A 54,777-nucleotide genomic window follows, 5' to 3' on the forward strand; every position below is an offset into this window, starting at 1 on the left:
AACAGATCGAGCTCGCGAGGGTCCTCCTCGTGGTGTTCGAGGAACCGCGCGTGGGCGATCCGGCCGCGGGCCAGCGCGAGACCGGCCTGGACCACGCCGACGTCCTGTCCGGTTCCCGCCGTGGCCAGGTCGGCTTCCACCCCGTCCAGCTCCCGGTCGGCCTCGGTGAGAGCCGAGGCGTCACCGCCGAAGACCGCCTTCTCGTAGAGGGCCCCGGCCCGTTCGAGTCGTACGTCGCCGCGCATCCCGGCCCCTATCATGATCATCACGCTGTGAGGTCGCGAGTCTACCTCCGAGGCGGTGGTCCAGTACGATCCACAAGGTGGTCTGAACCGGGACAACGAGGGGGCGGCGTGGGTTTCGCGGACAGCCCCCCGCAGGACGGCGCATGGGGCAACCCGCCGACGCCGCCACGAGGGCTCCCGGAGATCGCCGTCGACGCGCGCACCCGCGGTTTCCTGTGGCCGGGCGAGCCGATCGGCGGACGGGAGTTCGCCGAGGCCCGGCACTCCCTGTTCGACGGGGCGTTCACCTGGCCGGTGATGACGGCACGGCGCTCGGCCCTCGACCACAACATCGCGACGCTGGCGCGCTTCGCCGACCGGCACGGCCTGGCCTTCGCGCCGCACGCCAAGACCACGATGTCGCCGCAGCTCGTCCGCGCCCAGCTCGACGCCGGAGCGTGGGGGATCAGCGCCGCCACGCCCGGGCAGGTGCTCGCCCTCCGCTCCTTCGGCGTCCCCCGCGTGCTGCTGGCCAACGAGATCTTCGACCGCGGCGCGCTGCGCCTGCTGGCCGGCGAGATCGGGCGCTTCGACTTCCTCTGCTACGCCGACTCGGTCGAGGGCGTGCGGGTGCTCGACGAGATGGCCGGCGACGTGCCGTTCCGGGTGCTGGTCGAGCTGGGCCACCCGGGCGGCCGGACCGGCTGCCGCGGCCAGGACGAGCTGCTGGCGGTGGCCCGCGCGGTGCGGGAGGCCCGGGGGACCGAGCTGGCCGGGGTCGCCGGCTACGAGGGGACCCACCACGAGGCCGCCGAGGTGCGCGGGTTCCTGCGCGACCTGGCCCGCGCGGCCCGGACGCTCGCTCCGCAGACGGCCGGCCCCATGGTGGTCTCCGCCGGGGGCAGCTCGTGGTTCGACCTGGTGGCCGAGGAGCTCGCGCCGCTGACCGGGGAGCCGGGCGTCACCGTGGTGCTGCGCAGCGGCGCCTACATCGCCCACGACGACGGCTACTACGCCGAGCACACGCCGTACAACCGGCTGGAGGGCGAGCTGCGCCCGGCGCTGGAGGTCTGGGCCCAGGTCCTGTCCGTGCCCGAGCCGGGTCTCGTGCTGGCCGGCATGGGCAAGCGGGACGTTCCCCACGACATCCACCTGCCGTTTCCCAGGGCCGTGCGGCGCGGCGGCCGGGGTCCGGCCGAGCCGCTGACCGGGGTGACGGTCGTCAAGGTGCAGGACCAGCACGCCTATCTCGACGGCGACGCCGGACTGCGCCCGGGAGACCTGGTGTCGTTCGGGCTGTCCCATCCGTGTACGGCCTTCGACAAATGGCGCGTCATCCCCGTGGTGGACGACGACGACATCGTGATCGATCTGATCAATACGTGTTTCTGATGGAGCGGTGACAATGGCTGGCAAGCAGGAGATCCGTACGACCGCGGGGGCCCCGCCGATCGGCGCGTACTCCCAGGGGCTCGTGGTGGGCGACAAGGAGGACTTCGCCGCGTTCAACGAGGTCTACCAGTCCTACTTCACCCGGCCCTACCCGGTGCGCACCACCGTGGGCTCTGATCCCATGGACATCCTCGTCGAGATCGACTTCGTGGCGTACGCGGGCCGCTGACGATGGACAGCGCCCTGTACGTCTTCGTCGAGGACCTGCGCGCCGAGGGAGTGCGGGGGCTGCTCGACCGGGCCTCGGCGTACGGCGTGCGAGGCGTCGCGGTGGCCGCGGCCTACCACCAGGCCAGGGACGTGACCCCGCACGGCGCGTCGCGGCTGACGCTGCGCCGCGACGGCGTGCACTTCCCGCCTCCGGACGACCTGTTCGACGGGCTGCGCCTGACCCCGCCCGTGCAGCCGGGGGCGCAGGACCGGCCGCTCGACGAGCTGCGCCGCGCCTGCGCGGACCGGGGGATGCGGCTGCACGGCTGGGCCGTGTTCCTGCACAACGCCACCCTCGGCCTGGCCCACCCCGACGTGACGGTGGAGAACTGCTTCGGCGACCGCGGCTCCCCGGCCGACCTGTGCCCCTCGCATCCCGACGTGCGGGCGTACGCGGTGGCGCTGGCCCGGGCCGTCGCCCGGCAGGGGGTGGACACGGTCGTCGCGGAGTCGCTGCACTTCGGGGCCTTCGCCTACGAGCGGTGCGTCGTGGCGCTCGGCCCGATGGACGCCTTCCTGTTCGGCCTGTGCTTCTGCGCCCACTGCATGCGCCGGGCCGCCGACCTCGGGGTGAACGCCGAGGTGGCCAGGCAGGAGTGCGCCAGGATCGTCGGAGGCGTGCTCGACGGCGACCCTCCCGCGGAGGGCGAGGTCACGCGGGCGGCCTTGACGGCCTACGCCGGCCCGGAGACGGTGGCGTACGCGCGGGCCCGTTCCGAGAGCGTCACGTCACTGGTGGGCGAGGTCGCGGCGGCGGTGACGGCCGAAGGCGCGCGGCTGACGTTCATGGACGCGACGGGCGCGGCCAAGGGCCACGCCCACGGGCTGCCCTCCGCGGCTCTGGCCGCGCACGACTCCTGGCAGCTCGGGATCGACCTGGTGGCGCTCGGCGACCTGGTCCCGTCGTTCGCGGTCCTCGGGTATGCCAGGGACCCCGCCCGGGTGGCCGACGACGTCGCGGCCTACCGGCGCTCGGTGGGCAAGAACCCGGAGCTGCGGGTCGTGCTGCGCCCGGGCGCCCCGGACACCGACTCCGCCGACCGGCTGGCCGCCAAGGTGCGCGTGGCCCGTACGGCCGGGGCCGGGGCCGCCGACTTCTACGCCTACGGCCTGGCGCCCTTCGAGGCGCTCGGCCGCATCACCGACGCGCTCGCCTGAGCACGTCGTCGCCTGCCGCTCCGAATCCCTCCTGCCCCGGCAGCCGGGAGGCGGCCTGATCGTCGCGGCCGCTCAGGCGGAGTCGCGGACGACGAGCTCGGTGGGGAGGATCACCGGATCGGCCGGGCCGCCCTTGAACAGGTCCAGCAGCAGCCGGACCATCGCGGCGGCCTGCTCGACGATGGGGTGCCTGATCGTGGTCAGCGGGGGCTCGGTGTAGCGGGCCGCCTCGATGTCGTCGAACCCGACGACCGCCACGTCGTCCGGCACCCGGCGGCCCGCCTGGCGCAGGGTCTGCAGCGCCCCGACGGCCATGAGGTCGTTGGCGACGAACACGGCGTCCAGGTCCGGGTCGTCCTGCAGCAGGTGGCGCATGGCGACGGCGCCGGACTCCCGGGTGAAGTCCCCGACGGCGACGATCGACCGCCGGTCGGACTCGCGTAGCGCGTCGCGGTAGCCCTTGAGCCGGTCCTGGCCGCCGATCATGTCCTGCGGCCCGGCGATCGTGGCGATGCGCCGCCGTCCGCCGTCCAGCAGGTGGCGCACCGCCTTCTCCGCACCGCCCACGTTGTCGTTGTCCACGTACGGCAGGGGCACCGGCACGGCCGGCCTGCCGTACGAGACGACGGGGACGCCCATCCGCGCGACGGCGGAGGGCAGCGGATCGGCGCCGTGCATGGAGATGAGCATGACCCCGTCGACGTGGCCGCTGGCGATGTAGCGCTCGATCCTCGCGTGGCTCTGGGCCGAGCCGCCGAGCATGAGCACGACCTGCTTGTCGGCGGCCTCGAGTTCCAGGCTGGCCGAGCGGATCACCGTGGAGAACATCGGGTCCTCGGAGAAGACCCTGGTCGGCGGCTCCGAAACGACCAGCGCGATCGAGTCGGTCCGCTGGGTGACGAGGCTGCGCGCCGCCGAGTTGGGGACGTATCCCAGCTCGTCCACGGCACGCATCACGGCATCCCTGATCTGCGGTGTCACCGTCATCTGCCCGTTGACGACCCGGGAGACGGTGGCGCGGGACACCCCTGCCCGCGCCGCCACCGCCTCCAGAGTGGGTCGTTTCATTCATTCCCCCTAGTGGTGTCTGACATCAAGCCCTGCTGCGCGTGGATCCAGGCGGCGCCTCGCTGCGTTGTCGTCGCCGACAACGCTGTCATCGGCTCCTCCTCCGCCGTACGACGCATCCACCCGGAACCACGCTCGCGACGGGCAGCATTTTGTCAGGCACTCCTCAGCCCGTTGCGTTCGATGACGTCTCGGTACCACAGCGCGCTGTCCTTGGGAACGCGCCGCTGGGTTTCGAAGTCGATGTACACGATGCCGAATCTCTTGTGGTAGCCGTAGGCCCACTCGAAATTGTCCAGGAGCGACCATACGAGATAACCCCTCAGGTCCGCACCGGCGGAGATCGCGGCGTGCGCCGCCCGCAGGTGGCCGTCGAGGTAGCCGATCCGGTCGTCGTCGTGCACTGTCCCCTTGACGACGTCTCCGCCGGCGTCTCCGTCGATGTCATCGACGAGGTGGTCGTCGAAGGCCGCGCCGTTCTCCGTGACGAGCAGCCCGACCTCGGGATAGTCGCGCGACAGCCGTACGAGCAGGGTCTCCAGGCCGGACGGCTCGATGGGCCAGTCCATCGCGGTCGTCGGGCCGGTCGGCGGGTCGAACCGGATGCCCTCAGTGCCGGGGAAGGCGGGGTTGGCCGGCTCGCCGGGCGCGGCCGACACGAAGGACGGGTTGTAGTAGTTGATGCCGAGCAGGTCGATCGGCTGGTGGATGACGGCCAGGTCGCCGTCCCGGATGTGGCCGAGGCCGCCGTGGCGGGCGGCGATCTCCAGCACCTCCTCCGGGTAGCGGCCCCGCAGCGCCGGGTCGAGGAACTGCCGGTTCATCAGCGCGTCCACCCGTGCGGCCTCCTCGTGGCCGTCGCCGCTCTGGATGACCGGCGACAGGTTGAGGGTGAGCGCGACCTCGGCGGCCCCGGCCGCGCGCAGGGCCCGCGCCGCCAGCCCGTGGCCGAGCAGCAGGTGGTGGGCGGCGCGGAAGGCGGCGGCCGGGTCACGCCTGCCCGGGGCGTGGACACCGGAGCAGTAGCCGAGGAAGGCGGCCACCCAGGGCTCGTTCAGCGTCGTCCAGGTGCCGACGCGGTCGCCGAGCCGGTCGTGCACGACGGCGGCGAAGTCGGCGAAGCGGGCAGCGGTGTCCCTTGCCGCCCAGCCGCCCGCGTCCTCCAGCGCCTGCGGCAGGTCCCAGTGGTACAGCGTGGGGTAGGGCGTGATGCCGTGGCCGAGCAGCTCGTCCACGAGGCGGTCGTAGAAGTCGAGGCCGGCGGCGTTGACCCGCCCGGCCCCGGTGGGCAGGATCCGCGGCCAGGCCACCGAGAACCGGTAGGCCGCCAGGCCCAGGCCGGCCATGAGCCGGACGTCCTCGGCGTACCGGTGGTAGTGGTCACAGGCGACGTCGCCGGTGTGGCCGTCGGCCACGTTGCCCGGGACCTGGGAGAAGGTGTCCCAGATCGAGGGCCCCCTGCCGTCCTCGGCGGCGGCGCCCTCGATTTGGTAGGCCGCCGTGGCGGCGCCCCAGACGAAGCCGTCGGGAAAGACCGACGTGGACGATCCGGACCCCCGAGAAGCGATGGTCGTCGCGGTCATCCCTGCACAGCTCCCCGCATGGTGCCTCCGATGATCTGTTCTGCCGGGCAGGACGAAGAAGCCGAGCGCCGCGACCACGTCAGGGTTGTGACGAGATAGAGAGCGCTCTCGCACAAGATTGTGAACTGTCACTGCGGACGTCAAGGGGTCTATCAGTAACGATTCCTGATATGACGGAACGTCGTAGTCGCTGGTGAGAGCGCTCCCACAGCCGGTCGGCGCAGCATGGGGGCGGCCGGACCGCGAGACGCTTCTCCCGGATCTCAGCTCTCCCGGATCTCAGCCGGCCGGGCGGCTCAGGCCTTCCCGGTATCGCTGCGGGCTCACGCCGCGCTCCCGCTTGAAGGCCGAGCTCAGCGCGAACGCGGTGCCGTAGCCGACCCGCCGGGCCACGGCCTCCAGCGTCGCGTCCGTCTCCCGCAGCAGGTCGGCCGCCTGCGCCAGCCGCAGCCCGGTCAGGTAGGCCATCGGCGGCTCGCCGACCAGTCTTGCGAACCGCTGTGCCAGCGCGGCACGGGAGACCCCCGCCCGGCCCGCCAGCTCGGCGACCGTCCACGGGTGGCCCGGGTCGGCGTGCAGCATCCGCAGCGCCGGCCCGACCACCGGGTCGCCGTGCGCCCGATACCAGCCGGGGGCCCGCGCGTCCGGGCGGGACAACCACGTCCGCAGTACGGCGATCAGCAGCAGGTCGAGCAGGCGGTCGAGCACCACCTCCTGGCCCGGCTCGTCCTTGACGATCTCCCTGCCGAGCAGCGCGACGAGGGAGCCGTCCCAGGAGTCGCCGCGCAGCACCAGCAGCGTGGGCAGCGCCGCCAGCAGCCGCTGGGTGACCGCGCCGCGCATCTGGTAGGTGCCGATGAGCATCACGGCCGAGCCGTCCGGGTCGTTGCCCCAGTTGCGCGTGCCCAGGTCCATCTCCGCCGTCAGGGCGCGGCCGTCCGGCGTGGTGCAGACCTGCCCGGGATGGATCACGACCCGCGGCGCGGTCGCCGGGTCGTCGGCCACCGTGTAGTGAGCGGGACCGCGCACGACCGCCACGTCGCCCGGCCCCACCCGTACGGCCCTGTCCTCTGAGACGCGGTCCTCGTCCGGGGTGATCCACGCCTCGTCGCGCACCATCGCCACCAGGCACAGCGGCGCCTCGTCCTGGATCCGGACCGACCAGGGCGGGCTCAGGGTCGCCCGCAGCAGGAAGGCCCCCCGCGCCCGGGGCCCGTCGAGAAGGTCGGCCAGCGCGTCCATGCCCCAGATCGTAGACGGCCGGATATGCGGTCGAGCGTCTCGGCGATGTCGCCGGGAGCGGTCCCCCGATTGAGTGGTGACCATGATGAAAGCGCGAATCCTGGTCATCCTCGGCGTCCGCGTCACGGCGGAGGCGTCATGACGTACCTCCTGGCCGCTGCCGCCGCGGCCCTGTCCATGCTCATGACCGCCGGGATGGCAGGCACCTTCTTCGGGTTCTCCGTGGGGGTCATGCCGGGCCTGAACGCGGCGCCGGCCCCCTTGGCGATCGAGGCGATGAACGCCGTCAACGTGAAGATCCAGAACCCGGTGTTTCTGGCGGCGTTCGTCCTGGCCCCGCTCGCCGCCGCCGGGGCGGGGGCCCTGCTGCTGGCCACCCCTCGCTCCGGCGCGGCCTGGCCGTTCTTCGCGGCGGCCGCGGTGTACGCCGTCGGCGTCATCCTGATCACAGCCGCGGTGAACGTGCCGATGAACGACGCCCTGGCCGCCGCGGCGGCCCACGGTGACCCGGCCGGGGCCGCCGCCCGGATCTGGCAGGACTACTCGGCCCGGTGGACCACCTGGAACACCTGGCGGGCCGCGGCCGGCGCGGTGAGCCTGCTGCTGATGGGCTACGGCGTCTACCGCTGGGGCCGGGGCTCCTGACCGCCGCTCCGGATGGTGCTCCTGACGGTGATGACCGGCCTGATGGCACTGTTCACGCGGGACACGCCCGTGTGGCTCACCATGCTCGTCCTGTGCGGACGCGGCCTTCTTCTGGAGGCGGACTGGAGAGCGCTCTCTCATCACTGCTCACACCGGGGGGCAGTCGCTGAGAACGCTCTCTCGGATTTCACAGATCCTATTGACGCGAGTGAGATCCAGAGGGAAAGTGTCGCTCAAGCGGTCCGCGATCGCGGTGCGCGGGCCCTCACGACCCTCTCCGGACGCCGCCGTCCGGCTCTCAGACGTCCACCGTCTTCGTTCCGTGAGGCCGCCCGCACCCCCCAATCCCCTCGCCGCGACGACCGGACCGAGGAGAGAGGTACTCATGCGTGTGCTCCACTCCCCATGGCGGCGCTCGGCTCTGGCGCTGCTCGCCGTGGCCGCCGCCGTCATGGCTCTCGCCGTACGGCCCGCCGACGCGTCGGTGCCCTCGACGCCGTCCGGCTGGTCGCTCGTCTGGTCGGACGACTTCAACGGCACGGCCGGAACGCTTCCGTCGTCCACCAACTGGATCATCGACACCGGCCACGCGTACCCCGGAGGCCCGGGCAACTGGGGCACCGGCGAGATTCAGAACTACACGTCCAACACTGCCAACCTGAGCCTGGACGGCAGCGGCAACCTGCGCATCACCCCGATCGGCAGCGGCCAGAACTGGACATCCGCGCGGATCGAGACCCGCCGCACCGACTTCAAGCCGGCCGACGGCCGCGTCCTGCGCATCGAGGGCCGCATCCAGATGCCGAACGTCACGGGCGACGCCGCCCTCGGCTACTGGCCGGCCTTCTGGGCGCTCGGCGCGCCCTACCGGGGCAACTACCAGAACTGGCCGGCCATCGGCGAGTTCGACATCATGGAGAACGTCAACGGCATCAACTCGGTCTGGGGCGTGCTGCACTGCGGCGTGAACCCGGGCGGGGCGTGCGGTGAGACCAACGGCATCGGCGCCAGCAGGGCCTGCCCCGGCTCGACCTGCCAGTCGGCCTTCCACACCTACCGGTTCGAGTGGGACCGCAGCGTCAGCCCCAACCAGCTCCGGTGGTATGTGGACGGACAGCAGTTCCACAGCATCAGCCAGAGCCAGCTCGACGCGACGACGTGGTCGAACATGACCTCCCACGCCGGATACTTCATCCTGCTGAACGTCGCCGTCGGCGGCGGCTTCCCCAACGGCGTGGCCGGGTTCTCCACGCCCACCTCCGCCACGGTGTCCGGGCGGCCGATGGTGGTCGACTACGTGGCCGTGTGGCAGAGCGGCGGCGCGACCAGCAGCCCGTCGCCGAGCTCACCCCCGGCAGGCGGCGTGGACGCCCGCTCCACCGTCCAGGCGGAGAACTCCCAGGCGCAGAGCGGCACGCAGGTGGAGACGACCCAGGACAGCGGCGGCGGCCAGGACGTCGGCTACATCTCCAACGGCGACTGGCTGCGCTTCGACGGCGTCAACTTCGGCTCGACCGCGGCGCGGCAGTTCAAGGCCAGGGTGGCGTCCGGAGCGGCGGCCGGAGTGAGCGGCCTCGTACAGGTCAGGCTCGACAGCCCGACGGCGACACCGATCGGCGACTTCGCTGTCGGCAACACCGGCGGGTGGCAGAGCTGGACGACCGTCCCGGCCAACATCACGCCGACGACCGGCACCCACACCGTCTACATCACCTTCAGCAGCGGCCAGCCGGCCGACTTCGTCAACCTCAACTGGTTCACGTTCGCCACGTCCTGACCGTCACGCCGTGGGCGGGGCCGCTGCGGGTCCCCGCCCACGGCCGGACGTACGTCACTCGGTGGGTGAAACCGTCTCCGGCGCCGCCGGCTCGCTGGGCGTCACGGACTCCCCGGGCGTGGCGGGTGCGGTCGGGGTCTGCGGCGTCTGCGGCGTCTGCGGAGTCTGCCCCGGGGGCGCGCCGCCTCCGCCGTGCCCCGGCAGCGCCGGGCGGCTGGCGTCCGCGACGATGATCGCCCTCGGGCTGTCGCCGGTCGTGCCCACGACCCAGACCTGGTCGCCCTGCTGGATCCCCTGCAGACCCTTGTAGTCCGCGACGATCCTGGTGGACTCGTCGACCGTGTAGGCGCGGCCGTCCACCGTCAGGGTGCCGCTCTGCACCGATTCCACCGCGCCCGTCTGGCTGGTGAAGGTCTGGTAGTCGCTGGAGGTGCGCGGCTGCCGGGCCTGTCCGAACTGGAGCAGGCCGAGCTCGGTCATGCCGAACTGCTCCGGACCGGGCCGGAGCTGTCCCCCCTGGGCGTACTGCGGCTGGTCGTGGCCCGGCGCGCCCGCGGCGGCGAGGCCGGCGCCGGTGGCGAGGGTGAGCGCCGCGGCGAATCCGAGGAGAAGCCGGGGCCGCTTGCCGCGCGGTTTGGGCGGCTTGCTGGACATGGTCATCGGTGTGCTCCCTCCACTCGGCGCCGGGACACGACATGACACGGCACGACAGGTGTGACGTGACACGGTGCGACGTGACATGGTGTGGCCTGGCGCGGTGTGGACTGACGCGGTGTGGACTGCGACATGGCGCGGCCTGACGTGGCCGGCGCGGCCGGGATGTGCGCAAAAGCCGGGTCGATCCGCCCGATCAGCCACCGGTCCGCGCCGGTCGGCCCGCCTTCGGATCCCCTGGCCGCCCTACCCCATCGAGTACGGCGTTCACCGCCCGCTCGGTAAAGCCCTCGTCCAGAGGCAATTGCCGGAATACCACCCGCAACCAGACCGCGCCGGCGAGCACGCTTCATCGACGAGGCGGCCGAGGACATGTCCGCCCGCGCGGCCTGATCAGCCCCGCGCCGTACGCCCCGCCCCGCTCAGCGCGGCGACGAGGGCGAGCGCCAGGTAGACCACCCCGGAGGCGTACCTGAGCGTGCTCGCGCGCAGGCGGCGGCCGAGCGACCCGGCGGTCAGCGCGTACGCGAGGTCGGAGGCCAGTCCGATGACGGCGAGGACCAGCCCGAGCAGGAGGACCTGCGCGGGCACGTCGCCGAAGGGATCCACGAACTGCGGCAGGAACGCCAGGAAGAACAGCACGGTCTTGGGGTTCAGCACGTTGACCACGACACCTTCGAGGAAGACCCGGCGCAGCGGCTGCGCCCTCGGCTCGTCACCGGAAGAGCCACGGCCGGTCAGGGCACGGACGCCGAGATAGGCGAGATAGGCGACGCCGGCCCACTTCACCGCGGCGAACAGCTCCGCGGACCGCGCGAGGAGATAGGACAGGCCCGCCGCCGCCGCGGCGATGTGGAGCAGCGTGCCCGTCTCCACGCCGAGGGCCGAGGCGACCCCGGCCCGGCGGCCCTGGGCCACACCCCGGGCGGCGATGTAGAGATGGTTGGGGCCCGGCACGGCCACCACCGCCGCAGAGGTGGCCGCGTACACCAGCAACGTCGAGGCATCGATCACGCTTGCCGACGCTAGAAGCGTCGCGGCGCGCGCGCCCGGGCCAATCGGTGCCCGTGTCCGTGGACCAATCCGCTCAGAGTGTCTCGGGGCCCGTGGCGAGGTCCCGTACGATCTGGATCAGCTCGGCCGGGTCGAACGGCTTGGTGAGATAGGCGTCGACGCCGATGTCGTACCCCCGCCTGCGGTCGTCCTCCTGGGCCCGGGCGGTGATGAGCATGACCTTGATGTGCCGGGTGCTCGGGTCCTCCCGCAACCGTGTGGCCGTCTCCCAGCCGTCCAGGCGCGGCATCATCACGTCGAGCGTGATCACATCGGGATCCACGTCATGGACGCGATCCAAACAGTCCTGCCCGTCGTACGCGGTCTCGACCTCGAACCCCTCCAGGGTCAGGTTGACCGCTATGAGCTGCCGGATGACCTCGTCGTCATCCACGACCAGCACGCGTCCCAGAAGCTCGCCCACGGCGGCAAAGCTAGCCAATGAGACGGGGTGGGCGCGCGGTTTTCGCTGATCCACATGCTCACGTCCTCCGGAGGCCGTATTGATGTCACGAACGGCCTTCCAGTGCTGGTAGCCTTATCAGCGGTTGAGCCCCCTTAGCTCAGGGGATAGAGCACCGGCCTCCGGAGCCGGGTGCGTAGGTTCGAATCCTACAGGGGGCACCAATTTGATGTCGCAAGACATCGGAAACCCTCGAACCTACGGGTTCGGGGGTTTCTTTGCGTACCGGGGTTGATAGTCGCGAGTCGCGGGTGGGGTCCGATGAGCAGGATGACATGGGTTCCTCCGATGCCGATGTGGCGAAGCCGGCCGCCGATCCCCAGGGTGACGACTGTGTGCCGCTGGTGAACCAGCGGCACCGGGTCGGGTGGCAGCCTCGCACGTGGGCCATCAGTTACTGTGCGACGACACGACTCGACGCGTTCAGAGCCGCCATGCGCACCTTCTCGGTGACGGTTTGACGTGGTCAGACCGTGAAGAGCCGAAGCTTGACGCCGAGGGAGTCGGCGAGGTGCTTCAGGTCGTCGGGATCGCTGGTGACCACAGAGGCCTGGTATCGGACGGCCGTCACGACGACGATAGCGTCGACGGCGTCGGCCGTTCCTGCGGCAGCGCACGCAATTCCCGCTGCACGACCGACGTGCTCGTCATCCGGGCGAATGTCGCAGCCCTTCAGCACGCGGGAGATCTGGTGCTGCGGGCCACCGCGCCATGCTCGGGCAAGGGCCACCACCGGCACGAGTGGACGGATACGGGCGGCGGTCAGTTCACCATGCAGGGCAAGGAAGTCCGGGTTGCGCCGTTCGGCGGCCAGCAAGGCGCCCGCATCGTAGACGATGGCGCGCATCAGCCGGCCTCTGGCCAGGTGTCGTGCTCGAGAAGTCCCGCCTCCATCAGGAACTCCCGGGCCCGTTGCCGGGACTGCTCGGGCAGGGCGCCGTGCAAGCTCTCATATTCCGCCACCAGCTCTCGGGCTGCCGCCCGGCCCGCCGCTTGCAGGGCGGCAAGGTGAGCCTTTTCGACGGCGGCCTCAGCCAGCCACGCCGACACGGGCTTGCCCTCTTCGGCAGCTGCCGCCTTGATCGTCTCCTCGATTTCGGGAGTCACTGAGATCGATAGCTTCCGAGCTGTCATGGCTCCACGGTAGCGAACAGTAGGAACGCATTCCTACCGCTTGCGTGAGAAGCATCGGTCAACCGTGGCCTGGACGTGCTGGGCCGCCTCGGAACACGCTTTCGCATGGCCCTAGCCGACGGTCCCGCAGGTCGTCGGCAGTAGTTGCGGGTGGGGCCGATGATCGGGGCTCGCTACAGCTCGCGGGAGCTGATCGGGGGTATCCGCGGTGACGAGAGCAAGCCCGGAGACCGCATCGCCGTTCCCATCGTGTACGAGGGCTGCGACGCCTCGGAGGGAATCCCGACTGTCGGCAGAGTGGGGCCGCGGACGGTGCGTACGACCGCCCGCGGCCCGGTAGAGGCCTCACATCAGCTGCGCAGGCTCCACTGCTGGTTCGTGCCGCCGTTGCACGACCACAGAATGAGCTTCGTGCCGTTGGCGGTGGCGGCGCCGTTGGCGTCCAGGCACAACCCGGACTGCACACCGGTGATGCTGCCGTTGGAGTTGAGGTTCCACTGCTGGTTGGTCTGTCCGTTGCAGTCCCAGATGATCACCTGGGTGCCGTTCGAGGTGCCCTGGTTGTACGCGTCCAGGCACTTGTTGCCGAACACCTGGAGCTGCTTGCCGGACGTGTACGTCCACCGCTGGTTGGTCTGTCCGTTGCAGTCGTACAGCTGAACCTGGGTGCCGTTGGTGGTGCTGGAGTTCGGCACGTCCACGCACCGGCCGGACTGGCCGCCGACGATCGAGCCGCTCTGCTGGCCGGTCCCGCCGCCGTTGCCCTGCCTGACGAGCGACTTCGACTCAGCCGATCGATTGCCCTGGGCGTCCACCACGAAGAGCCGATACTCACCGGCCGACGTCGGAACGGCGATGGAGGTCGCGGTTCCGCCTGCCCGGGTCATCGTGTTGCCGGCGGTGAAGGAGGTCGTGCCCGAGGGAGCCAGCCAGACCGTCTTGCTCGCGTCGCCGGTGCTGCGGATGGGAATCGACGTCACACCGGCGCTGGTGAACGTGCTGGCGGGCAGGACGTAGTCCGGCAGAGAAAGATTGCTCTGGGGGATGATGTTCCTGTACGCGTCCTCGAGTCCGGAGTTCACGGCGATGCCGTAGGCCTGCGACGGCCAGACGTAGTCGGAGGATACGAGGATGTCCTGGACCGTGCTGTTCGGCAGGTTCTTGTTGGAGACCTTGTTGATAGCCCCGTACGTCTGCGTGATGCTCAGGTCGTGCTTACGCCCGAAGTCGTCGGAGTTGATGAGCCACGTGACATTCTTGTCCACGCTCAGGACGTTGTCGCGGAAGGTTATGTACGCGGAGCCCTCGTCGGGGTGGAGTCCGTACTTGTGTCCGGACGGGACGCCCTGCAGATAGTTGTTGCTGATCGTGGTTCCCGGCTGGCTGCCCAGCGTGTAGATGGGAGCCGTGTCGCTCAGGCGCTGCACCGTGTCGATGATGTGGTTGTAGCTGATGTTGTTGTTCTTCGCCGTGGTGGTCGGCCGGTTGGGCGCGATCGAGCCTGACGATCCGTCGAAGTTCCACCAGCCCCAGCCGAGCGTTATACCGGACCACGGGGCTTTCTCGATGCGGTTGTGCTGGATGGTCAGGGTGTCGGCGAAGTACGCCGAGATGGGGCTGTGCCCGTTGAACAATACGGCACTGTCGTAGATGTAGTTGTTCTTGATCTCGATGTTCTTGGGCGCCCCTTCGACCTGGGCGGGATACTTCTCGTGATTGGTGGAGGTGTAGTCCCCGATGTAGACATTCTGGGGGTGGCCCACCGAGATGGCGGATCCGGCGATGTCGTTGGTGTAGTTCCCGATCAGCTGCGAGTTCACCACGTCGTTGGCCATGGTGATTCCGTCGACGCCGGTGTGCTGTATCCGGTTGTTCTGCAGCACGAGCCCGTCGGCGTTCTCGAGCTGAATCATGCCTGGCGCCAGGTCGACATTGCGGTAGTAGTAGGCGTGGAAGTTCTGCTTGGCATAGGCGATTGCGCCGAGGTTGCCCTGCTGGGCCTGCTTGAGCACCGAGCCGGCCACGTTGAACAGGTTCCAGTCGGAGTGCTGGACCGTGAGGCCGGAGAACGTGATGTTGCGGGCGCGGTTGCTCGTGGAGGTGCCGGCGACCTTGATAAGGGTGGACACGTTGTTCGGTGCCCAGACCGCCGCGGTCGTCATGTTTTCCGAGCTTGCCTTGTAGTAGTACAAGGTCTTGCTCGACTTGTCGAAAAAGAACTCGCCCGGCGTGTCCAGGAACTCGTAGGCGTTCATGACCTTGTGGGTGCCGCCGACCTGGGCGTTTCCGTTGAAGGCGCCCTGGGCGATGGCCGCTCCCGGCTGCTGGAACAGGGCGATACGGTTGGAGCCGTCAGCGGTGACCTGCCGGACTCCCACGATGGCCGTGGTCCAGGTCGTCGACGTCTCTATTTCGATGTCGTCCTGATTGGCGGCGATAGCGGGAAAATCATTCAGACTGTACTTCGCCCCCGCGCACTGCGAACCCGATTCCCATGCCCAGGACGCCTGCCCCGCCGTGATGGTGTAGGTGCCGTAGCACCCCTGTGAACTTATCGTTTTGGAAGCCATGTACGCCCGCTTGTCGTTGACATAGAGCGCACGGAGCTTGTTGCTGCGGTTCAGCGGGGCTTTCCAGATGTTACCGCTGTGCTGCGTCCATCCGGTTACCTGGACGCCTCCATCGAGGATCGGCGTCTCGTTCTGGTAGGCGGCGTATATGACCCGGTAACCATTCGTGCCGGAGTCGGCCGGCGTGAAGTCGATTGTGCTGCTGACCGGGTAGTTTCCCCCGCGGAGGTACACGTAGATGTCGCCTGACATGTTGGCGTTCACCGTACGGACGACGTCCCTCGCGTGCTGGAGGGTTCTGAACGGTGATGCGACCGTTCCGGGGTTGGCGTCATTGCCGTCGGGGGCGACGTAGTAGGTTGCCTGGGTCGCGGCCGAGGCCGGGGTACTACCTGCGAAGGCCGGCAGCAACACAGCGGCAACGAACACCGCGAGCGCTGCTAACGCCTTCTCAGTGGTGGACAGGGCTGACTTCACGCTCTGTTCCTTTCGCTGGTTCCGAGCAGATTTTCCGCGAAATCACTCCGCCGTGACAGAACTCATCGGGATGTGCCGTTGCGCGGGCGGGGCGCCTTTGTCGTGCGGTTGCGGACGTCGAACGGAGGGCCGTGCACTTTGCGGGCCGAGGGGCCGGCCGCCCTCACGCCATGCGCGGCAATCGCCCTGGAGCGTGGGCCTCGGCAGGCTCGTCGTCTGGACGGTGCCGCGCGGTCAGCGAAGATCGCCGTAGGAAGCGCGGCAGCGTCGACGGCCGCCGCCATGGTGGTGATGAGGCGGCGAGGTTCAGCGGCACGGATCAGCGGCACGCTCACTGAAGCTCCTGGTGACGAGTCGGGGGGTGATGCCTGCGGCCGAGTGCCGGCGGTGCCGCCACGGCTGGTCCGCCGCCGCGGTACGGCCGCCATTCGCCGGGACACCCTGATGCAGGGCATGCGGTCAAAAGGAGTGCCTCCGAAGGCGAGAAACGCATTTGGGCCGTCCGGAGGACATCCCATGAATAGGCTCGGTTTCGTACAACGTATGACGTCTGATGTGTCGGGTCAAGAAACAATCGCGAGCGCCCGGCAACCCGGCCCCGCTTGGCAGGAAGGCCGACGACTCTCGTGGGAACTGGATGAAACTTTCATCGGCAGAAGGCTGAGCGCCAGAGCGGCGACCGCGAGGTGTGCGCCTTGCCTTCCTCGTTCATCCGTGGGTGCGACGCGGCCGCATGGAGAGTCATCCCACCTTTGGTCCATGTGGAAGGGTTCTGTCACCGTCTCCCACTGGACGGCACATCATCGGGAGTACTCGACCGATGCGGCTCGGTGGTTGTACGAGCTGTCTCCGCTTGAGGTTTGGAGATATACCGGCGTCAGGCCATGCGCGGCTCATAGTGTCGGAGCCGTCATGAGCGACTCCGCGTCATACCTGGCCTTCGTCGCCTCCGTACCGCGCCTTCGTGCCGGCGCAGGCGCATTGCTCCGAGACAACGAGGGGCGGGTGCTTGTCGTGCATCCGGTCTACAAGGACGGCTGGGAGATCCCCGGCGGGATCGTCGAGGCGGGGGAGTCCCCCGTCAGTGCTTTGCTCCGTGAACTGCGGGAGGAGTTGGGCATCGCGCCGCCGGTGGGTCGGCTCGCATGTGTCGACTGGGTGCCACCGGCGCCGCCGTGGGACGCCGGGCTGATGTTCGTCTTCGACGCAGGCGTGCTCACCGACTCACAAATCGCGACGCTCCGGCTGCAGCCCGATGAGCTCGACGAATATGCATTCGTCCGCCCCGCGGACCTGGACAAGCTCCTGCCGCCGGGCTTGGCGCGGAGGATGAATGCGGCGATCTCGGCGGCGGACGCACGCCAGACCGCTTATCTGGAGAACGGCCTCATCCGTCTCCTCCCGTAGCTCGGAGGCAGTAGCGGGTCGCTGTGGCGGCACTCACTCCCACTGCGTTGCGGATCGCTCCGATTCGACCGCAGGCCGGACGTCGAGGACGGATCGGAGTGCTGTCACCGGCCCCACTCGCTCAGATGGGCGGCGTGGGGAGCGGGTCCGCGCTTTAGGGTCAGCCAGCCCAGATGATGTCGATGACGCGCAGGGACTGGGTTTCCTCATCAAGGATGAACGTCAGCATCCCCTGGCTGTCATCTCCGAAGAAGGCATGTCTCACCGCGGACTGGCCGGGACGCTCCGCGACCGCATCCCACGGGTCGCGGAGGAGTTCGATGAGCCGCCCCAAGAGGGGGCATTCGCTGTTAGGCGGCGAAGAGGAGAAGCAGCCCCACGACGGTGTAGACCACCATCAGCACGAGCAGGGGAATCTGCCCGAGGACGGCGGTCCGCCGGGGAAACAGGGCCAGCGCGCGGTCGTGGGCCAGGACGGTGCCCAGCACGTGACCGATGACGATGACCGTGACCTGGAGGGTGGCGACTCCCGCGGGGGTGGTGCCGAGCGCCTGGATGGTCCACCCGGCGGTGCCCAGCCAGTTGGCGCCGGTGTCCAGTGGGTCGGACAGCAGGGCGATGGTCCGCTGCCCCTCCAGGAGGAACAGGGTGTAGTAGTGGGCGACGATGTATCCGACGGCTATCGGGACTATCGAGTGGGCGATCTCGCCCGCCGTCGTGCCGGGCCGGGCCGCGCCCCATCGGCCGGCGAGCGCGGTCGCGGTCCGGTAGGCCGCGAGCACCAGAGCGATGACGATGACCAGACCGGCGGTGCCCGTGACCGGGGCCGGCACCGCGCTTTCCTGCACGAAGCGCACCCATACCGGAGCGTTGGACAGGCTGTCGTACATGGTGGAGCCCAGGAGCACGACCACCAGCGTCGTCTGTCCCGGTGCCGGTCGCAGCCCGGCCATGCCATCGAGGGAATTGCGCCAGGCCACGACGCCGTCGCCGCGTCTGGCCGCCGGGGCGAGCCTGCCCACGAGGCCGCTGTAGACCTCAAAGGGGTCGGCGTGGTCGAACCAGCGGGAGCCGAAGACGACCGCTCCGGCGAGCGTGAGCACGGCGTAGGCCGTGAGCCAGGCCCCGATGACCGGCAGAGTGGCCCGTTCGGGGGCGACGAGTTCCAGCCACACGAAGGCGAACAGGCCGGCGCAGGCGGGCCAGTATCCGACGCCTGAGGGCAGTGGCCGCAGGCCGAGCTCGGGGTCGCGTCCGAGTCCCCGGCAGGCCAGCAGGTGCAGCGTCCGCAGCGGGTTCAGGCAGCGCCACACCGGGCCGAACAGCAGCGACAGCGGCACCAAGCCGACCCAGAACAGGACGTAGAACGCCCCGGCGGTGGGATTGTCGGCCTCGTCGGGACCGAAGATCAGTCCGACGCAGAAGTACGCCGCGGCGACGAGCCCGGCGATCCGCCAGAACCACCGCCAGGCGGGCGCGCTCATCGCTGTCTGGACGGCGGCCGGCAGCGAGCGGGCGCCAGGAGAGTCGCCGCCCAGGCGCGGTTCCTTCCACAGTGCGCCGAGCGCCACGAACGACACCAGCAACGCGAGGGCCGCGCCGATCAACACGGCCGAGAACGGGATCGGCAGGTCCTGACGGCCTCCGACGCCGTGAGCCAGCAGCATCCCGGCGGCCTAACGCACGACGAGCTGGAACAACTGCAGTCCCGACTCGTGGGTTTCCATCTCGAACAGGCCGGTCTCGTCGGCGACGAACTCGATGCTCGCGGGAGTGCCGGGCTGCAGCTCGGCCTCCTTGTCGTACCCGTGTAGATGCGCCTCGTCGGCGGTGTCGCTGGTGACGGTGATACGCACCGTCTGGCCCTTGGTCACCTCGATCCGGTCCGGCGGCGGGGTGACCTTCCGACCGGCGATGGTGACGGTGATCTCCTTCACGGCCGGGTCGGCGGGGGCGGCTGCGGCGGACTCGCCGGGGGCGGCGGGAGCCGACTCGGCAGCAGCCGGGGCGGCCGGCTCGGTGGATGCCGGGGCGGCGGCCTCGGTGGACGCCACTGCGGCCGACTGGGCGGGAGCGGCGGCATCCGACCCGCCACAGGCAGACGTGGCCATCAGCAGGGCCGCGCCGAGTGGGAGCACGACGAGCAGCGGGCGCAGGCGTGCAGGGGCGATCACCATGGGGGGTTCTCCTGAAAGGGCGAGGCGTGTCAGCGTCGCTTGGTGGATTTGGGGCGGTGGGGGGTGCGTGGCGCCGGGGCGCGTGAGGGTTTCTTGGCCTGCGGGCGGCCGGACGGCCGCTCGGCCGCCGTCGTGGCGGGCGCGGGCCGCCGCGCCGCCCGCACCACCAGGGCGCCCGCTCCCAGGACGAGGACCGCGGGCACCAGCCATACCGACAGCCCGGTGCCGGAGTCGGCCGGCTGCGCTGCCCGGGCCGCAGTGCCCGCAGTGCCCGCAGTGCCCGCAGCGCCGCCGGGTTCGGACGCCGCGGCCGGGCTGCCGCCGGCCTGTGTAGCCGCGGCCGGGCTTGCGCCGGCCTGTGTGACCGCGGCCGGGCTGCCTCCGGCCTCTGGCACCGTGGGGCCCATCGCCGAAAGGCTGCCGCCGGCCGCCGGCTCATTGGACTGGGGGCTGCTCCCTGGCTCGGCCGAGGCGAGCAGGCTGGGGTCGGGCTCGTTGACCGGGGCCTGCCAGCCCTTGGGCGGCGCCGAGGTCTTGCCCTTGTACGTGAACCGGAGCTCTCCCTGCACCGGCTCCCCGTCGGAGGCGATCGACAGATACCGGACGACGTACTCGCCCCGCGCCGGCCAGTAGGCGACGGGGACCTGCGCGGGGAACCCGGTGTTGTACACGCTCGGTTCCCAGAAGCCGTTGACCAGGTTGTACTCCTGGACCGGCTTGTCGAGACGCTTCGGCTGACCATGCGTCCAGGGCTGGTCGACCCGGGCGCCGCCGGGAGCGGTGACCGCGAAGTACGCGTTCGGGGCGGGTGCCTCGGTGAAGTAGAGGGAGAGGGACTCCAACGGCTCGCGCACCGTGCCGTCCTTCGCCGGTGTCGACATCGCGAGCTGACCGTGGGCGAAAGCGGGCGTCGCCAGGGTGGCCATGGCCATCACGCCGACGACGACTGGCAGAAGCAACCTGCCCGACCAGCGCGCCATCGTCACTTCTGCTCTCCATGCGGTACGACCCCTGGGCGGGGGAGATGCGGCTTGGGCCCCTGGGGCCAATTCCGTCGAGATTAACGACTTTCGCCCCAAAAGAACAGAACTCGGATCATTGACACCAGAAGTAGACGACGTTGCGGTCTGTGACCGCACCACGCTTTCAGGGCCCGCTCGAACAGGTGAGCCCTCTCAGGGGCCCCGCAATCTTCGCCAAGCAGGCGCCGCCGGACGTCCCGGGGTCGTACTGTCGAACCTGTTGGCGAGGAGGACCTCTGATGCGCAGCGTGACGTACTCCATGAGCGTCTCACTTGACGGCTACATCGTCGGGCCGGACGGCGAGTTCGGCTGGTCGGCGCCCGACGAGGAGGTCTTCCGCTTCGTCACCGGCGAGATCCGGAAGGTCGGCGTCCACTTGCTGGGACGACGGCTGTACGAGACGATGCTGGACTGGGAGACCGCCGACCAGGATCCGTCGCTCGACGACTTGATGCTCGAGTGGGCCGCGATCTGGAAGCGGCTCCCGAAGACGGTGTTCTCCACCACGCTGTCGGCGGTGCAGGGCAATGCCCGCCTGGCCTCCGGCGGCCTGGCGGAGGAGATCGAGTGGTTGCGAGCCGAGCCGGGGGAGAGTGAGATCGCGATCGGCGGTGCGACTCTCGCCGCCGAGGCGGCGGCGCTGGGTCTGATCGACGAGTACCGGGCCCGGGTCTATCCGGTGCTGGTCGGCGGCGGCATTCCGTTCTTTCCCCGGCGCGAGCGCCAGGTGGATCTCGAACTCGTCGAAACCCGCACCTTCAACTCGCAGGTCGTCTACCTCCGCTACCGCGTGGCGCGCTGATCCTGTCGCCGCCCAGTCCGGTGCGCGTGCGCTCCGGCAGCTGGGAGGCCGTGCTGACGATCATCAGACCTCACAAGGGCCTGCGTGGCCGCGCGTCTTGACAGGCAACCATCCGGTTGCCTAAGTTACAGGCAACCGAAAGGCTGCATATCGTGGATGGCAATCCGAGTACGAGCGCGGGCCTGGACGAGGTGTTCAGGGCGCTGGCCGATCCGAGCCGGCGTGCGCTGCTCGACTCGCTCAACGCCCGCAACGGGCAGACGCTGCGCGAGCTGTGCGCCGGACTCGACATGACCAGGCAGTCCGTCAGCAAGCACCTCGCGGTGCTGGAGGAGGCCGGGCTCGTCGCCACCGTACGGCGGGGCCGGGAGAAGCTGCACTACCTCAACGCCGCGCCCGTGCACGAGATCGCCCATCGGTGGATCAGCCGCTACGACCGGGCCAGGGTCCAAGCCCTGGCGGACCTGAAACTCGCCCTTGAGGAGACCCCGATGGATGCGCCGACCTTCGTCTACACCACCTATATCCGCACCTCGGCGCAGAAGCTCTGGCAGGCGCTGACCGAGCCCGCCTTCACCCGCCGCTACTGGGCCACGGAGTTCACCACGGACTGGTCGGCCGGCTCACCGATGACCTGGGACAACCACGGCGTACTGATCAGCGACCCGGAGCAGGTCGTGCTGGAGGCCGAACCCTACAGCCGGCTCTCCTACACCTGGCACGCCGTCACCCCTGAGCTCGCCAAGCGCTTCGGCTGGGACGAGGAGTTGCTCGCCCGGCTGTCCGCCGAGGCCCGCTCGAAGGTCACCTTCACGCTTGAGGAGGCCGGGCAGGTCGTGAAGCTCACCGTCGTGCACGACGGCTTCGAGCCCGGATCGAGCCTGGCCGAGATGGTCAGCCACGGCTGGCCGAACGTGGTGGCGAGCCTGAAGTCGCTGCTGGAGACCGGAGAGCCGCTTCCGGACGGCGCGTGACCTCCCCGACCAGGGCCCGACGACGTCGCGAGGTGCCGCCTGGGCCGGCCCGCCTGGGCGAACGCCCAGAGGAGGGCGGCGGAAGCGCTCGATGAGGGTTCTTCCGATCGACCTGGGTGGTGCGGGCTCGCCTCCGTGGCCGCGTCCGGCTGTCGTGAGGCATATCGTCCCGCGCTCCCGCGTCGCTAGGGTTCGGTGCCATGGTCACCCCTCTGGACCCCGACGACCCGCGCGTACTGGGTGAGTTCACACTGCGGGGGCGGCTCGGCGAGGGCGGGCAGGGGGTGGTGTTCCTCGGCCTGTCGCCCCGCGGGGAACCGGTCGCGGTGAAGGTGCTCAAGTCGGGGCTCGACTCGTCGGTGCGGGAGCGGCTGGTCCGCGAGCTCGACGCGATGCGCGGTGTCGCGCCCTTCTGCACCGCCCGGGTGCTGACCGCGGTGGTCGATGGGCGGATGCCGTACGTGGTGAGCGAGTTCATCGACGGGCCGTCTCTGCAGCAGCGGGTCGATGCCGGTGGTCCGCTGCGGGGCGGGGAGTTGGAACGCCTCGCGGTCGGCACGGCCACGGCGCTGGCGGCCGTTCACGCGGCCGGGATCGTGCACCGGGACTTCAAGCCGGCCAATGTGCTGCTGGGGCCGGACGGCCCCCGGGTGGTGGACTTCGGCATCGCCAGGCACGGCGCGAGTGACACGATCACGGCGGGCCCGGTCGGCACCCCGGCCTACCTTGCTCCCGAGCAGATCGCCGGGGATCCGGCCACGCCCGCCTGCGACGTGTTCGCCTGGGGAGCGACGATCGTTTTCGCCGCCACGGGCTGGCCGGCCTTCGGCGCCGCCAGCGTCCCCGCCGTCCTGCACCGGATCCTGACCGCCGAGCCCGACGCCTCGGCACTGCCCCGGTCGCTGCGCGGAGTGGTCGAACGATGCCTCGCCAAGGATCCCGCGCGCCGGCCGGCCTCCCGCGACCTGCTGCTGGAGCTCGTCGGATCCGCCCCCGACCCGCTGCGGGCGGGCGCGGCCGCGGCGACCACCAGGCCGGAGGGCGTATGGCGGGGTGGGACGACCGCGATCCTCCCGGCCTTCCCGGGTCCGGCTCCCGATTCGGGTCCCGGCCTGGCCGCGGGTTCGGGTTCGGGCTCAGGTAAGAGTCCGGGTTCGGGTTCGGCTGGGGCGCTTTCGCCGGGCCCGGAGACGACCGGGGCGGGCGGCCGCCGGCAGGCCTCCCGTTTCGGGATCGTCGCCGGGGCGGTGACAGCCGTGGCCGCGGTGTCGGTCGCCGCCGCACTGCTGGGGCCGCGCCTGCTGTCCAGCGAAACGGCTGGCACCTCGACGCACGCCACCACGACGACGACCGTCTCGCACCCCGCCGGCTCACCGGCGCCGCCCGCCGGCACCACGCCGGGGGAGACCGTCACGGACTACGGCGGCACGGGCCAGGACGACACGGGCCAGGACGACACGGGACAGGACGGGGCAGAGCAGGATGACGCCGGCCAGGACGACACCATGACGACGGACGACGCCTTGGACGATTCCTCTGGGGACGCCACAGAGACTCCGAAGGCCACCGCCGTGCCGTCGACGACGCCGGGCGGAACGGTTCCGGCCGCGTTCGCCGGCACCTGGGGAGGCCACCTCGAGCCCGACCAGCTCGTGGGAACCAGCGAGACCGACGTACAGATCGTGCTGGAGCCGGGCGGACGCTCCGGAAGCTGGAAGGACACCAACAGCTCATGCCGGGGGAGTCTGACGCTGACGCGCAGCTCCGGCACGGCACTCGTCTTCCGGCTGGACAAGTGCGCACCAGGCAGGATCACCCTGGTCCAGACCGGCGAGGGGCTCGCCTACCGAGGGGACGGCGACGAGGGCGACGTCACCTTCCAGGGCCTCTTGGTCAAGGACTGACCACTCCGCATGGAGACCCTGGGGGTGCGGCACCCGCGGACAGTACGCATCGCTGAGACCGGCGTGGTCGGTGAGCGATGTTGATCGTCGCCGATCAGCGACTGCCCCTGCCCGTTATCGCCGATTGAGCCGGAGGTGCGTGGATTCACTCCGGCTGATCCGCTGAACGGAGGGTGGACGGCATGGCGCTGCGATTGATGGATCGTTCCAGTGGGACTGTCCCTCGATATGTCGGGCCAGGTGAAATGGCCACACTCCTCCGCGAATAGCTGGAAAGGGTCCGACACATTCGGTGAAGGGGCTCGAAACTCCTGGTCAGCGACATATCGAGAGTGTGCGTGGGCGCATCCGGGGAAGTGCCGGTGCCCGCTTCTTAACCACTGATACGCTTTACACCTTTCGGTAACTCTGAGCATTTACGGGGCAAGAGTGACGACGGGGCCCGGTTATCACCAGCAGTATCCGCCTCAGCCGCCGCCGCAGTGGCAGTCTCAGCCTCCACCTCCGCCACCGCAGTGGCAGTACGGCCCTCCGCCGCAGCAGTGGCAGGCTCCGCCTCCCCCTCCGCCTCCTGGGCCCGGACGCAGGACCGGGCTGTGGGTGACGCTCGGGATCCTGTCCCTCGTCCTCGTCGTCGCGGTGGGTGCGGGGGTGGGCCTCGTCCTGCGGGGCGGCGGCTCCGGCGACTCCGGCGACGACGCCACGGGCAAGGCCGCCACCGACTCGAACACGGTCGTCGTGAAGGACGACGAGATCACCAAGCTGGTCCAGTCGCACAGCAGGGCGCTGGCCTCGGGTGACGCCAAGGCATTCACCTCGATCTTCGACCAGAAGAACGCCGGTCTGGTCCGCGACCAGGCGAGAGTCTTCGCCAACCTGCGCAAGATGCCGCTGGCCGAGAAGTCCTACCAGGTGTTGCGCCGCCAAGGCCGGGCTCAGGACAGTTTCGGGCGGGGCGTGAAGTTCACGCAGGACGTCGCGTTCGTCCACCGGTTCGACGGCATCGACCTGCGCCCGGTGTCCGAGTGGTATCGCTGGACCATCGAGAAGGCCTCGCCGAACGCGCCCCTTGTCGTGACCAAGGTGCAGGGCGCGCCGCCGACGATCAGCGGCGAGGCGTCGAAGACGATGTACTTCCCCGGGCCGTGGGACGTCTGGCCGGACATCGTGGTCGCGAAGGCGGGCGACAGCATCGTCCTCGCCAGGCCGCAGGACGCCGCTCTGGCCCGGCGCGTCGCACCGACCGTCTCCGCTGCCGCCGCGAGCGACCTCGCCTTCTGGGAGAAGAACGGCGATCCGGACGCGGCGGTGCCGACCGGGTTCGTGGTGGCGCTGGTCGAGGGAAAGGCCCAGCTCGGCAAGTTGTTCCGTACGGCCAAGGCGAACGAGGCCGGCGTTTCGATCCCGATGCCGAGCTGGGGGGTCGGGAACGACACCGTGAAGATCGGCGGCACCCGCGTCGTCATGGACACGACGTCGGAGTTCTTCAGGAACAAGCAGGGGATCATGGAGATCTCCGAGCACGAGCTCGCGCACTCGCTCGTCGCCGGGCTCGACAGTGCGCAGTTCGCTCTGTTCGGCAGGGCGAACTGGATCACCGAGGGCTTCGCCGAGTACGTCGCCGGCCGCAGCCAGCCGATCGCGCAGAACCGGCGGGCCGACGAGGGCCGTGCGTACGTGGCAGGACGGCTCGCCATGCCGTTCGACGGGAAGCTGCCGTCCAACGCCCTCTGGGACTTCAAGCAGATGACGAGCGTCAACTACCTCATGGGGCATGTGGCCATGCGGTTCATCGCGCAGAAGTACGGCGAGCGGAAGCTGGTCGAGGGCGTGGTCGCGGCTTACCGGGCACCGGGCGACGACAGCGAAGCCGCCCTCTTCAAGGTGCTCGGTGTGACGATGGCGGACTTCGAGCAGCAGTGGGCGGGCTACGTCCGCGCCCAGTTCGCGTGATCGGGGGAGAGGCATGACGGATCAGCACAACGGGGACCCGTACGGCGGGCCCACACCGCCCACTCCACCCGCAGCTCCCACACCGCTCTTGCCGTACCACCCCAACGGTCCGGGTGGGTCGGCCTACGGCGGACAGGAACAGCCTTACCTCGGCCAGGGACAACCGGGTGACGCCGGAGGCTGGGGCCAGCCCGCACCGAACCAGTCCGCACCCGCTCGGTCGGCGTACGGCCAGCCGGCCTATGGCCAGCCCGCGTCCGGACAGCCGGCGTCCGGTCAGCCGGTGTCCGGTCAGCCGGTGTCTGCTCAGCCGGTGTCTGCTCAGCAGGCCTATGGTCAGCAGGCCTATGGTCAGCAGACCTACGGTCAGCAGGCCTATGGTCACCCGGCACCGGCTCAGCCGACGTACGGGCAGCCGGGTGGTCAGGGGCAGCTAGGTGGTCAGGGGCAGCGGGGTGAGCAGGCCGGGCCGGGCCCGCAGGCTCCGTCGGTGTACGGACCGCCCGGCCAGAGCGCGCCGTGGGGTCCGGGCGCCCCCGGCGCACCGGCGCCGTACGGCCAGCCGGGTCAACCTCAGCCGGGCCAACCCCAGCCGGGCCAAGCCCAGCCGGGTCAGCGTCAGGGATATCCGGGTCAGGGATACCCGGGTCCGGGCCAGTCAGGCCAAGCCCAGCCGGGTCAGGGTCAGCCGGGTCAGGGATACCCGGGTCCGGGTCAGCCGAGTCAGGGATACCCAGGCTCGCCGTACCCGCAGTCCTGGGGGCAGCCGCAGCCGCAGCCGGGCCCGGCCGGTCCGGCCCCCGCTCCACCCGGGCAGGGCCAGACGCCCTGGTATCCAGGCGGGCAGGGGTACGCGGGGCAACAGGGTCATCCCGGTCAGCAGGGGGGCTACCCCGGCCAGGGCTATGGCGCCCCGGGACAGCCCGCCCAGGGGCTTCCACCGCAGCCGCAGCCGCAGCCGCAGCCGCAGGCGCGTGCCGGCAAGGGCAAGCCGGTGCTGTTCGTCGTGCTCGGGCTGGTTGTGCTGCTGGCGGTGGGCGCGGGGACCGCGTGGCTCGTCGCAGGCGGCGGCTCCGCCACCGATTCCGGTTCCGGTGGGGGCGCAGGGGAATGGTCCGTCCCGCTCGCGAGTGCCGACAGCATGGACTTCACCCAGGGACTCGCGTTCGCGGGCTGGCTGACGGACAAGACGGTGATCCGCGTGCAGCGCGACGGGGTGCTCGCCTACGACCTGACCTCGGGCAAGCGTGCCTGGGGCACCCCCTCGCCCGGCGACCAACTCTGCGGCGCCACCTCCGGCCTGACGAACGGCAAGGGCGCCGTGGCGTACGGCAGCGACCAGTTGTGCGACCACCTGGCCGGGGTCGACGCCGCGACAGGAAAGATGACCTGGAAGATCAAGATTCCGGCGGAGAAGTCCCGGCTGGCCAACTCACTCACGGTGCCCCGGATCATGGATGCGGGCGATGTCGCGGTGGTGTACGCGAACGACATCCTGTCCGGCTACCGCCTGTCGGACGGCGCGAAGCAGTGGACCGCCCAGCTTCCCCAGGGCTGCCACATCAAGGACATGAACACGGCGGCCACCCAGGTGGCCCTGCTCCTCGACTGCACTTTCGAGGGCTCGGGCGGCCTCGTGCAGGTGCTCGACCCGAAGAGCGGCAAGACCGAACTACGCTCCAAGATCGGTGAGCTCAGCTTGATGAGCCTGATGCTGTCGGCCGACCCGCTGATCGTCCGGCAGGAGGAAGGCGACAAGAGCACCTTCACGGTCCTCGACGACCGGGGCGCCAAGGCCAGCGAGTTCACGACCGGCAAGGTGGACATGCTCCCCATGAACACGGTCGCCTTCGTGGACGGGATGTTCGAGCAGCGCCGCTACCTCGTGCAGGGGGGCCGTCTCTACCTCACGACCTTCCCGCAGAACGTGCCGGGCAAGGCTCGGTCGAGCGACAAGGTGCTCGCCTTCGACCTGAAGACCGGCAAGCAGGTGTGGGAGTCGTCCGGCACCCAGCCGACGATGCTGAATCTCGTCCGCGCCGACGACCACGGCCTGCTCACGCTGGAGGTCGGCGACTGGCGCGACCTGCCTCCCCGGCTCGTCCGCCTGGACGCCGCCACCGGCAAGGCGGCCGAGGTGGCGCAGTTGCCGCAGAAGTACGGCACCGAGGGAGACGACGCGCGGGTCTTCGAGCGGAACGGCGCCGTCGTCATCGTGCCGTGGACCCCGGTCGCCGTGAAACACGCGGTCGTCTACGTCCACACCAAGGAGAGCTGACCGGGCCGGTCCCGGGTGGCGGCGGCCGAGAACTCGCATGCCGAAGTGATCAGGGCAGGGCAGTATGTCCCCGTGGATCATGTCCTGTGTGGCCTCGCCGAGAATCCGGCTTTGCCGTCCGATCTGGTGGACCTGCTGGTCACGATTGCCGACGAGGACATCGCCTCCAATATGGCCTGGCGTGCGGACCTGACCCGTGCACAGGCGGTGGCGCTGGTCTCACGCGTCGAAGACAGCGCTGCCCGGCTCGCGGAGCGGGGGCTGCTGACAGCCGCCGACATCGATCCGGTGGCGCAGCCGCTCGCCGCGCTCTGCCTGCTGACTGAGGGGGCAGGCCGCCCGGAGTGGGCGCGCCTGGTCGCGGCGGATCCGGATGCCGGCTGCCGGGAGCGGCTGGCCGCCTGCCCCGGCCTCCCGACCGACGTGGCGGAGACCCTCGCCGCAGACACCGCCATCCGGGTCGTCGCGGAGCTCGCACTGTGGACGACCTCGGACATGGCGGAGCGGCTCGCGGAGCACCCGCATGCGGAGGTCCGCCGTGCGGTGGCCGCGAACGAGGCGACACCGCCCTCGGTGCTGGCCGCGCTGCTCACCGGTGAAGGGCTTCCCCCGGCTCGGCGGTGCGTGGTCTGCGATCGGAAGGAACCGCCGTTCGTCCACGATCAGGACTGCGCGGAGCCCGACTGCGAGCTGCCGTCGGGTGCCTCGTGTGACGGCTCCCACGAGTCCACGGTCCACGACATGCAGCAACAGGCGCTGAGAAACCCGGCCACGCCCGCCGCTGCCGTGCTCGCCTTCGCCGGTCATCCCTCGATGCTGCTGCGATGGGAGCTGGCTGGGCGCACCGACCTGCCTCCGGAGGTGTACGAACGCCTCGCCGGCAGCCCGGAGCCCGGCGTCCGCGGAACTCTCGCGGACAATCCCGCGATCGACGACCGTCTGATGCAGAGGCTGGCCACCGACCCCTGTGACGACGTGCGGCGCAGCCTGGCTCACAACCCGCGCGTGCCGCTGGACGTGCTCACCCGCCTGGCCGGAACCGTCAGAATCGGTCCCACCCCGCTGCCGCGGATCGCCACGGCCACGCCGGCCGAGGTCGAAGAACTGGCCGCCTCGCCGGATCCGGCCGTGCGGATGCTGGTGGCCGAACGGCGCGACCTGCCGTCCGGGATCCGCGACGCGCTGGCCGCCGACCCCGACGCCAAAGTGCTCAAGTCCATCGCGCCGCACCCGGGCCTGTCCGAAGCGCGACTGCGGGCCATGGTCGACCGGCACGGCGTACGGGTTCTCGTCAGAGTGGCGAGGAATCCGGACGTATCGGCGGCATTGCTGGAGGACCTGGTGCGGCACCGGCCGCCGGTGAAGAAGGCGTTCCGCGAGGTCGCACGCCATCCCAACGCGACGGCCCTGGCGCTGTCGGCGTGCTTGCAGGACTGGCAGGCCAGGCCGGTCGCTGCGGGACACCCGGCCCTGCCACCCGAGGTCATCGTCGAGTTGCTCGCGGACGACGAGTGGCAGGTGGTGGAGGCGGCCGCCGCCAACCCGTCGCTGCCGCTCACGGTGATGTCGGCGCTGGTGTCCTCACGCGGTCAGGTGGGTTGATTCGCCCGTTGCGCAACGAGGTCCCGTCCGATGGCCGGACGGGACCTCGTCGACCCGCTTCACATCATGGGCTGGTGCAGGTGAGCGCCGGGGCGGCCGAGGATCCTCCGCCGAGGAAGCCGAAGGTCGTGGTCGCGTTGGCCGCGAGCGAGCCGTTCCACGCCTCGTTGCGCACCGTCACGGCCGAACCGGAGCCCGAGCGCACGCCTCCCCACAGCTGGGTGATGGTCTGTGAACCGGGCCAGGCCCAGTTCACGGTCCAGCCGCTGATCGCCGCGTTGCCCGCGCGCACCGTGACCTCACCCTGGAAGCCGCCGGGCCAGGAGTTGACCACCCGGTACGTCGCCGAGCATGCGCCGGACGCTCCGCCGGACGGCGAGGGGCTCGGGCTCGGCGAGGGGCTCGGGCTCGCGCTGGGCGAGGGACTGGGGCTCGGCGAGGGGCTCGGGCTCGCGCTGGGTGAGGAGCTGGGCGACGGGCTCGGTGACGGGCTGGGGCTGGGCGAGGGGCTGGGGCTGGGGCTGGGCGAGGCGACCGCACCGCCCCACCCCGCCGTCGAGTCCAGCCAGGTCGCGCGGCGCAGCGTCCAGTCGCGCAGGTACTGCACCTGGCCCTGCCAGGTGGACGCGGTCGGAGTGGTGAAGAAGCCGATGGTGCGCGTCGTGAGGTTCGGCCAGCGCTGGAAGTTCCGCTGCGCGGCGTTGGTCAGCGGCTGGGCGAGACCGTCGATCCTGCTCTGCAGCGCGGCGTCGGACAGCACGCCGCGGCGCAGCTCCTGCCAGCGTGCCCTGACCTGGTCGACGAAGGCCGGATCCCGCATGAGCTGGGTGAACCAGTCGCTGGCGACCGGCTGCCGGGTCTGCTGATACTGCCAGCCCGCGGTCTGGTCGTTCTGGAAGAACCCGCCCACGCCGAACGTGAGGTCGTAGTCCCACAGCGGACCGGCGAAGATCTTGGTGTCCCGGTCCTTGTAGAAGTAGGCGCTGCGGTAGGTGGCGTCCATGTTCCGGCTCAGCTCGTAGACGATCAGCTGATCGATGAACGAGCCGACGTCGATGTACGCCCGATAGCCGGTGTCCGGGTCGGCGAAGTTCTGCGAGTGCAGCACGTCGTGGAACTCCTGGATGTAGCCCCGCAGCCAGTCCTTCTGCTGCGACTGCAGCGGTGAGGGGTCGACCACTTCGAGATAGGTCCAGCAGGTGGCGGACGACCCGCTGCACGGCAACGTCGGCTCCTCCGCGGCCATCCACTCGAACTTCCAGATGTATCCGCCCGTGAGCTTCGGCAAGGTCGTGTCGTCCTCGTCCAGCTGCTTGAGGTCGAGGCGGTTCTTCGAGTTCTTGATCGTCTCGGCGAGCATGTAGACGCCCATGTAGTCGTCGGCGCCCACCGGACCGGCGTCGGTGTTGAGATAGAGCTCCACGAACCGATACCGGGGAGCCTTCAGCCCCATCTCCTTACCGAGGTCGTAAACCAGGGCCTCGCGGATCAGCGACTTGTCGGGGAACGGCCCGCGCAGCACCCAGTCGGAGTCGGCGGGCATCCCCAGCACCGGGTAGTCGGCGTCGTCGTCATCGTTGTCCCAGAACTCCAGGCGATAGGGCGCCTTCTCGAACGAGGCCGACGACTGCCCCCGCAGGTGGACTCCGGAGCGGGTGGCGACGGCCGGAGCCGCGGTCAGCGACGCCGTCGCGCCACTGCCCGGGTCGAAAATCATGGTGGCGGCGTCGAGGTAGTCCCGGCCGGGCTTGCCCTTGCCGTACGAGTCGATCAGGACCAGCGGCAGGTCGTGGGCCGTGGTGGTGGCGGTGGCGACGTACATGGCCGTTCCGGGCTTTCCGGACGCCGTGCCGCCGGCGAAGGCCTGTGCGCGCAGTTGGGTGGTGCGGGTGAACTGCAGCGGCTGGCCGCCGTACAGCGCCGACTGCGCGGTGGGCGGCGTTCCGTCGGTGGTGTAGCGGATCTGCGCGCCGCCGGCCGCGGTGCTCAGCGACACCGAGACCTGCCCCTGGAAGGTGCCGCTCGGCACGGAGAAGGCGATGTCGCCGGTCAGGTCGTCGGCAGCCGCAGCCGCAGCATCGGCGGTCGCCGCGGCCGCGGCGGAGGCGGTGCTCGTGGCGCGGCCGGCCGACCCGGTGCCGGAGGCCGATCCGGCGCCCGCCGATGACGGGTACGCGTTGAGGGGCCCGGCGAGGAGCCCGGTGAGGAGCCCGGTGAGGAGCACGGTCACGAGCACGGCGACCGCCGTCCTCGTGGTACGGCGAGCCGCCGTGACGCCGGTGCTGCGGAGCGTCAGACGCACGATGCCTCCTGTTCGGGGCGGTGGGAGATGTCGGGCGCCGGGTCCATGGGCGACGCGGTGCCGTGGAAGTGGCGGCGCAGCGTCCGCCGCCAGGGCACGTCGGGCAGATCGGGGCGGAGGGCGGCCAGACCGGTGGCGTACTTGGAGATGCGGGCGGGTCTCATCCCGGCCCGCCACAGCATGCGGTCGACCGGGGTGGCGGCCGAGGCGCTCTTGGTCTCGACCACAGCGAGGCCGGGCAGGCGCAGCGCGCGGCCGTCGTGCCGCCAGGCGAGCTCGGTGTCGACGGTGACCCGGCTCGCGGTGTCCGGCAGCAGCAGGGTGGCACGGTGATATTCGGTGACCAGGACCGGTTCCAAGGAGCTCCTGGCGGTGGGACCGATCGACTCGCGGGCGAGCGCCTCGTCCACGAAGTCGCGCCCGAGGTCCACTGTGTCGCGGTCCCGCGGGTCGTAGGGCAGCCGGTGTTTGGTGATGCTGCCCCGCGCGCCACTGATCTTGACCTCCAGCCAGCACTGGGCGGAGTCGAGGTAGGTGCGGGTGCGCACCTTGAAACGCCGGCGCCGGCGATAGGCCGCGCAGTGGTAGCTGGTCAACTGAGGGGTGTCGAAATACACCGACTGGTAGCGGAAGGTGCGTTCGCCGTCGATGTCCAGGGCCTGGGCGTACGGCATGAGCCGTTCCAGCAGACGGGGCAGCGCCTCCGCCGGGACCAGATACTTGCGGTCCACCCGGGTCTGCAGCGCGGCCCGGTCGACCAGCTCGTCGAGCCCGACGGGGGCCAGTCGCGCAAGGGCGGTCCCGATGGGCATCGTGGTCATGGGCGTGCTCCGGCCGGTGCGGGCGCCTCGGGTTCGGCGGTCAGCGCCCGGTCGGTCAGCGCGTACCGGACGTCGACCACGGTGGTCTCGTTGACGAGGTCGAGCCGCTGGACGGTGACGGCGTGCACCCGGGCGTCGAGGAGTTGTTCCAGGTGCGCGACGAGCGCGACGTGGTCGGTGAAGGCCGAGTCGAGCACCAGGATCTGGTGCCGGTAGTGCCGGAGCAGCCGCCGGTGGTCGCCCAGGAACATCACCACGAGGATGAGCGCCATCATGCCGCCGCTGAGCCAGACCGAGGAGGTGCTCACCGCGCCGAGGATCCCCAGGGCGAGGGCCGAGAAATAGTAGGCGACCTCGTGCTGGTCGAGTTCCGTCGAGCGCAGGCGGATGATGGAGAGCACACCGAACAGCGCCATCCCCAGCCCGAGCCCGGCGCCGGCGTTGCCGGCGCTCAGCGTGCTCGCCACCGCGAGGACGCCGATGTTGACCCCGAGGTAGGAGACGACCAGGTCACGGCGGCGGTGCCGCGGGAAGTAGAGCCCGAAGACGAGCAACCCCACCGAGCAGATGTCGATCGTGAACAGGACGAGCTGCGCCACCACGTTCGTTCCTCCTGAGTCGCCGCCGGGATGGGCAGGACACGCCCGCATCTCCACACGGGCGTGTCGAAACTTTCGAATGTCAAAAGAAAGTTTCGGGAACTCGTGCGGAACAATAGGTGAATCCGCGGTGCCGCGTCAATGAACATCTGACACGGAGTCATGTCCGAATTGGCGGAAGATCGCTGATCGGCAATTAATCAGGGCCGGTGCGTCGTCGTTCGTCGATAGCGATGCGCCATTCCGACCGAGGCGTCTCCAGCTGAAAGTTTCACTACCCGGGCTCGAAAATCGGGAGCACCCGATTACCGCATGGCCGAGCCCGGGGGGCACATACGCGGAAGGCCGGACCGCCGTCCTCCCGGTCCGGCCTTCCGTGGGCATGACGAGGACCGCTATCCGGCTCATCAGGACCTCGAACGCCTCCTGCCGGCGGGCAGGGTCTCCGCTGTGGCATGCGGCCCACCGCAAGATCAGTAGTTCTCGCGCATGGATGATCAGTGGTGGCGGCAGCCTTCCTGCAGCCGGTCCACCGGCAAGATCACGGTCTACGGCTGAAGGTCGCGCTGGTACCAGGTGCCTGACTTGCCACCGAGATCGGCCGGGGCGGCCGGGCCGACCGGGACGAACCCGGCCTTGGTCAACACCTTCTGGGACGCGACATTGTCGTGGGAGGTGGCCGCCCGTAGTGTGCGCAGCCCGTGCCGCGCCGCCGCCAGCCGGCAAAGCTCCTGGACAGTCGCGGTCGCCACGCCGCGGTCGGCGACCTGCTGCGCGACCCGGTAGCCGAGTCTCGCAGTGCCGTCCTCCAAGTCGTACAGGTTGAACCGGGCCAGAACCGAGCCGTCATGAGCGACGAGCACGTAGAAGGCGCAGATACCGGCCTCCTGCTCGGCCAGCGAGGCGTTGTACCGGTCGGGGAACTGGTCGAAGAACTCGTCGCCGCGGTCGGAGATCGAAGCAGCGAAGTAGGTGCGGTTCGCCAGCTCGAAGGCCAGGACCGCCGAGGCGTGGTCGGCATGCAGCTGCTTCAGCTCGGGCATTGCCCGACTTTACCCAGATCCTGCGCCGAGGCCACCTGAGTTTCCGCCAGCGGCGGACAGCTGCATGAAGTCGTCATCGGGCCTGAGGTGAGGCTATGCGTGTGGAAAGGACCCGAAGGTGACTGCTAGGGGGCGATCGTCGCGTCGGTTTCGGGACTGGGCGCCATGGGAGCCGTCTTTCCCAGCCGGGTGTCGATCAGGAGCAGGGCGGCCAGCGCGGCCACGAGCAGGATCCCCGCCGCCCACCCCGTCGCGAGGTTGTAGCCGTGAACCTGGCTCTGCACGCTGGAGGCGTTGGCGGCGAGGTAGGCCGCCGCGCCGTTGGCCGCGACGGTGTTCAGCAACGCGGTGTCGAGCGACGCGCCGGCCTGCTGGGAGACGTTGAACATCGCGCTCGCCACGCCCGCCTCGCTGGGCCGTACGCCGAACGTCGACAGGTCGAGCGCGGCCGGCAGGACGAGGCCCATCCCGATGCCGATCAGGATGAAGGAGGGAAGGACGCCGGACGCGTACGCGCTGTCGGCGTCGAGGCGCGTGAGCAGCGCCATCCCCACGGCCCCCAGCAGCAGGCCGGTCCCCATGATGAACCGTGGCGCGACGGTCGTCATCAGCCGGCTGCCGAGACCCACGGCCAGCATGACCCCGAGGGTCAGCGGCAGGAAGGCCAGCCCTGTCCGCAGGGCGGAGTAGTGCTTGATGTCCTGCAGGAAGAAGCTGATGAACAGGTAGGCGCCGAAGGGCCCGGCCATCATCATCGCGACGACGAGGTAGGCGCCGCCGCGTCCGCGATGGCGGAGGATCGGCAGAGGGAGCAGAGGGTTGCCCACCCGGGCCTCCGCCAGCAGGAACAGGGCCAGCAGGACGACGCCCGCGGCGAGCGGCACGATGGTGGCCGTCGCCGTCCAGCCGTCCTGCGTCGCCTTGGTGAACCCCCAGACGATCGCCACCAGGCCGGCCGTGGCGAGTGCCGCTCCGAGGAAGTCGTATCCGGTCCCGACCTCGGCGCGGGACTCGTGCAGGAACACCACGACGCCGAGTGCGGCGACGAGGGCGATGGGAGCGTTGACGTAGAGCACCCAGTGCCAGCTCAGCGATGTGGTGAGGATTCCGCCGAGGATCAGCCCGATCGGTGATCCCGCGGCGACGACCCCGCCGAAGACCCCGAACGCGGCACCCCGCTCCTTGGGGTCGGTGAAGGTCGTGGCCACCAGGGAGAGCGACGCGGGCGCGAGCAGCGCGCCGAACGCTCCCTGCGCCACTCGGGCGGCCAGCAGCATCGTCAGGCTCATCGCCGCGCCACCGGCCGTCGAAGCGGCGGCGAAGCCGACCAGCCCGATGAGGAGCGCTCGCCTGCGGCCGGCGTAGTCGCTGACCCGCCCGCCCAGCAGGAGGAGTCCTGCGAAGGGGAGCGTGTAAGCGGTGATGACCCACTGCCGGTCGGCCGCCGTGATCGCCAGGTCGGCGTTGATGGAGGGCAACGCCACATTGATGATCGTCATGTCGACCACGATCATCAGCTGGGCGAGCGCGACCGAAGCCAGCCCGAACCATCTCCGGCGATCGGGGTGCGACGACTCCGTCCTCTGCTCGGTGCTCTCCGTCATTCGGCTCGTCCTTCCGCATGGACCGGGGCTCATCGAGCGCAACTGTAACAGCACGACTGACAATCAGGTCAACGGTTTATCTGTGTCGCTGCTAATCTCTCGGCATGACCACCGAGGTGCCCCGGGCGTTGTCCGGCCGTCTCAGCTACCTGCTCGGCAGGCTCTACATGCGCGCCCTCGACCTGGAGGCCCGGCGACTCGAGGCGCTGGGGGTGACCGTGAAGCAGCAGGCGGTCCTGGCGCTGCTGGCCGACGAGGGCCCGATGACGCAGCAGCACCTGGGTCAGCGCCTCGGAATCGACCGGACCACCGTCGTCGCGGTCGTCGACGGCCTCGAACAGGCGGGGTTCGTCGAGCGTCGACGTAGCCCCGCGGACCGGCGTGCCTACCTGCTGACGCTCACGCCGGACGGCGTACGGGCGGGGGAGCAGGGGCACGGCCTGGTGAGCGGGGCGGAAGCCGAACTCCTCGGTGTGCTCGACGAGGACGAACGGCGGACGCTCACCGAGCTCCTCGGCCGGGCCGTCCAGGGCCGGGGCCAGGGCCCCGGCGATGCGGGCGCTTCGCCCCGATAGCGAGCGCGCAGGCCTCCGGGCATACGGCGTCGAGTTCCGCGATCCTGACAAAGCCGTCTCACATCTTCCCTGGACAGCGCGCGACGGAGAGTGAGCTCCCGCCGTGGTTCTTCCCGCACCTTCGGTATTTCGTCCGGGTGCGAGAAATCACCGACGCATTGTCGGTACGTGCGGAGAAGGCCGCCGATCAGCGGTTGACAGGCTTACATTCACCCCACAGACTTACTGAAACTTTGCAGTCAGCGACTGTTCGCGAGCTGTCGCGTACTGCCGAAAGACGGCTCGGAGAAAAGGATGCGTTTTCGTTTCCCGCTCGTCCGCGGCTGAGAAAGGTTTCAGTATGTCTTCAGGAGGCACGTCCCCCTCCACTGCCTCTGTCGTCAGGAAACGTGTTGTCACGCTGGCGCTGGGCGTCGGCTTTCTGGGAGGTCTCGGCATTCCGGCCGCCGGCGCGGATGTCGCCGCCGCCGCGCCGGGCCCCCAGGCGGTCGTCCAGGAGCAGGCGCCGAGCCTGCCCAGCGGGCGGACCACCTACCGGACGATCACGGACTACAACGACGAGATGCTGGCGCTGAGCGCCCGGCATCCCGGCCTTGTCAAGCACATCACGCTGCCGCACAAGACCCGCCAGGGCCGGGAGGTGTACGGCATCGAGGTCACCCACGACGTCGACGCCGCCGACGGCAAGCCGGTCCTGCTGATGATGGGCGTCCACCACGGCAACGAGTGGCCCTCCGGCGAGCACACGATGGAGTTCGCCTACGACCTCATCGGCAACGACGGCAAGGACCCCCGGATCACGCGCCTGCTCGACACGGCGCGGGTCATCTTCGTCCCGGTCGTCAACGTCGACGGGTTCGTCATCAACCGGCGTACGAGCTGTGGCCTGTCCCCGACGTGCGCGAGCAACGCCGGCGTGGACATCAACCGCAACTACCCCTTCGGCTGGGGCAGCAACGCCGGCTCCAACGCGACGACGCGTGGCCCGGGGCCCGGCTCCGAGCCCGAAGTGCAGAACATCATGGATCTGACCAAGAACAACCAGGTCACCGTCCTGATCACGAACCACACCTCCGGCCACACCGTCCTGCGCCCGCCGCTGGAGAAGCGGGCGGGCGACGCCCCGGACGAGGCCGTCTACGCCGCCCTGACCGACGCGATCACGGCCGAGAACGGCTACACCGGCATGAAGTCGGGCTTCGACTACGAGACGACCGGTGAGACCCCTGACTGGTCGTACTACGCGACCCGCGGTCTCGGGTTCACCTTCGAGATCATGAAGACCCAGTCGACCAACAACACCTACTCCGAGGTGATCGAGGACTACACGGGCACCGGTCGCTACGAGGGCAAGTCGAACCGCGAGGCGTTCATGGTGGCCCTGGAGTACGCGGCCGATCCGGCGGCGCACTCCGTCATCACCGGCAAGGCGCCGAAGGGCGCGGTCCTGAAGGTCACCAAGGACTTCGACCTGTGGACGGCGCCGATCCGGCAGGCGGGCGACGTCCTCGACCCGCCCCAGAGGGTCCCCACCCACCTGGAGTCGACGCTGGTCGCGCCCACCAACGGCAAGTTCGCCTGGCACGTCAACCCGTCCGTACGGCCGGCTCCGGCCTACACCGAGGCCGGCGTCGTCGCCACCGGGCCGGGTAACTTCATCAAGGAGAGCTGGACGCTCACCTGCGCCCGCCCGACCGGCGAGGTTCTGGAAACGGTGCACGTGACCGTCGACCGGGGCGAGAAGGTCGACGTGCGGCTGCAGGAGTGCAAGACGAGGTTCAACGGCAACGGCCCGAAGAACTGACCGACATCACGACGCGATGTAGCCGGGCGGTCCCTGCGGGGGCCGCCCGGCGGCGTTGCATCCGGCAGGCGCTTCGCGATTCATGAGTAGGGCGACCGGCCCGAGGGCCGGGTTCGCCACTCCTCGAAGAAGGGAAGTGTTCCAGGATGAGGCACGTCCCAGAGACCGGCCGGTCGCTCGCCGTGCTGGACGCCTCCCGGATCGTCGCGAACCTGCGCACGCTCTTCGACGGCCGTCGTCTCTCGCCGTCGCAACGCCGGATCGCGCGCTACCTGCTGGACAACGCGCAGGAGGCCGTCTTCTTCACCAGCGCGGACCTTGCCGAACGCGCCGGCGTCAGCCAGCCGTCGGTCACGCGCTTCGCCGCCGCGCTCGGGTTCCGCGGGTTCCCGGAGTTCCGGGAGGCGCTGCGCACCTCCGTGTTCGGCGAACGGCCGCCGGCCGAGAAGGGCGACGGCTACAACGAGATCCAGGAGCTGGTCAACTCCGAGATCCGCGACCTCGAACGGCTGCGCGACGGCCTGGCCGACCCCGGTCAGCTCCGGCGGGTGGCCGACCGGCTGGCCAGGTCGAGCCCGCTCCTGGTCATGGGCCTGCGGATCAGCGCGCCGCTGGCGCATCTGTTCGGCTACCTCGCCGAGAAGGTGCTCCCGGACGTACGCGTCCTGGACGTGCCGGGCTCGATCCTGGAAGACCGGCTGAGCAGGGCGGCGGAGTCGGGTGCCGAGTGGGTGCTCGCCATCGGACTGCCGCGCTATCCGCGTGAGCTGGCGGAGGGGCTCGTCTGGGCGCGGCGGGTCCGGCTGAAGGTCGCCCTCGTCACCGATCAGCCGGTGGGCCGGCTCACCGAACTCGCGGACGAGGTCCTGCTGGCCCCGGTGAGCTCGGGCTTCGCGTTCGACTCCCACGCCGGCCCGACGGTCCTGTGCACCGCGCTGCTGCACACCATGCTGGACACCCTCGCCGCCGAGGGACAGACCCGGCTGGAGGCGTTCGACGACAGGGCCGCGGAGCGTCAGGTCTTCCTCACCGGCTGACCCGGCGACCGCGTCGCGGTGCTGGAGATCGCCAGGGACTCGGAGCCGCTGCGCCGCGCCGTCGCCTTCGTTGCCTCGGGCCCGCGTGCGAGGCCTTCCGCCCGGTGGCGGACCACGTGTTCCCGCTGGAGGAGGTCGTGGAGGCTCACCGGCACTGCTGGACACCGCGGAGCGGGCGTCCGTACAGCCCGGCTGTTTTAGGACTACAGTTTATATAACTGTAGTCCTATACCTGTGAGTGTGCCCATGGACAAGCCGGTCGGGATGTTCGACCGCGACTACGAATGGTCCGCCTTGACGCGGTTCATCACCGACGAGCAACCGGGCGCGACTCTCGGAGTGGTCTCCGGGCGACGGCGCCAGGGCAAGACCTTCCTGCTGGACGCGGCGTGTCGTGCCGCAGGCGGCTTCTACTTCGGAGCGACCGAGGCGGCCGATGCCGAATCGCTGCGCCGGTTGAGTGCCGCGCTGACCGCCCATGCCCGCCCTGCCACCCCGTATCACTTCGCCGACTGGTCCGAAGCCCTCGACGCACTCCTGGCTCTTGGCTCCGAGCGGCCCACCTCCGTCGTGATCGACGAGTTTCCCTACCTCGCACGGGCGAACCCGGAGTTGCCTTCCCTCATCCAGGAGGCGTTCCGGCCGATGCGGGATCAGCGCACCACATCCCGTACGCGTCTGTTGTTGTGTGGTTCGGCGCTGTCCTTCATGGGCCGGCTCTTGTCCGGGAACGCGCCGTTGCGCGGACGGGCGGGGCTGGAACTGCTCGTCCGTCCGCTCGACCACCGTCTGGCCGCCGAGTTCTGGGAGATCTCCGATCCGGCGCTGGCTCTCAAGGTCAACGCCGTTGTCGGCGGCACGCCCGCCTATCGTCGCGAGTTCGCACGGGGTGACACTCCGGCGGGACCGGAAGACTTCGACGACTGGGTGGTCCGCACTGTGCTCAACCCGGAGACACCCCTGTTCCGCGAAGCCCGCTATCTGCTTGCCGAGGAGCCGGACCTGCGTGACAGCGCCCTGTATCTGTCCGTGCTGGCGGCCGTCGCCGACGGCAACGCCACGCGCGGGGGCATGGCCGGCTACCTGGAACGCAAGGCGACGGATATCGCGCATCCCATCAACGTGCTCGAAGACGCAGGCCTGCTGCACCGCGATTCGGATGCGTTCCGGGACAACCGCGCCACATACCGCATCTCCGAACCGTTGATCCGCTTCTACCACGCCATCATGCGGCCGGTCTGGGACCAGCTGGAGCGACCGGGCAGCGCCGCCCGGGTCTGGCAGGCCAGCCGCCGCCGCTTCGTCAGCAATGTCCTCGGCCCGCATTTCGAGCAGATCTGCCGGGAGTGGTCGCTGCATCATGCCGATCCCGACCTGTTCGGCGGGCTGCCTGCCCGCGTCGGTCACGGTGTCGTCCACGATTCCAAGGCCAGAACCGGTCACGAGGTGGACGTGGCCGTGATCGGCATCGCTGACGGCGGCAAGCCGCCGCTCCTGGCCATCGGCGAAGCCAAATGGAATGACACGATGGGAATCGCCCACGTCGAACGTCTCCGGCACATCCGCGACTTGATCGCCGCGTCCGGCCGTTACGACACTACGCGTACCCGTCTCGTCTGCTTCAGCGGCGCCGGATTCAACGACAAGGCGGCGGCCCAGGCGAGCGCCTCACCCGATGTGCACCTGATCGACCTCCCGGCTCTGTACGGCCGGAGCTGACGGGCGAGCGCAAGGCCATCCCCCGAGCGGGGACGTGGGCCTCCGTCGATAGGGTCCCCTGGGGTAGGACGCCGACGAGGGGGATCGTGAACGTGATGGAGCGGGCCGACGGGGCTGGGCTGCGTGAAGTGGTGCCGGGAGTCTTCGCCTGGGTGCAGCCGGACGGCACCTGGTGGGTGAACAACGCCGGAGCCGTGGCGGACGACGACGGCGTCCTGATCGTCGACACCTGCGCGACCGAGGCGCGCACCCGGCGCTTTCTCGGCGCGGTCGCCGAGGCTACCGGCGGCGCCCCGGTCCGGATGGCGGTGAACACCCACCAGCACGGGGACCACTGCTACGGCAACAGCCTGCTCCCGTCCGACACGGTCGTCTTCGGGCACGCGGCGATGCGGGAGGCGTTGCTGGCCGATCCGATCATCGACGGCTGCCCGCCGGCGTGGACGCCGGTGCCCGACTGGGGACACGTGACGCGCCGCCCGCCGTCGGTGGTCTTCACCTCCGAGCTGACCGTCCATGTGGGGGCGCGCCGCGTCGAGCTGCGGCATCCCGGTTACGCCGCCCACACTCCCGGGGACGTCGTGGCCTGGCTTCCCGGCGAACGGGTGCTGTTCGCCGGGGACCTGCTATTCAACGGGCTCACCCCGATGGTGCTGATGGGGTCGGTCGAGGGGGCGCTGCGGTCGCTGGACTGGCTGGCGGCCTTCGCACCCGAGCACGTCGTGCCGGGACACGGGCCGCTCGCCACCGCCTCCGAGCTGCCGGAGGTCCTGGCCGCGCACGAGCGGTACTACCGCTTCGTCCTCGACACCGCCCAGGCGGGACGTGAGAACGGGCTGACCCCGCTGGCCGCCGCGCAGGCGGCCGACCTGGGGGAGTTCGCCGGATGGGCGGACGCCGAGCGCCTGGTGCTCAACCTGCACCGTGCCTACGCCGAAGCCGAAGGCGGCGAGGTGGATCTCCTCGCCGCCTTGGGCGACGCCATGACCTGGAACGGCGGGCCGCTGCCCACTTCAGTCTGAAGCGGGCGTCACGACCAGCCCTGCAGGCCGGCTCCGTACGGATAGAGGGGGTTGCCGTAGGTGGTGGGGACGGTCTGGCCCGCGTCGATGCGGGCCCGGATCTCCGACCGCTGGGCGGCGGTCGCGCCCAGGTCGTAGGGGAGGTTCCAGTCCTCGACGGCGTCGGCGAGCACGTCGCCGCCGCCCGCCTTGAGGACCTGGTCGAGGCTGCGCGGCAGCTGCCACGGCAGGCGCCCGCGCGGCGTGTAGTCGCCGAACAGGAGCGAGGCCGTGGCCGGGCCGACCTCCTCACCGCCCCGGTACGTCACCACGATGGCGTCGGCCAGGCCGTTCCACTCGCTGATGACGATGGGCCGGGGGAGGGTCAGCACGACCACCACCGGGACGCCCTGGTTCTTGAAGTTCTGGATGACGGCCAGCTGGTCGGCGGGCAACTGGGGCTGCTCCTTCACCCAGGCGGTGGCGTGTGTGTAGGTCGGCTCGCCGACCGCCACGATCGCGAGCGTGGGTGACGGCCCGGTGTCCTGGTAGACGTTGACGCCCGTGGTGGCCGCCCGCGCCCTGACCGCGTCGAGGAGGGTCTGCGAGCCGTACTCCTGGTGGAAGAAGCTCGTCCAGATGCAGCAGGCCGATCCGTCGGTGGCCCGTGGGCCGGCCACCACGACGTTGTCGCCCGCCTTGAGCTTCAGCGGCAGCACGCCGTTGTTCTTGAGCAGCGTGACGGACTCCCGGGCGGCCTGGTTGGCGAGCGCGACGTACGACGGCTGGTGGAAGCGGTAGGGCCCGTTCACCGGGTCGCCGTACGGGTGCTCGAACACGCCGAGCGTGAACTTCAGGCGCAGGATCCGGGTGACCGCGGCGTCGATCCGCGCGATCGGGACTCCTGCGAGGAAGGCCGCCATGGTGAACCCGGTGGCTCCGGGGTCGGCGCCGCCCATCACGTCGGAGCCGGCGTTCGCGGCCTTGACCCAGACCGACGACGGCAGCCAGTCAGTGGTGATGAGACCGGTGTAGCCGAGGTTGGTCCGCAGGTAATCGAGGATCGGCTTGCTGTCGCCCGCGCCCGAGCCGCCCGGGTCGAGGTAGGAGCTCCCGGCGTACCCCGGCATGATGTTGACCGCGCCCGCCTCCATCGCGGCCCTGAACGGGATCATGTGGTACTTGATCGTCACCGCGTCGTAGGTGATCCCGGCCTCGCCGCCCGCGCCCTCGCCCGGCCAGTGCTTGACGGTCGCCAGCACCGAGGCGGGATTGAGCTCGGGGCCGCCCTGCAGCCCGGCCACCAGCGCGTGGACCTGCGCGGCCGCGACGTCGGCGTTCTCGCCGTTGCCCTCCTGGATGCGGGGATAGAGAACCTTGGTGCCGACCTCGGCGAGCGGGCCGAGCACGCCGCGCGCCCCGACCTCCAGCTCCTCACGGCGCTGCATGTCGCCGAGCTTGTAGTCGAGCGCGTAGTCCTTGCCCGCCGCGAGCGTGCTCTGCAGCGGATAGGTGGTCTGGTATCCGGCGATGGTGTCGCCCGCCGAGACGGGCGGGATGCCGAGCCGGGTTCCGGACGCGCTCAGCAGCACGGCGTGCAGGTCGTTCGGCAACGCCGGGCCGAAGTGCCAGCCCGACAGCGGGTAGGTCTGGGCGTTGTAGAACATCTGGTACGCCTTCTCCTCGGGGGTCATCCTGCCGAGAAGGTCGTTGACGCGGGTTTCGACGGGCAGCCGCCAGTTCTCGTACGGCTCGATCGTGCCGTTCTTGTTGAGGTCGCGGGCGCCGTTCACGATCGCGACGCCGTCGGCGACCTGCTCGACGTCGGGCAGGTAGAGGCTGAAGGTGCGGATGTTCGACGTCGTCCTGCCGCCCGAGCCGCTCACCGCGACGACATACCACTTGTACGTCCACCGGTCGGGGATGTCCCAGGTGGGGGTGTAGCTCGTGCCGGTCGGCTCGGCGACCTTGGTGTAGAGGTCGATCAGGTTGCCCGAGGCGGTGAAGTCGTAGTCGGTGCGGCTGACGTTCAGCCAGACCTCGTAGCGCACCGCGCCGGAGACGGCCGCCCAGGAGAACGCCGGCCGCCGGGTGTCGGTGATCATGGCCTTGTCGGCGGGGGCCGACAGCGCGAACTGACCGGTGGTCGCCGGGGCCCTGGAGGGTGAGGACAGCAGGGGCGCGGTCGTGGCCGCCGTGTCCACGGTGCCGAAGACCTGGAACTCCCACAGCGAGTACCCGTAGCCCGTCGCCCGGGCGGTGCCGACGAAGCGGACGTAGCGGCCGTCGCCGGTGACGCTCAGGTTCTCGACGCCGCCCCTGCCGCCGGTGGTGGTGTGGATCGGCGTCCACGACGTGCCGTTCGCGGAGACCTCGATCCGGTAGCCGGTGGCGTACGCGGACTCCCAGTTGAGCGTGACGCCGGTGACGTGCCCGGCGCCGCCGAGGTCCACCCGCAGCCACTGGTCGTCGGAGTACTGGCTCGACCAGCGGGTCGTCGTCCGTCCGTCGAGCGCCGCCGCCGGAGCGTTGCCGCCCTCCCAGGACGAGGCCGTCACCTGCTTGTACGCCGAGATCGGTGTGCCGCTCGGCGGTGGGTCGGTCGGCGGTGGGTCGGTCGGGCCGCCGCCGCTGGTGTGGACGGCGAACTCCCACAGGGAGTAGCCGTAGCCGGTGGCGCGGGCGGTGCCGTACAGGCGGACGTAGCGGCCGGTGCCGCTGACGGTGAGGGTCTGGGTGCCGCCGGTGCCGGAGGTGGTGCTGTAGAGGTCGGTCCAGGTGGAGGCGTTGCCGGAGACCTGGATCTTGAACGCGGTGGCGTAGGCGGTCTCCCAGGTCAGGACGACCGTGCAGATCGTCCTGGCCGAGCCGAGGTCGACCTGGAGCCACTGCGGGTCGGCGGCGGCGCTCGACCAGCGGGTGCCGGGGTCGCCGTCCAGGGCCGCCGACGCGGGCGTCCCGGCGTTCTCGGTGGACGAGGCGATGGCGGGCCGGTTCAGCGCGGCGTTGGAGCCGGCGCAGCCCGAGGACGTGCCGGTGGTGCCGTAGACCTGGAACTCCCACAGCGAGTAGCCGTAGCCGGTCGCGCGGGCGGTGCCGTACAGCCGGACGTACCGGCCGGTGCCGTTGACGGTGAGGGTCTGGGTGCCGCCGGTCGCGGTGGTGGTGGAGTAGAGGTCGGTCCAGGCGGAGGCGTTGTCGGACACCTGGATCTTGAACGATGTGGCGTAGGCGGTCTCCCAGTTGAGAATGACCTGGCTCAGCGTCGCCGTGGTTCCGAGGTCGACCTGGAGCCACTGCGGGTCGCCGAAGGCGCTGGACCATCGGGTGCCCGTATCGCCGTCCACCGCCGCGGAGGCGGGGGTGCCGGCGTTCTCGGTGGACGAGGCCGTCGCCGTCCTGCCCTGCGACAGCAGGACGGGCGCGGCGTACGCGGGCCCGGCGACGACGCTCGCGAACAGCGCGAGCGCCGCGGCCAGCATGAGGGAGAGCCCGCGCCGGAGCGTGAGGGGGTGTGTCATGGCGTCTCCTGCCTGCCGCTACCAGCCGACCGCGACCAGCAGCCACTGCGGATCGCCGTGCGAGATGAACGAGGACTGGCCCGCGTAGTCGTCGTAGGGGAAGCCGTAGGCGAGCTTGCCGATCGCGTGGTCGTGCCAGAACTTCGCGTAGTAGTTCGCCGGCGCGGCCTTGTAGTAGTTCGACGCGTCCGACTGCTGGGCGTCGGACAGCCCGGCGACGTGCCGGTTCAGCGCCGCGCACATCTTCGGCGCCTCGGAGAGCGGCCCGGCGCACCCGGTGACCTGCGAGGTCGTCGCCGTCACGCCCTGCTGGGCGGCGTAGCCGGTGAAGTAGTTCGCGTACGCCCCGCCGGGCTGGAAGATCGACGCGCTGCCCGGGGCCGGGATGCGGTACGGCGCCTGCACCTGGGCCAGCTGCTTGAACTCGGTGGGCACCTCGTCAATGAACCGCTGGAACGTCGCCGCGCGGGACTCGGCGAACGTGGCGTAGTCCTCGCCGACCGCCACGTCGTAGCCGTCGCGGGCGTGCAGGCGCATCGCGAGCTTCAGGCCGAACGCGTCCACCCGGGTCGTGTTGCCGTTGAACACCGACGGCCCGACGGTGAACTCGATGAAGTCGTAGTACTGGCTGTTGGGGGAGCCGAGGTAGAAGTACATCCGGCCCGCCGTGTTGGCCGGCATGTCGAAGTAGGGCTGCTCGGCGATCGAGTGGACCTGACCGTTGTAGCTCCAGTAGACCTGCGAGTCGGGATACTGCCCGTTGGTCCGGTTGAGGATCTTGACCATGACGACGTTCCCGGCCGCCGGGATGGTCGAGGTGTCGCCCCAGAAGGCGTCGGGCGGGGTCGTCGGGCCGGTCGTCGGATCGGTCGTCGGATCCGTCGAGCCGCCCGTGGTGTTCACGGTGAAGTTCCACAGCGAGTAGCCGTACGCGGTGGCGCGGGCGGTGCCGTACAGGCGGACGTAGCGGCCGGTGCCGTTGACCGCGAGGGTCTGGGTGCCGCCGGTGCCGGTGGTGGTGGAGTAAAGGTCGGTCCAGGTGGAGGCGTTGCCGGACGCCTGAATCTTGAATGCGGTGGCGTGGGCGGTCTCCCAGGTCAGGACGACCTTGCAGATCGTCCTGGCCGAGCCGAGGTCGACCTGGAGCCACTGGGGGTCGCTGAACGCGCTGGACCAGCGGGTCGCGCTGTTGCCGTCCACGGCGGCGGACGCGGGCGTCCCGGCGTTCTCGGTGGACGAGGCGGTCGCGGGCCTGCCCTGGGCGGCGTCGGCCGTGCCGCAGGCGGTGCCGGACGTCGTGCCGTAGACCTGGAACTCCCACAGGGAGTAGCCGTAGGCGGTGGCGCGGGCGGTGCCGTACAGGCGGACGTAGCGGCCGGTGCCGCTGACGGTGAGGGTCTGCGTGCCGCCGGTGCCGGTGGTGGTGGAGTAGAGGTCGGTCCAGGCGGAGGCGTTGTCGGAGACCTGGATCTTGAACGATGTGGCGTAGGCGGCCTCCCAGTTGAGGACGACCTGGCTCAGCGTCGCGGAGGTTCCGAGGTCGACTTGGAGCCACTGGGGGTCGCCGAAGGCGCTGGACCATCGGGTGCCGGTGTTCCCGTCGACGGCGGCCGACGCAGGTGTCCCGGCGTTCTCGGTGGACGAGGCCGTCGCGGTCCTGCCCTGCGACAGCAGCGCGGGCGCGGCCGTCGCCGGCGTGGACACGGCCGCCGCGGCGACGACGCAGGCCACGACCAGGACCAGTGCGCTGAGCGCGGCCGTCAGGACGCGGCGCGTGGGATGGATCCTCGAACGCTGTCTCATGATGGCGATTCCTCTTCGGGGGGTGAACGAGGCGAGCCCTGCCCCAGACACTGATCGCCTTCGATACTTAGGTCAATACTTGAATTTAGTGTGCAAGGAAACGATCTTGACCTTCGATATCCACTGTCGCCGACAGCCGGGAGTTGCGGTGAGCGGGCGCGTGATCCTCGGCGCTGATCCTCGGCGCTGATCCTTGACGGTGGGGGCGGCCGGGTTCGGCGGGCGGCGGTTCACTTCTGGTCTTCCGGGACCGGGGGGCACGTCAGAGCCGGCTGAACACGGAGGTCAGCGTTTCGATCTCCTCTGCGGAGAGCTTGCCGGTGAGGTGGCGGCGTACGGCGGCGTCCAGGCCGGGGTGCACGGCGGCGATGGCCGCGCGCCCGGTGCCGGTGAGGGTGACGATGACGCCGCCGGCGCGCTCGCGGGCGACCAGTCCGCGGGTGCTCATGCGGGTGAGCTGGTGGGAGATGCGCGTGCGGTCCCAGCCGAGCGACGCGGCGAGCTCGCTCTGGCGCAGGGCGCCTCCCGCCTTGTTGAGGTTGACGAGGATCGTCAGGTCCGGCTCGGACAGGCCCGCCGCCTCGGCGGCGTCCGCGATCACGCGGGCTCGGACGACCTCGTGGGCGCGCTTGAAGGCGACCCAGAAGTCGACGGGCTCCTGCGCGGCTCCGGTCGCGGACCCGTCCGTTTCCGCGGTCTCTCCATCCCGTGTTGACATATCAACGTTCCTCTTCCTAGTGTTGAAATATCAACGCTAACAGAGGGCCGTGTTCGCGCCGGCCCCGTCGGCGGCGTCCATGCTTCTCGGCCCACTGGAGGCGCCATGCACACCCGACCTCTTAGTACCGGCGGCCCTCGGGTCGCCCCACTCGCCTTGGGCTGCGCCGGCATGTCGGACCACACCGCCCCCGCCGACGAGGCCGATGCCGTCGCCACTATCCGCACCGCCCTCGACGCCGGCGTCACCCTCCTCGACACCGCCGACTTCTACGGCATGGGCCACAACGAGGACCTGATCCGCCGCGCCCTCCGCGCCGCTGATCGCGACAAGGCGCTCCTCAGCGTCAAGTTCGGCGGTCTGCGCGACCCGGAAGGAGCCTTCGTCGGCATCGAGGGCCGGCCCGCCCACGTGAAGAACGCGCTCGCCTACTCGCTGCGCCGCCTCGGCAGCGACCACGTCGACATCTACCGCCCCGCGCGCCTCGACCCCGGCACCCCGATCGAGGACACGATCGGCGCGATCTCCGAGCTGGTCCGGGCCGGGTACGTGCGCCACATCGGGCTGTCAGAGGTGGGGCCGGACACCATCCGCCGTGCTCACGCCGTGCACCCGATCTGCGATGTGCAGATCGAATACTCCCTGTTCAGCCGTGACCCCGAGACCAACGGCATCCTGGACACCTGCCGCGAGCTGGGGATCGGCACCACCGCCTACGGGGTCCTCGCGCACGGCCTGCTCACCGGCGCCTACCGGCCACCCGCCGGAGGCGACCCGCGCGCCGGCTGGCTGCCTCGCTTCCACCCCGGCAATCTCGCCGCGAATCTCACCCTCGTCGACCGGCTGCGGCCGCTCGCCGACGCGCACGGCATCAGCGTCGCGCAACTCGCCACCGCCTGGGTCATCGCCCAGAGCCGCGAACGCGGCGCCGTCGTGGCCGTCCTGGGCATCCGCCGGCCCCACCACGTCGAGGAGGCCCTTGCCGCGACCGGCGTCGTCCTGACCGGCACGGACCTCCGCACGATCGACGAGGCCGTCCCGGCGGACGCGGTGGCCGGAACCCGTTATGCCGCACCCCTCATGGCCCTGCTGGACAGCGAACGCACCGCTGTGCCGTCTACAGAAAGAACAGGCTGCGAACAATGAACACCACTGCGTCACCGCTTGCCGAACGTGCCCGGTCCGGGAAGCCGATCGGAGTAGGGATCATCGGGCTCGGGGCGAACGGAGGCTGGGCCGGGCGCTCCCACCTGCCGGCCCTGCGTGCCGTCCCCGGTTACGAGCTGAGGGCCCTGAGCGCGAGTTCGCAGCAGTCGGCGGAGCGCTCCGGACACAGGCACGGAGTGGCCCGCACCTTCGGAACGGCGGCCGAACTGGCCGCCTGCGACGAGGTGGACCTCGTGGTCGTGGCGGTGAAGGTGCCGCACCACCGGGAACTGGTGCGGACGGCGCTGAGCGCCGGCAAGAGCGTGCTGTGCGAGTGGCCGCTGGGCAACGGGCTCGCGGAGGCCGCGGACATGGCGTGGCAGGCGCGCGACCACGCGGTGCCGACCGTCGCCGGGCTCCAGGCGCGGTCGCACCCGGCCCTCGCCTACGTGCGGGATCTCGTGGCCGACGGCTACGTGGGGGAGGTGCTGTCCACGACGGTCGTCGGCTCCGGCGGCGCCTGGGGCGCCACCGTCGGCCCCGGCGACCACCACGTGCTCGACGCCGCCAACGGCATGACACTGCTGACCGTCCCCTTCGCCCACACCCTCGACGGACTCGCGTCCGTCCTGGGAGAGCCCGAGGACCTGCGGATCCACCTGGCGTCGCGGCGTACGTCGGCCGTGGACACCGAGAGCGGACGGCCGGTGCCCATGACCGCCGCCGACCAGGTGGTGGCCTCGGGACGGCTGCCGGGCGGCGCGGTGGCCACCTTCCACTACCGCGGAGGCATGTCCCGGGGCGTCAACTTCCGGTGGGAGATCAACGGCACCGAGGGAGACCTCGTCCTCACCGCCCCGGTCGGCCATCTCCAGCTCAGCCCGATCACGATCGAAGGCGGCCGGGGGACGGCCACCGGGCTCGCTCCGCTGGAGGTGCCGGAGGCCTACGTCCGCGTCCCGCTACTGGACCCCCACGCCGACGCGCCGGCCTACGCGGTCGCCCACGCCTACCAGCGGTTCCTGGACGATCTGCGCGAGGGCGGCACGCCGGGCGTGCCTGATTTCGCGCACGGCGCCGCCCGGCACCGCAGCGTCGAATCCGCCGTCACGACGGCGTGACCGGCGTCAGCCGCCGGGCCGCACCAGGCCGCTCTCGTAGGCCAGGATCACGAGCTGGACCCGGTCGCGGACGTCCAGCTTGGCGATGGCCCTGGCGACGTGGGTTTTGGCGGTCAGGGGGCTGATGACGAGGCGCTCGGCGATCTCGCCGTTGGACAGGCCGAGCGCGACGAGCCGCACCACCTCCAGCTCGCGGGTGGTGAGGGCGTCCATCCGCCGCCCGGCGTCGGGCGCGAGGTCCTGCCGCCGGGCGAACCGCTCGATGACGCGCCGGGTGACGCGGGGGGACAGGAGCGCGTCGCCGGCGGCCACCGCGGTCACCGCGCGGCGCAGCTCGGCCGGTTCGACGTCCTTGGTCAGGAAGCCGCTGGCTCCGGCGCGCAGCGCGGCGAAGACGTGCTCGTCGGTGTCGAAGGTGGTGAGGATGACGACCCGGCAGTCCTGACTGGTGACGATGCTCCTGGTGGCCGTGATGCCGTCCGTCCCCGGCATGCGGATGTCCATGAGGACGACGTCGGGGCGGGTGCTCGCGGCCAGCCGTACGGCCTCGGCGCCGTCGGCGGCCTCCCCGACGACGGCCACGTCCCGCGCGCGTGCCAGCAGGCTGCGGAAACCCGCGCGTACGAGTGCCTGGTCGTCGGCGAGAAGCACTCTGATCGTCACTCCGCCGAGCCTGCCACAGGGATCTCGGCCCTCACAGTGAAGCCCTGGTGGGCCGGACCGGCGGTGAGCGTGCCGCCGAGGGTGCGCACCCGCTCGCGCATCCCGGTGAGGCCGTTCCCGTCCGTGATCCCGCCGCCGGTCGGGTCGCCCTTGCCGTTGTCGGTGACCTCGACGGTGACCGATCGCGGGTGGCGGCCGACCGACACCTGGGCCGTGGTCGCCCCCGAATGCCTGAGCGTGTTGGCGAGGGCCTCCTGCACGATGCGGTGGACCGCGACGGACGCGGGGGCTGGGATCGTGGACAGATCCCCGTGTTCGTGGAGGGTGACGCCGAGCCCGGCGGCGCGGGCGTCGGCGACGAGCGCGCCGAGCGCTGACGCGTCGGGCTGGGGCGCGGTGCCGGCGGGACCCTCCCGCAGGACGGCGATGAGCGAGTTGAGGTCCTTCATCGCCCGGTTCCTGACGTCCTGGGCCAGGCGCAGCGCGGCGGCGGCCTCGGCTGGCTCCTCCCGCAGGGTGTCGGCGGCGACATTGAGGTGGACACCGACGACGGCCAGCGTGTGGGCGACGATGTCGTGCACCTCCCGTGCGACGCTCAGGCGCTCCTCCGCGGCGCGGGCGCGATATTCGGCCTCGCCCAGCAGGTCGCGCCGGCGCTGCGCGGCGGCGTAGGCGAGGCCCGCGGCGACGAGGGCCGCGAGCAGCGCCCCCTCACCGAGGGTGTGGATGAGGTAGCGCGTGAGGTTCCTGCCGATGATCCACCGGGCGTCGACGGCGGAGTAGACGAGCTGGGCGACGCCGACGCCGACCACCCAGCGCACGCGGGAGGTGCCGGCGGCGGTGAAGTACGCCGCCGCCACGGGCCAGATCCACCCGGCGGGAGACCAATGCGTCAGGTGGTAGGCGAAGACGGCGGCGACCGACAGCAGCAGCACGGTCATCGGCCACCGGCGCCGGACGAGCAGGAGCGCGCCGAGGAACAGCGCGAGGGGAATCTGGCCGTCCCAGGGGTTGCGCACACCCGTGGCGAGCGCGACGGCGACGAAGAGGACCACAGTGAGAACGGCGAACGCGACGTCGGCGATCCACCCGGTCTGGCGAGCCTGGCTCGAACGGTGAGCGGAGGCGGGTTCGGGCACGGTGTGCGACGCGGCCATGCGGGCCCTTTCACGAGGGACTGGTGACGCCGCAACGCTAGGCCGGGGCGCGTCCGCGCCGCGTCGTCCGGCCACAGGCACCTCGCGCATCCTCCGCCGGAGGTACGGCTACTCCGCCCGGAGTACTCCGGATCCGCGAAGACCTGACGCGGACCGGCCGGAACGCGGGCCGGCCTGAAGGGCGGCGTCACCGTACGGATCGGTGTGCCGCGCCGGGTCCTGATCGCGTGAGCCGCCGGTGGTCAGGCGCCGGGCTCCTCGAAGCGGTCGAGATAGGCGGCGTACCAGGCGCGCTCCTCCTCCACCAGTGCGTGCCGATCGGCGTAGACGTGGTCGAACATGGCGTCCACCGGCGGGTCCGGCATGGCGATGATCCCGTCGCGCAGTTCGAGCGCCATGCGGTCGCCTTCCTCGTCGACCTCCGTGAAGAACGCCTCGTCGGCCATGCCCTCCCTCAGCAGGTACGCCCGTATGCGCGCGATCGGGTCCTTCTTCCGCCACTCGTCCAGCTCCTCGGCGGGCTGGTAACGGCCCGGGTCGTCGGAGGTGGTGTGCGGGCCCATCCGGTAGGTGTACGCCTCGATGAGGAACGGCCCGGCCCCGGAGCGCACGTGCCGCAGCGCGGCCCTCGTCACGGCGAGGCAGGCCAGCACGTCGTTGCCGTCCACCCGTACGCCGGGGAAGCCGAACCCCCGCGCGCGCTGGTAGATCGGCGCCCGGCTCTGCCGCCCGACGGGGTGGGAGATGGCCCACTGGTTGTTCTGGCAGAAGAACACCACCGGCGCGTCGAACACGGCCGCGAAGTTGAACGCCTCGCTGACGTCCCCCTCGCTCGCCGCGCCGTCGCCGAAGTAGGCCACGACGGCCGAGTCGTCGCCGTCCCTGCGGACCCCCATGGCGTACCCCACGGCGTGCAGCGTCTGCGCGCCGAGGACGATCGTGTAGAGGTGGAAGCGGGTCTCCCGGGGGTCCCAGCCGCCGTTCGTCGTGCCCCGCAGCATGCCCATGAGCGCGAGCGGAGCGATGCCCCGGCACCAGGCGACGCCGTGCTCCCGATAGGAGGGGAACACGTGGTCGTCCGGCTCCAGTGCCCGGCCCGAACCGATCTGGGCGGCCTCCTGCCCCAGACAGGGGATCCACATCCCCAGCTCGCCGAGACGCTGGAGCGCGAATGCCTCCCGGTCGATCCGGCGCACCAGCGCCATGTCGCGGTACAGCCCCCGATACTGGCTCTTCGACAGGTCCAGGTCGTACTCGGGGTGCGCGACACGCTCGCCTTCGGGCGTGAGCAACTGGACCAGATCTTCGGCCTCGTCCTGGCGCCGCACGTCGTCTCCTCTCTGACAACGGTGACCGCTGCCCGGCGCACCGGACCCCTCTTCGTCGACGGGTTTGTCGCACCGTGCGCAGCCAATCATTGCGGCTGTGGCGCGCGAAGGTTCACACGGCGTGCCCGCCACGCCGGTGAGCTGCGGTTTTGTGTGACCGCCCATCGGCGGCGGTCAGCCGGCCGCGGCGGCGGGGCGCAGACCCGCGAAGACGATCGCGAGCGTACGGGCCCGCAGATCGGGCTCCCACCGGGTGTGCAGGGACGCCTGGCACACGCCGATCAGCAGGGCCATGACCTCCGGCACCCGGACGTCGGGACGTACGGCCCCGGCCTGCTGGGCCTTTCCGACGAGCACCTCGACGGCCTCACGCAGGGCGAGGACGGGCTTGGCGACGGTGACCGGGATGCCGGCCTGCGCGAGCAGGTCGACGACCGTCTTCTTCTCCGCGGCCTGCTCGACGGTGCGGGTGAAGAAGGCGAAGAAGGCGGTGGCGGGGTCGCCCTCGGCCGCGAGCGCCCGGGTCTCCTCGGTCAGCCTGACCGCGACCGCGTGCATGATCGCCTTCAGCAGGGACTCCTTGGTGGGGAAGTGCCGGAAGACGGTCCCGATCCCGACCCCGGCCTTCTGGGCGATCTCCTCGGTCGAGGCGGAGGGGCCCTTGGCCGCGAAGACCGCCTCGGCGGCCTCCAGGATGCGCGTACGGTTGCGCCGGGCGTCGGCGCGCAGCGTCCTGGCCGGCGCACCGGAGATGTCCGGCTCGGGAACGCGCTGGTCCTTCGGCATCCCTCGGCTCTCCCCACGCCTCGATTGACACACGGATCGGCCGCTTCATAGCCTGTAACCGAAGTGGAGACTCCGATTGTAGGTCACGCCGCAGCGAGGAGTGCAGATGTTCGAGAGGTTCACCGACCGTGCGCGGCGGGTTGTCGTCCTGGCCCAGGAAGAGGCTCGGATGCTCAACCACAACTACATCGGTACTGAG

The 54,777-nt window shown here is 70.4% G+C and carries 45 protein-coding genes and 1 tRNA gene (1 of these 46 running past the window's edge); 20 read left to right on the forward strand and 26 right to left on the reverse strand.

The genetic code is table 11. The features are described from left to right. On the reverse strand, window positions 1-260 hold the beginning of the coding sequence (locus tag ACGFIB_RS17135) for a hypothetical protein (RefSeq protein ID WP_393372669.1). It extends 445 nt beyond the left edge of the window; only the first 260 of its 705 coding nucleotides appear in the window; it begins with the start codon at window positions 258-260; the stop codon falls past the left edge of the window. Window positions 261-458: 198 nt separating this feature from the next. Here ACGFIB_RS17135 and ACGFIB_RS17140 point away from each other — a divergent pair, with 198 nt between their 5' ends. The 3 genes from ACGFIB_RS17140 to ACGFIB_RS17150 are packed head-to-tail and all read left to right on the forward strand — an operon-like array spanning window position 459 to window position 3,044. Beyond that, complete coding sequence (locus tag ACGFIB_RS17140) at window positions 459-1,616, forward strand: alanine racemase (RefSeq protein WP_393372822.1); 1,158 nt, start codon at window positions 459-461, stop codon at window positions 1,614-1,616. A 13-nt stretch (window positions 1,617-1,629) separates the two neighbouring features. Continuing rightward, the gene (locus ACGFIB_RS17145) at window positions 1,630-1,845 is read left to right on the forward strand and encodes a RidA family protein (protein WP_393372671.1); all 216 of its coding nucleotides are present in this window, start codon (window positions 1,630-1,632) and stop codon (window positions 1,843-1,845) included. 2 nt (window positions 1,846-1,847) lie between these two features. Next, window positions 1,848-3,044: a hypothetical protein gene (locus ACGFIB_RS17150; RefSeq protein ID WP_142569785.1), complete on the forward strand. Its 1,197-nt coding sequence runs from the start codon at window positions 1,848-1,850 to the stop codon at window positions 3,042-3,044. A 72-nt stretch (window positions 3,045-3,116) separates the two neighbouring features. Here the strand turns inward: ACGFIB_RS17150 and ACGFIB_RS17155 are convergent, their stop codons facing one another. The 3 genes from ACGFIB_RS17155 to ACGFIB_RS17165 all read right to left on the reverse strand — a co-directional run bounded on the left by ACGFIB_RS17155 (window position 3,117) and on the right by ACGFIB_RS17165 (window position 6,937). Continuing rightward, window positions 3,117-4,112, reverse strand: coding sequence for a LacI family DNA-binding transcriptional regulator (locus tag ACGFIB_RS17155; RefSeq protein WP_142569787.1), 996 nt, complete (start codon window positions 4,110-4,112; stop codon window positions 3,117-3,119). A 155-nt stretch (window positions 4,113-4,267) separates the two neighbouring features. Next, complete coding sequence (locus ACGFIB_RS17160; protein WP_393372675.1) at window positions 4,268-5,695, reverse strand: GH1 family beta-glucosidase; 1,428 nt, start codon at window positions 5,693-5,695, stop codon at window positions 4,268-4,270. 279 nt (window positions 5,696-5,974) lie between these two features. Further along, a complete protein-coding gene (locus ACGFIB_RS17165) occupies window positions 5,975-6,937 on the reverse strand; it encodes an AraC family transcriptional regulator (protein WP_357265616.1) in 963 nt (320 codons plus the stop codon). A gap of 138 nt (window positions 6,938-7,075) precedes the next feature. On the opposite strand from ACGFIB_RS17165, the gene ACGFIB_RS17170 reads away from it, so the two are divergent. Both ACGFIB_RS17170 and ACGFIB_RS17175 read left to right on the forward strand, forming a co-directional pair. Then, on the forward strand, window positions 7,076-7,582 hold the full coding sequence (locus ACGFIB_RS17170; protein ID WP_393372679.1) for an anthrone oxygenase family protein: 507 nt from the start codon (window positions 7,076-7,078) through the stop codon (window positions 7,580-7,582). A gap of 385 nt (window positions 7,583-7,967) precedes the next feature. Then, on the forward strand, window positions 7,968-9,359 hold the full coding sequence (locus tag ACGFIB_RS17175; protein ID WP_393372682.1) for a glycoside hydrolase family 16 protein: 1,392 nt from the start codon (window positions 7,968-7,970) through the stop codon (window positions 9,357-9,359). Between the two features lie 54 nt (window positions 9,360-9,413). Here ACGFIB_RS17175 and ACGFIB_RS17180 read toward each other — a convergent pair whose 3' ends face one another. From ACGFIB_RS17180 to ACGFIB_RS17190, 3 genes are all read right to left on the reverse strand, one after another. Continuing rightward, complete coding sequence (locus tag ACGFIB_RS17180; protein WP_357265606.1) at window positions 9,414-10,019, reverse strand: DUF5666 domain-containing protein; 606 nt, start codon at window positions 10,017-10,019, stop codon at window positions 9,414-9,416. A gap of 387 nt (window positions 10,020-10,406) precedes the next feature. Further along, window positions 10,407-11,027 carry a LysE family translocator gene (locus tag ACGFIB_RS17185; protein WP_191054653.1) on the reverse strand — a complete coding sequence of 207 codons (621 nt, stop codon included), beginning with the start codon at window positions 11,025-11,027 and terminating at the stop codon, window positions 10,407-10,409. Between the two features lie 73 nt (window positions 11,028-11,100). After that, a complete protein-coding gene (locus ACGFIB_RS17190; RefSeq protein WP_357168583.1) occupies window positions 11,101-11,469 on the reverse strand; it encodes a response regulator transcription factor in 369 nt (122 codons plus the stop codon). Window positions 11,470-11,618: 149 nt separating this feature from the next. Between ACGFIB_RS17190 and ACGFIB_RS17195 the strand changes: the two genes are divergently transcribed. After that, window positions 11,619-11,693: transfer RNA gene (locus ACGFIB_RS17195), tRNA-Arg, on the forward strand. A gap of 302 nt (window positions 11,694-11,995) precedes the next feature. On the opposite strand, the gene ACGFIB_RS17200 is transcribed toward ACGFIB_RS17195, so the two are convergent. From ACGFIB_RS17200 to ACGFIB_RS17210, 3 genes are all read right to left on the reverse strand, one after another. Beyond that, window positions 11,996-12,376 (reverse strand): hypothetical protein, encoded by a 381-nt coding sequence (locus ACGFIB_RS17200; RefSeq protein ID WP_393372687.1) that lies wholly within the window; start codon window positions 12,374-12,376, stop codon window positions 11,996-11,998. Continuing rightward, window positions 12,376-12,663: a type II toxin -antitoxin system TacA 1-like antitoxin gene (locus ACGFIB_RS17205; RefSeq protein WP_142569801.1), complete on the reverse strand. Its 288-nt coding sequence runs from the start codon at window positions 12,661-12,663 to the stop codon at window positions 12,376-12,378. The genes ACGFIB_RS17200 and ACGFIB_RS17205 overlap by 1 nt, the downstream gene beginning before the upstream one ends. Window positions 12,664-13,013: 350 nt before the next feature. Beyond that, window positions 13,014-15,710 (reverse strand): RICIN domain-containing protein, encoded by a 2,697-nt coding sequence (locus ACGFIB_RS17210; protein WP_393372691.1) that lies wholly within the window; start codon window positions 15,708-15,710, stop codon window positions 13,014-13,016. A gap of 912 nt (window positions 15,711-16,622) precedes the next feature. Here ACGFIB_RS17210 and ACGFIB_RS17215 point away from each other — a divergent pair. Further along, complete coding sequence (locus tag ACGFIB_RS17215) at window positions 16,623-17,117, forward strand: NUDIX domain-containing protein (protein WP_393372694.1); 495 nt, start codon at window positions 16,623-16,625, stop codon at window positions 17,115-17,117. A 160-nt stretch (window positions 17,118-17,277) separates the two neighbouring features. Here ACGFIB_RS17215 and ACGFIB_RS17220 read toward each other — a convergent pair whose 3' ends face one another. Genes ACGFIB_RS17220 through ACGFIB_RS17235 form a run of 4 tightly spaced genes read right to left on the reverse strand, consistent with a single transcriptional unit; the run spans window position 17,278 to window position 20,274 of the window. Continuing rightward, on the reverse strand, window positions 17,278-17,451 hold the full coding sequence (locus ACGFIB_RS17220) for a hypothetical protein (protein ID WP_393372696.1): 174 nt from the start codon (window positions 17,449-17,451) through the stop codon (window positions 17,278-17,280). Between the two features lie 16 nt (window positions 17,452-17,467). Continuing rightward, window positions 17,468-18,784, reverse strand: a complete 1,317-nt coding sequence (locus ACGFIB_RS17225; protein ID WP_393372699.1) for a hypothetical protein — start codon at window positions 18,782-18,784, stop codon at window positions 17,468-17,470. A gap of 9 nt (window positions 18,785-18,793) precedes the next feature. Then, window positions 18,794-19,294 carry a cupredoxin domain-containing protein gene (locus ACGFIB_RS17230; RefSeq protein WP_393372702.1) on the reverse strand — a complete coding sequence of 167 codons (501 nt, stop codon included), beginning with the start codon at window positions 19,292-19,294 and terminating at the stop codon, window positions 18,794-18,796. Between the two features lie 29 nt (window positions 19,295-19,323). Then, window positions 19,324-20,274: a copper resistance protein CopC gene (locus tag ACGFIB_RS17235; RefSeq protein ID WP_393372826.1), complete on the reverse strand. Its 951-nt coding sequence runs from the start codon at window positions 20,272-20,274 to the stop codon at window positions 19,324-19,326. Between the two features lie 281 nt (window positions 20,275-20,555). Here ACGFIB_RS17235 and ACGFIB_RS17240 point away from each other — a divergent pair, with 281 nt between their 5' ends. The 6 genes from ACGFIB_RS17240 to ACGFIB_RS17265 all read left to right on the forward strand — a co-directional run bounded on the left by ACGFIB_RS17240 (window position 20,556) and on the right by ACGFIB_RS17265 (window position 29,830). Then, complete coding sequence (locus ACGFIB_RS17240) at window positions 20,556-21,119, forward strand: dihydrofolate reductase family protein (RefSeq protein ID WP_393372705.1); 564 nt, start codon at window positions 20,556-20,558, stop codon at window positions 21,117-21,119. Window positions 21,120-21,271: 152 nt separating this feature from the next. Continuing rightward, a complete protein-coding gene (locus tag ACGFIB_RS17245) occupies window positions 21,272-22,093 on the forward strand; it encodes an ArsR/SmtB family transcription factor (protein ID WP_229689555.1) in 822 nt (273 codons plus the stop codon). A 200-nt stretch (window positions 22,094-22,293) separates the two neighbouring features. After that, entirely contained in the window at window positions 22,294-23,997 is a 1,704-nt protein-coding gene (locus ACGFIB_RS17250; RefSeq protein WP_393372708.1) for a serine/threonine-protein kinase, read from the forward strand. Window positions 23,998-24,597: 600 nt separating this feature from the next. Beyond that, the gene (locus ACGFIB_RS17255) at window positions 24,598-25,950 is read left to right on the forward strand and encodes a hypothetical protein (RefSeq protein ID WP_393372711.1); all 1,353 of its coding nucleotides are present in this window, start codon (window positions 24,598-24,600) and stop codon (window positions 25,948-25,950) included. 994 nt (window positions 25,951-26,944) lie between these two features. Continuing rightward, window positions 26,945-28,228 carry an outer membrane protein assembly factor BamB family protein gene (locus tag ACGFIB_RS17260; RefSeq protein ID WP_393372715.1) on the forward strand — a complete coding sequence of 428 codons (1,284 nt, stop codon included), beginning with the start codon at window positions 26,945-26,947 and terminating at the stop codon, window positions 28,226-28,228. Between the two features lie 111 nt (window positions 28,229-28,339). Further along, complete coding sequence (locus ACGFIB_RS17265) at window positions 28,340-29,830, forward strand: hypothetical protein (RefSeq protein ID WP_393372717.1); 1,491 nt, start codon at window positions 28,340-28,342, stop codon at window positions 29,828-29,830. 64 nt (window positions 29,831-29,894) lie between these two features. Here ACGFIB_RS17265 and ACGFIB_RS17270 read toward each other — a convergent pair whose 3' ends face one another. The 5 genes from ACGFIB_RS17270 to ACGFIB_RS17290 all read right to left on the reverse strand — a co-directional run bounded on the left by ACGFIB_RS17270 (window position 29,895) and on the right by ACGFIB_RS17290 (window position 36,199). Next, on the reverse strand, window positions 29,895-32,132 hold the full coding sequence (locus ACGFIB_RS17270) for a CotH kinase family protein (protein ID WP_393372721.1): 2,238 nt from the start codon (window positions 32,130-32,132) through the stop codon (window positions 29,895-29,897). Then, window positions 32,123-32,953: a polyphosphate polymerase domain-containing protein gene (locus ACGFIB_RS17275; RefSeq protein WP_357265580.1), complete on the reverse strand. Its 831-nt coding sequence runs from the start codon at window positions 32,951-32,953 to the stop codon at window positions 32,123-32,125. Before ACGFIB_RS17275 ends, ACGFIB_RS17270 begins: the two co-directional genes overlap by 10 nt. Next, window positions 32,950-33,555, reverse strand: coding sequence for a DUF4956 domain-containing protein (locus ACGFIB_RS17280; protein ID WP_393372724.1), 606 nt, complete (start codon window positions 33,553-33,555; stop codon window positions 32,950-32,952). The genes ACGFIB_RS17275 and ACGFIB_RS17280 overlap by 4 nt, the downstream gene beginning before the upstream one ends. Window positions 33,556-34,100: 545 nt before the next feature. Further along, a complete protein-coding gene (locus ACGFIB_RS17285) occupies window positions 34,101-34,595 on the reverse strand; it encodes a GNAT family N-acetyltransferase (protein WP_393372728.1) in 495 nt (164 codons plus the stop codon). 125 nt (window positions 34,596-34,720) lie between these two features. Then, window positions 34,721-36,199 (reverse strand): MFS transporter, encoded by a 1,479-nt coding sequence (locus ACGFIB_RS17290; RefSeq protein WP_393372730.1) that lies wholly within the window; start codon window positions 36,197-36,199, stop codon window positions 34,721-34,723. 104 nt (window positions 36,200-36,303) lie between these two features. Here ACGFIB_RS17290 and ACGFIB_RS17295 point away from each other — a divergent pair, with 104 nt between their 5' ends. From ACGFIB_RS17295 to ACGFIB_RS17315, 5 genes are all read left to right on the forward strand, one after another. After that, window positions 36,304-36,774 carry a MarR family winged helix-turn-helix transcriptional regulator gene (locus ACGFIB_RS17295; RefSeq protein WP_357250704.1) on the forward strand — a complete coding sequence of 157 codons (471 nt, stop codon included), beginning with the start codon at window positions 36,304-36,306 and terminating at the stop codon, window positions 36,772-36,774. A gap of 340 nt (window positions 36,775-37,114) precedes the next feature. Next, window positions 37,115-38,578 (forward strand): M14 family zinc carboxypeptidase, encoded by a 1,464-nt coding sequence (locus tag ACGFIB_RS17300; RefSeq protein WP_393372734.1) that lies wholly within the window; start codon window positions 37,115-37,117, stop codon window positions 38,576-38,578. A 146-nt stretch (window positions 38,579-38,724) separates the two neighbouring features. After that, window positions 38,725-39,615, forward strand: coding sequence for a MurR/RpiR family transcriptional regulator (locus ACGFIB_RS17305; RefSeq protein WP_393372736.1), 891 nt, complete (start codon window positions 38,725-38,727; stop codon window positions 39,613-39,615). A gap of 246 nt (window positions 39,616-39,861) precedes the next feature. Next, window positions 39,862-41,334: an AAA family ATPase gene (locus ACGFIB_RS17310; protein WP_393372739.1), complete on the forward strand. Its 1,473-nt coding sequence runs from the start codon at window positions 39,862-39,864 to the stop codon at window positions 41,332-41,334. Window positions 41,335-41,429: 95 nt separating this feature from the next. Then, window positions 41,430-42,356 carry an MBL fold metallo-hydrolase gene (locus ACGFIB_RS17315; RefSeq protein ID WP_357250884.1) on the forward strand — a complete coding sequence of 309 codons (927 nt, stop codon included), beginning with the start codon at window positions 41,430-41,432 and terminating at the stop codon, window positions 42,354-42,356. Between the two features lie 8 nt (window positions 42,357-42,364). Here ACGFIB_RS17315 and ACGFIB_RS17320 read toward each other — a convergent pair whose 3' ends face one another. The 3 genes from ACGFIB_RS17320 to ACGFIB_RS17330 form a co-directional block, all read right to left on the reverse strand. Next, window positions 42,365-45,856, reverse strand: coding sequence for a discoidin domain-containing protein (locus ACGFIB_RS17320; protein WP_393372742.1), 3,492 nt, complete (start codon window positions 45,854-45,856; stop codon window positions 42,365-42,367). A gap of 18 nt (window positions 45,857-45,874) precedes the next feature. Next, entirely contained in the window at window positions 45,875-47,659 is a 1,785-nt protein-coding gene (locus ACGFIB_RS17325) for a discoidin domain-containing protein (protein WP_393372745.1), read from the reverse strand. 262 nt (window positions 47,660-47,921) lie between these two features. After that, window positions 47,922-48,377: a MarR family winged helix-turn-helix transcriptional regulator gene (locus tag ACGFIB_RS17330; protein WP_357250687.1), complete on the reverse strand. Its 456-nt coding sequence runs from the start codon at window positions 48,375-48,377 to the stop codon at window positions 47,922-47,924. A 105-nt stretch (window positions 48,378-48,482) separates the two neighbouring features. Here ACGFIB_RS17330 and ACGFIB_RS17335 point away from each other — a divergent pair, with 105 nt between their 5' ends. Continuing rightward, window positions 48,483-49,523: an aldo/keto reductase gene (locus tag ACGFIB_RS17335; protein ID WP_393372749.1), complete on the forward strand. Its 1,041-nt coding sequence runs from the start codon at window positions 48,483-48,485 to the stop codon at window positions 49,521-49,523. Next, window positions 49,520-50,644, forward strand: coding sequence for a Gfo/Idh/MocA family protein (locus ACGFIB_RS17340; RefSeq protein WP_393372752.1), 1,125 nt, complete (start codon window positions 49,520-49,522; stop codon window positions 50,642-50,644). The genes ACGFIB_RS17335 and ACGFIB_RS17340 overlap by 4 nt, the downstream gene beginning before the upstream one ends. Window positions 50,645-50,650: 6 nt before the next feature. Here ACGFIB_RS17340 and ACGFIB_RS17345 read toward each other — a convergent pair whose 3' ends face one another. The 4 genes from ACGFIB_RS17345 to ACGFIB_RS17360 form a co-directional block, all read right to left on the reverse strand. Then, on the reverse strand, window positions 50,651-51,307 hold the full coding sequence (locus ACGFIB_RS17345; RefSeq protein WP_393372755.1) for a response regulator: 657 nt from the start codon (window positions 51,305-51,307) through the stop codon (window positions 50,651-50,653). Next, window positions 51,304-52,464: a sensor histidine kinase gene (locus ACGFIB_RS17350; protein WP_393372758.1), complete on the reverse strand. Its 1,161-nt coding sequence runs from the start codon at window positions 52,462-52,464 to the stop codon at window positions 51,304-51,306. The genes ACGFIB_RS17345 and ACGFIB_RS17350 overlap by 4 nt, the downstream gene beginning before the upstream one ends. Window positions 52,465-52,706: 242 nt before the next feature. Continuing rightward, window positions 52,707-53,792 carry a pyruvate dehydrogenase (acetyl-transferring) E1 component subunit alpha gene (pdhA, locus tag ACGFIB_RS17355; RefSeq protein ID WP_357250673.1) on the reverse strand — a complete coding sequence of 362 codons (1,086 nt, stop codon included), beginning with the start codon at window positions 53,790-53,792 and terminating at the stop codon, window positions 52,707-52,709. A gap of 174 nt (window positions 53,793-53,966) precedes the next feature. Next, the gene (locus ACGFIB_RS17360; RefSeq protein ID WP_357033202.1) at window positions 53,967-54,578 is read right to left on the reverse strand and encodes a TetR/AcrR family transcriptional regulator; all 612 of its coding nucleotides are present in this window, start codon (window positions 54,576-54,578) and stop codon (window positions 53,967-53,969) included. Between the last annotated feature and the right edge of the window lie 199 nt (window positions 54,579-54,777).

The organism is Microbispora bryophytorum (genome assembly GCF_043197435.1).
GTDB lineage: Bacteria > Actinomycetota > Actinomycetes > Streptosporangiales > Streptosporangiaceae > Microbispora > Microbispora bryophytorum.

What these genes read in the sequence shown, in the direction of transcription:
- ACGFIB_RS17145 (WP_393372671.1), top strand. Translation starts at nt 1,630, where the DNA reads ATGGCTGGCAAGCAGGAGATCCGTACGACCGCGGGGGCCCCGCCGATC.
- ACGFIB_RS17150 (WP_142569785.1), top strand. Translation starts at nt 1,848, where the DNA reads ATGGACAGCGCCCTGTACGTCTTCGTCGAGGACCTGCGCGCCGAGGGA.
- ACGFIB_RS17155 (WP_142569787.1), bottom strand. Translation starts at nt 4,112, where the DNA reads ATGAAACGACCCACTCTGGAGGCGGTGGCGGCGCGGGCAGGGGTGTCC.
- ACGFIB_RS17160 (WP_393372675.1), bottom strand. Translation starts at nt 5,695, where the DNA reads ATGACCGCGACGACCATCGCTTCTCGGGGGTCCGGATCGTCCACGTCG.
- ACGFIB_RS17165 (WP_357265616.1), bottom strand. Translation starts at nt 6,937, where the DNA reads ATGGACGCGCTGGCCGACCTTCTCGACGGGCCCCGGGCGCGGGGGGCC.
- ACGFIB_RS17170 (WP_393372679.1), top strand. Translation starts at nt 7,076, where the DNA reads ATGACGTACCTCCTGGCCGCTGCCGCCGCGGCCCTGTCCATGCTCATG.
- ACGFIB_RS17175 (WP_393372682.1), top strand. Translation starts at nt 7,968, where the DNA reads ATGCGTGTGCTCCACTCCCCATGGCGGCGCTCGGCTCTGGCGCTGCTC.
- ACGFIB_RS17180 (WP_357265606.1), bottom strand. Translation starts at nt 10,019, where the DNA reads ATGACCATGTCCAGCAAGCCGCCCAAACCGCGCGGCAAGCGGCCCCGG.
- ACGFIB_RS17200 (WP_393372687.1), bottom strand. Translation starts at nt 12,376, where the DNA reads ATGCGCGCCATCGTCTACGATGCGGGCGCCTTGCTGGCCGCCGAACGG.
- ACGFIB_RS17205 (WP_142569801.1), bottom strand. Translation starts at nt 12,663, where the DNA reads ATGACAGCTCGGAAGCTATCGATCTCAGTGACTCCCGAAATCGAGGAG.
- ACGFIB_RS17215 (WP_393372694.1), top strand. Translation starts at nt 16,623, where the DNA reads ATGAGCGACTCCGCGTCATACCTGGCCTTCGTCGCCTCCGTACCGCGC.
- ACGFIB_RS17225 (WP_393372699.1), bottom strand. Translation starts at nt 18,784, where the DNA reads ATGCTGCTGGCTCACGGCGTCGGAGGCCGTCAGGACCTGCCGATCCCG.
- ACGFIB_RS17230 (WP_393372702.1), bottom strand. Translation starts at nt 19,294, where the DNA reads ATGGTGATCGCCCCTGCACGCCTGCGCCCGCTGCTCGTCGTGCTCCCA.
- ACGFIB_RS17235 (WP_393372826.1), bottom strand. Translation starts at nt 20,274, where the DNA reads ATGGCGCGCTGGTCGGGCAGGTTGCTTCTGCCAGTCGTCGTCGGCGTG.
- ACGFIB_RS17240 (WP_393372705.1), top strand. Translation starts at nt 20,556, where the DNA reads ATGCGCAGCGTGACGTACTCCATGAGCGTCTCACTTGACGGCTACATC.
- ACGFIB_RS17250 (WP_393372708.1), top strand. Translation starts at nt 22,294, where the DNA reads ATGGTCACCCCTCTGGACCCCGACGACCCGCGCGTACTGGGTGAGTTC.
- ACGFIB_RS17275 (WP_357265580.1), bottom strand. Translation starts at nt 32,953, where the DNA reads ATGACCACGATGCCCATCGGGACCGCCCTTGCGCGACTGGCCCCCGTC.
- ACGFIB_RS17285 (WP_393372728.1), bottom strand. Translation starts at nt 34,595, where the DNA reads ATGCCCGAGCTGAAGCAGCTGCATGCCGACCACGCCTCGGCGGTCCTG.
- ACGFIB_RS17290 (WP_393372730.1), bottom strand. Translation starts at nt 36,199, where the DNA reads ATGACGGAGAGCACCGAGCAGAGGACGGAGTCGTCGCACCCCGATCGC.
- ACGFIB_RS17295 (WP_357250704.1), top strand. Translation starts at nt 36,304, where the DNA reads ATGACCACCGAGGTGCCCCGGGCGTTGTCCGGCCGTCTCAGCTACCTG.
- ACGFIB_RS17300 (WP_393372734.1), top strand. Translation starts at nt 37,115, where the DNA reads ATGTCTTCAGGAGGCACGTCCCCCTCCACTGCCTCTGTCGTCAGGAAA.
- ACGFIB_RS17305 (WP_393372736.1), top strand. Translation starts at nt 38,725, where the DNA reads ATGAGGCACGTCCCAGAGACCGGCCGGTCGCTCGCCGTGCTGGACGCC.
- ACGFIB_RS17310 (WP_393372739.1), top strand. Translation starts at nt 39,862, where the DNA reads ATGGACAAGCCGGTCGGGATGTTCGACCGCGACTACGAATGGTCCGCC.
- ACGFIB_RS17315 (WP_357250884.1), top strand. Translation starts at nt 41,430, where the DNA reads ATGGAGCGGGCCGACGGGGCTGGGCTGCGTGAAGTGGTGCCGGGAGTC.
- ACGFIB_RS17320 (WP_393372742.1), bottom strand. Translation starts at nt 45,856, where the DNA reads ATGACACACCCCCTCACGCTCCGGCGCGGGCTCTCCCTCATGCTGGCC.
- ACGFIB_RS17325 (WP_393372745.1), bottom strand. Translation starts at nt 47,659, where the DNA reads ATGAGACAGCGTTCGAGGATCCATCCCACGCGCCGCGTCCTGACGGCC.
- ACGFIB_RS17330 (WP_357250687.1), bottom strand. Translation starts at nt 48,377, where the DNA reads ATGTCAACACGGGATGGAGAGACCGCGGAAACGGACGGGTCCGCGACC.
- ACGFIB_RS17335 (WP_393372749.1), top strand. Translation starts at nt 48,483, where the DNA reads ATGCACACCCGACCTCTTAGTACCGGCGGCCCTCGGGTCGCCCCACTC.
- ACGFIB_RS17340 (WP_393372752.1), top strand. Translation starts at nt 49,520, where the DNA reads ATGAACACCACTGCGTCACCGCTTGCCGAACGTGCCCGGTCCGGGAAG.
- ACGFIB_RS17350 (WP_393372758.1), bottom strand. Translation starts at nt 52,464, where the DNA reads ATGGCCGCGTCGCACACCGTGCCCGAACCCGCCTCCGCTCACCGTTCG.
- ACGFIB_RS17360 (WP_357033202.1), bottom strand. Translation starts at nt 54,578, where the DNA reads ATGCCGAAGGACCAGCGCGTTCCCGAGCCGGACATCTCCGGTGCGCCG.